Source organism: Haladaptatus ordinarius (assembly GCF_054177595.1).
The window spans coordinates 1-51,192 of record NZ_JBPEHH010000033.1 but is presented as its reverse complement, the minus strand read 5'-3'; the positions used below and the strand labels follow the sequence as shown (position 1 = coordinate 51,192).

The 51,192-nt window shown below is 61.5% G+C and carries 49 protein-coding genes, 1 tRNA gene and 1 pseudogene; 17 read left to right on the top strand and 34 right to left on the bottom strand.

Translation table 11 applies throughout. From position 1 onward, the window contains the following. Positions 1-143, bottom strand: a 143-nt coding sequence (locus ACR3FF_RS13710) for a transposase (protein WP_458188640.1), incomplete at its 3' end; no start/stop codon positions are given. Positions 144-227: 84 nt separating this feature from the next. Between ACR3FF_RS13710 and ACR3FF_RS13705 the strand changes: the two genes are divergently transcribed. Together ACR3FF_RS13705 and ACR3FF_RS13700 are read left to right on the top strand one after the other, a co-directional pair. Beyond that, positions 228-452: a hypothetical protein gene (locus tag ACR3FF_RS13705; RefSeq protein WP_458188638.1), complete on the top strand. Its 225-nt coding sequence runs from the start codon at positions 228-230 to the stop codon at positions 450-452. A 1-nt stretch (position 453) separates the two neighbouring features. Further along, entirely contained in the window at positions 454-1,608 is a 1,155-nt protein-coding gene (locus ACR3FF_RS13700) for an NAD(P)/FAD-dependent oxidoreductase (RefSeq protein WP_458188637.1), read from the top strand. Positions 1,609-2,100: 492 nt separating this feature from the next. On the opposite strand, the gene ACR3FF_RS13695 is transcribed toward ACR3FF_RS13700, so the two are convergent. Continuing rightward, on the bottom strand, positions 2,101-2,472 hold the full coding sequence (locus ACR3FF_RS13695; protein WP_458188636.1) for an alpha/beta fold hydrolase: 372 nt from the start codon (positions 2,470-2,472) through the stop codon (positions 2,101-2,103). A 61-nt stretch (positions 2,473-2,533) separates the two neighbouring features. Further along, on the bottom strand, positions 2,534-3,769 hold the full coding sequence (locus ACR3FF_RS13690) for an RNA-guided endonuclease TnpB family protein (RefSeq protein ID WP_458188635.1): 1,236 nt from the start codon (positions 3,767-3,769) through the stop codon (positions 2,534-2,536). Positions 3,770-4,233: 464 nt separating this feature from the next. Between ACR3FF_RS13690 and ACR3FF_RS13685 the strand changes: the two genes are divergently transcribed. Beyond that, the gene (locus tag ACR3FF_RS13685; RefSeq protein WP_458188634.1) at positions 4,234-5,424 is read left to right on the top strand and encodes an MFS transporter; all 1,191 of its coding nucleotides are present in this window, start codon (positions 4,234-4,236) and stop codon (positions 5,422-5,424) included. 372 nt (positions 5,425-5,796) lie between these two features. Here the strand turns inward: ACR3FF_RS13685 and ACR3FF_RS13680 are convergent, their stop codons facing one another. The 13 genes from ACR3FF_RS13680 to ACR3FF_RS13620 form a co-directional block, all read right to left on the bottom strand. Continuing rightward, positions 5,797-6,039 (bottom strand): hypothetical protein, encoded by a 243-nt coding sequence (locus tag ACR3FF_RS13680; protein WP_458188633.1) that lies wholly within the window; start codon positions 6,037-6,039, stop codon positions 5,797-5,799. A gap of 380 nt (positions 6,040-6,419) precedes the next feature. Continuing rightward, positions 6,420-6,806 carry a DUF7344 domain-containing protein gene (locus ACR3FF_RS13675; RefSeq protein WP_458188632.1) on the bottom strand — a complete coding sequence of 129 codons (387 nt, stop codon included), beginning with the start codon at positions 6,804-6,806 and terminating at the stop codon, positions 6,420-6,422. Between the two features lie 200 nt (positions 6,807-7,006). Beyond that, a complete protein-coding gene (locus ACR3FF_RS13670; RefSeq protein ID WP_458188631.1) occupies positions 7,007-9,853 on the bottom strand; it encodes a bacterio-opsin activator domain-containing protein in 2,847 nt (948 codons plus the stop codon). Between the two features lie 646 nt (positions 9,854-10,499). Next, a complete protein-coding gene (locus tag ACR3FF_RS13665; protein ID WP_458188630.1) occupies positions 10,500-11,501 on the bottom strand; it encodes a hypothetical protein in 1,002 nt (333 codons plus the stop codon). Positions 11,502-11,658: 157 nt separating this feature from the next. Continuing rightward, positions 11,659-12,282: a class I SAM-dependent methyltransferase gene (locus ACR3FF_RS13660; RefSeq protein WP_458188629.1), complete on the bottom strand. Its 624-nt coding sequence runs from the start codon at positions 12,280-12,282 to the stop codon at positions 11,659-11,661. 140 nt (positions 12,283-12,422) lie between these two features. After that, complete coding sequence (locus tag ACR3FF_RS13655) at positions 12,423-12,689, bottom strand: hypothetical protein (protein WP_458188628.1); 267 nt, start codon at positions 12,687-12,689, stop codon at positions 12,423-12,425. 224 nt (positions 12,690-12,913) lie between these two features. Then, a complete protein-coding gene (locus tag ACR3FF_RS13650; RefSeq protein WP_458188627.1) occupies positions 12,914-13,921 on the bottom strand; it encodes a sodium:calcium antiporter in 1,008 nt (335 codons plus the stop codon). Next, positions 13,918-14,046: a hypothetical protein gene (locus ACR3FF_RS13645; protein WP_458188626.1), complete on the bottom strand. Its 129-nt coding sequence runs from the start codon at positions 14,044-14,046 to the stop codon at positions 13,918-13,920. The genes ACR3FF_RS13650 and ACR3FF_RS13645 overlap by 4 nt, the downstream gene beginning before the upstream one ends. 192 nt (positions 14,047-14,238) lie before the next feature. Then, positions 14,239-14,430 carry a YegP family protein gene (locus ACR3FF_RS13640; protein WP_458188625.1) on the bottom strand — a complete coding sequence of 64 codons (192 nt, stop codon included), beginning with the start codon at positions 14,428-14,430 and terminating at the stop codon, positions 14,239-14,241. Positions 14,431-14,587: 157 nt separating this feature from the next. Next, complete coding sequence (locus ACR3FF_RS13635; protein WP_458188624.1) at positions 14,588-15,328, bottom strand: esterase/lipase family protein; 741 nt, start codon at positions 15,326-15,328, stop codon at positions 14,588-14,590. Positions 15,329-15,661: 333 nt separating this feature from the next. After that, complete coding sequence (locus tag ACR3FF_RS13630) at positions 15,662-16,027, bottom strand: DUF7344 domain-containing protein (RefSeq protein WP_458188623.1); 366 nt, start codon at positions 16,025-16,027, stop codon at positions 15,662-15,664. Between the two features lie 158 nt (positions 16,028-16,185). After that, the gene (locus ACR3FF_RS13625; RefSeq protein ID WP_458188622.1) at positions 16,186-16,830 is read right to left on the bottom strand and encodes a helix-turn-helix domain-containing protein; all 645 of its coding nucleotides are present in this window, start codon (positions 16,828-16,830) and stop codon (positions 16,186-16,188) included. 59 nt (positions 16,831-16,889) lie between these two features. Then, positions 16,890-17,315 (bottom strand): hypothetical protein, encoded by a 426-nt coding sequence (locus ACR3FF_RS13620; protein ID WP_458188621.1) that lies wholly within the window; start codon positions 17,313-17,315, stop codon positions 16,890-16,892. Positions 17,316-17,761: 446 nt separating this feature from the next. Between ACR3FF_RS13620 and ACR3FF_RS13615 the strand changes: the two genes are divergently transcribed. Next, complete coding sequence (locus ACR3FF_RS13615; RefSeq protein WP_458188620.1) at positions 17,762-18,724, top strand: formyltransferase family protein; 963 nt, start codon at positions 17,762-17,764, stop codon at positions 18,722-18,724. 77 nt (positions 18,725-18,801) lie between these two features. On the opposite strand, the gene ACR3FF_RS13610 is transcribed toward ACR3FF_RS13615, so the two are convergent. The 10 genes from ACR3FF_RS13610 to ACR3FF_RS13565 all read right to left on the bottom strand — a co-directional run bounded on the left by ACR3FF_RS13610 (position 18,802) and on the right by ACR3FF_RS13565 (position 30,427). After that, on the bottom strand, positions 18,802-19,554 hold the full coding sequence (locus ACR3FF_RS13610) for an ABC transporter ATP-binding protein (RefSeq protein ID WP_458188619.1): 753 nt from the start codon (positions 19,552-19,554) through the stop codon (positions 18,802-18,804). Further along, positions 19,551-20,339 (bottom strand): ABC transporter ATP-binding protein, encoded by a 789-nt coding sequence (locus ACR3FF_RS13605; protein ID WP_458188618.1) that lies wholly within the window; start codon positions 20,337-20,339, stop codon positions 19,551-19,553. The genes ACR3FF_RS13610 and ACR3FF_RS13605 overlap by 4 nt, the downstream gene beginning before the upstream one ends. Next, on the bottom strand, positions 20,329-21,441 hold the full coding sequence (locus ACR3FF_RS13600) for a branched-chain amino acid ABC transporter permease (protein WP_458188617.1): 1,113 nt from the start codon (positions 21,439-21,441) through the stop codon (positions 20,329-20,331). The genes ACR3FF_RS13605 and ACR3FF_RS13600 overlap by 11 nt, the downstream gene beginning before the upstream one ends. Positions 21,442-21,444: 3 nt before the next feature. Further along, positions 21,445-22,311 (bottom strand): branched-chain amino acid ABC transporter permease, encoded by an 867-nt coding sequence (locus ACR3FF_RS13595; protein ID WP_458188616.1) that lies wholly within the window; start codon positions 22,309-22,311, stop codon positions 21,445-21,447. Between the two features lie 21 nt (positions 22,312-22,332). Next, positions 22,333-23,703, bottom strand: coding sequence for an ABC transporter substrate-binding protein (locus tag ACR3FF_RS13590; RefSeq protein ID WP_458188615.1), 1,371 nt, complete (start codon positions 23,701-23,703; stop codon positions 22,333-22,335). Between the two features lie 712 nt (positions 23,704-24,415). Further along, positions 24,416-25,732, bottom strand: coding sequence for an aspartate aminotransferase family protein (locus tag ACR3FF_RS13585; RefSeq protein WP_458188614.1), 1,317 nt, complete (start codon positions 25,730-25,732; stop codon positions 24,416-24,418). 25 nt (positions 25,733-25,757) lie between these two features. After that, entirely contained in the window at positions 25,758-27,083 is a 1,326-nt protein-coding gene (locus ACR3FF_RS13580; RefSeq protein ID WP_458188613.1) for a dicarboxylate/amino acid:cation symporter, read from the bottom strand. Between the two features lie 363 nt (positions 27,084-27,446). Then, complete coding sequence (gene ilvD / locus ACR3FF_RS13575; protein ID WP_458188611.1) at positions 27,447-29,162, bottom strand: dihydroxy-acid dehydratase; 1,716 nt, start codon at positions 29,160-29,162, stop codon at positions 27,447-27,449. Positions 29,163-29,236: 74 nt separating this feature from the next. Then, positions 29,237-29,500 (bottom strand): DUF8152 family protein, encoded by a 264-nt coding sequence (locus tag ACR3FF_RS27425; RefSeq protein ID WP_472850153.1) that lies wholly within the window; start codon positions 29,498-29,500, stop codon positions 29,237-29,239. A gap of 45 nt (positions 29,501-29,545) precedes the next feature. Then, the gene (locus tag ACR3FF_RS13565) at positions 29,546-30,427 is read right to left on the bottom strand and encodes a sulfurtransferase (RefSeq protein ID WP_458188609.1); all 882 of its coding nucleotides are present in this window, start codon (positions 30,425-30,427) and stop codon (positions 29,546-29,548) included. A gap of 121 nt (positions 30,428-30,548) precedes the next feature. On the opposite strand from ACR3FF_RS13565, the gene ACR3FF_RS13560 reads away from it, so the two are divergent. After that, complete coding sequence (locus tag ACR3FF_RS13560; protein WP_458188608.1) at positions 30,549-30,878, top strand: hypothetical protein; 330 nt, start codon at positions 30,549-30,551, stop codon at positions 30,876-30,878. Between the two features lie 242 nt (positions 30,879-31,120). Beyond that, positions 31,121-33,295 (top strand): catalase/peroxidase HPI, encoded by a 2,175-nt coding sequence (katG, locus tag ACR3FF_RS13555; RefSeq protein ID WP_458188607.1) that lies wholly within the window; start codon positions 31,121-31,123, stop codon positions 33,293-33,295. 45 nt (positions 33,296-33,340) lie between these two features. On the opposite strand, the gene ACR3FF_RS13550 is transcribed toward katG, so the two are convergent. Continuing rightward, the gene (locus ACR3FF_RS13550) at positions 33,341-34,618 is read right to left on the bottom strand and encodes an RNA-guided endonuclease InsQ/TnpB family protein (protein WP_458188606.1); all 1,278 of its coding nucleotides are present in this window, start codon (positions 34,616-34,618) and stop codon (positions 33,341-33,343) included. A gap of 355 nt (positions 34,619-34,973) precedes the next feature. Here ACR3FF_RS13550 and ACR3FF_RS13545 point away from each other — a divergent pair, with 355 nt between their 5' ends. Continuing rightward, the gene (locus tag ACR3FF_RS13545) at positions 34,974-36,779 is read left to right on the top strand and encodes a S9 family peptidase (protein ID WP_458188605.1); all 1,806 of its coding nucleotides are present in this window, start codon (positions 34,974-34,976) and stop codon (positions 36,777-36,779) included. Between the two features lie 54 nt (positions 36,780-36,833). Here ACR3FF_RS13545 and ACR3FF_RS13540 read toward each other — a convergent pair whose 3' ends face one another. After that, positions 36,834-37,808, bottom strand: coding sequence for a WD40/YVTN/BNR-like repeat-containing protein (locus ACR3FF_RS13540; protein WP_458188604.1), 975 nt, complete (start codon positions 37,806-37,808; stop codon positions 36,834-36,836). A gap of 110 nt (positions 37,809-37,918) precedes the next feature. Here ACR3FF_RS13540 and ACR3FF_RS13535 point away from each other — a divergent pair, with 110 nt between their 5' ends. Next, positions 37,919-39,112 (top strand): MFS transporter, encoded by a 1,194-nt coding sequence (locus ACR3FF_RS13535; RefSeq protein WP_458188603.1) that lies wholly within the window; start codon positions 37,919-37,921, stop codon positions 39,110-39,112. On the opposite strand, the gene ACR3FF_RS13530 is transcribed toward ACR3FF_RS13535, so the two are convergent. Continuing rightward, positions 39,107-39,307: a 30S ribosomal protein S17e gene (locus ACR3FF_RS13530; RefSeq protein ID WP_458188602.1), complete on the bottom strand. Its 201-nt coding sequence runs from the start codon at positions 39,305-39,307 to the stop codon at positions 39,107-39,109. The two genes, ACR3FF_RS13535 and ACR3FF_RS13530, sit on opposite strands and share 6 nt — an antisense overlap. Before the next feature lie 260 nt (positions 39,308-39,567). On the opposite strand from ACR3FF_RS13530, the gene ACR3FF_RS13525 reads away from it, so the two are divergent. Further along, complete coding sequence (locus tag ACR3FF_RS13525; protein ID WP_458188601.1) at positions 39,568-39,690, top strand: hypothetical protein; 123 nt, start codon at positions 39,568-39,570, stop codon at positions 39,688-39,690. A 6-nt stretch (positions 39,691-39,696) separates the two neighbouring features. Here ACR3FF_RS13525 and msrA read toward each other — a convergent pair whose 3' ends face one another. Continuing rightward, positions 39,697-40,230, bottom strand: a complete 534-nt coding sequence (gene msrA, locus ACR3FF_RS13520; protein WP_458188600.1) for a peptide-methionine (S)-S-oxide reductase MsrA — start codon at positions 40,228-40,230, stop codon at positions 39,697-39,699. Between the two features lie 93 nt (positions 40,231-40,323). Continuing rightward, positions 40,324-41,541, bottom strand: coding sequence for a polysaccharide deacetylase family protein (locus ACR3FF_RS13515; protein ID WP_458188599.1), 1,218 nt, complete (start codon positions 41,539-41,541; stop codon positions 40,324-40,326). A gap of 236 nt (positions 41,542-41,777) precedes the next feature. Between ACR3FF_RS13515 and ACR3FF_RS13510 the strand changes: the two genes are divergently transcribed. Continuing rightward, positions 41,778-42,758 carry a transcription initiation factor IIB gene (locus ACR3FF_RS13510; RefSeq protein WP_458188598.1) on the top strand — a complete coding sequence of 327 codons (981 nt, stop codon included), beginning with the start codon at positions 41,778-41,780 and terminating at the stop codon, positions 42,756-42,758. On the opposite strand, the gene ACR3FF_RS13505 is transcribed toward ACR3FF_RS13510, so the two are convergent. Further along, entirely contained in the window at positions 42,755-44,236 is a 1,482-nt protein-coding gene (locus ACR3FF_RS13505; protein ID WP_458188597.1) for an Hvo_1808 family surface protein, read from the bottom strand. The two genes, ACR3FF_RS13510 and ACR3FF_RS13505, sit on opposite strands and share 4 nt — an antisense overlap. Positions 44,237-44,437: 201 nt before the next feature. On the opposite strand from ACR3FF_RS13505, the gene ACR3FF_RS13500 reads away from it, so the two are divergent. The 5 genes from ACR3FF_RS13500 (at position 44,438) to ACR3FF_RS13480 (ending at position 48,609) form a co-directional block, all read left to right on the top strand. Continuing rightward, a complete protein-coding gene (locus ACR3FF_RS13500) occupies positions 44,438-45,241 on the top strand; it encodes a GNAT family N-acetyltransferase (RefSeq protein ID WP_458188596.1) in 804 nt (267 codons plus the stop codon). A 98-nt stretch (positions 45,242-45,339) separates the two neighbouring features. Next, positions 45,340-46,281 carry a DUF4129 domain-containing protein gene (locus ACR3FF_RS13495; protein ID WP_458188594.1) on the top strand — a complete coding sequence of 314 codons (942 nt, stop codon included), beginning with the start codon at positions 45,340-45,342 and terminating at the stop codon, positions 46,279-46,281. Further along, on the top strand, positions 46,278-46,847 hold the full coding sequence (locus ACR3FF_RS13490) for a DUF7269 family protein (protein ID WP_458188593.1): 570 nt from the start codon (positions 46,278-46,280) through the stop codon (positions 46,845-46,847). The genes ACR3FF_RS13495 and ACR3FF_RS13490 overlap by 4 nt, the downstream gene beginning before the upstream one ends. Then, on the top strand, positions 46,844-48,115 hold the full coding sequence (locus ACR3FF_RS13485; RefSeq protein WP_458188592.1) for a DUF58 domain-containing protein: 1,272 nt from the start codon (positions 46,844-46,846) through the stop codon (positions 48,113-48,115). Before ACR3FF_RS13490 ends, ACR3FF_RS13485 begins: the two co-directional genes overlap by 4 nt. Beyond that, complete coding sequence (locus ACR3FF_RS13480; protein WP_458188591.1) at positions 48,112-48,609, top strand: DUF7519 family protein; 498 nt, start codon at positions 48,112-48,114, stop codon at positions 48,607-48,609. The genes ACR3FF_RS13485 and ACR3FF_RS13480 overlap by 4 nt, the downstream gene beginning before the upstream one ends. A gap of 39 nt (positions 48,610-48,648) precedes the next feature. Here the strand turns inward: ACR3FF_RS13480 and ACR3FF_RS13475 are convergent, their stop codons facing one another. Further along, on the bottom strand, positions 48,649-49,599 hold the full coding sequence (locus ACR3FF_RS13475; protein ID WP_458188590.1) for an AAA family ATPase: 951 nt from the start codon (positions 49,597-49,599) through the stop codon (positions 48,649-48,651). A 102-nt stretch (positions 49,600-49,701) separates the two neighbouring features. On the opposite strand from ACR3FF_RS13475, the gene ACR3FF_RS13470 reads away from it, so the two are divergent. Then, positions 49,702-49,786, top strand: a tRNA-Ser gene (locus ACR3FF_RS13470). A gap of 116 nt (positions 49,787-49,902) precedes the next feature. On the opposite strand, the gene ACR3FF_RS13465 is transcribed toward ACR3FF_RS13470, so the two are convergent. Then, positions 49,903-50,871: a transposase gene (locus tag ACR3FF_RS13465; protein ID WP_458188639.1), complete on the bottom strand. Its 969-nt coding sequence runs from the start codon at positions 50,869-50,871 to the stop codon at positions 49,903-49,905. Between the two features lie 81 nt (positions 50,872-50,952). Between ACR3FF_RS13465 and ACR3FF_RS13460 the strand changes: the two are divergent. Then, positions 50,953-51,192, top strand: a pseudogene (locus ACR3FF_RS13460) (ISH3 family transposase); the annotation flags it as partial.

The following is a 51,192-nucleotide window of genomic DNA, read 5'->3' as shown; positions in this document are numbered from 1 at the left end:
CGTGTTGTTCCCTTCTTGATCGTGTCCGCACTCTCGCAGTGCGGACACGTCACCCTGTCCGGCCATCGCTGATCACGCAGATACTCTAAACAGTCCTCTTTGTCAGGTAGAAAGACCTCGTTGACACTCTCTCTGCTGACCATGCTGGGGAAGGCTACGAACTCCAGTCATGAAAAAGTATTCACCGCTACAGATGAGCGATCGGAGAAACGCGTGGCCTTGGCCTTATGCACGGCGTCGAACTGGTATCAGCGGATACCAATACAACACCTGCAAAGAAGGCAGTAACGACGGTTATAAATCATGTGCGCGATGAACACAGCGTGCTCCTTGGTGGCGGCGGATACTATAAGAACGTCGTTCGTTTCCAACCACCCCTGGCCATTACTCGCGAAGAGCTCGAGCAAGCAGTCGATGCACTGTCGGACGTCATCGAATCGGTCGAGCGATAACATGTCGGGGACATCTTTCGACGTTATCGTCGTCGGTGGCGGTGTCATCGGCTGTGCCGTTGCTCGCGAACTCGCTACTGATCATAACTTGCTCGTCGTCGAACAGGGGCAAGTCGCTGCGGAAGCGACTGCACTCGCCGCAGGCGAGATTACGATGGCACCATCTTACACCGACAATCCATTCATCGCCGATTACGCTACCGAATTCTTCCGTGATTACGACGGAACTGGGCGGTTCGAGTTCACCGAACGGTCAAGTCTTGAACTGGTCCCACCCGACCGTGAGCAAGAAGCGCGTAGGCGCGTCGAACGACTTACCGCTGACGGCGTCGCGGTTTCGTTCATAGAGCCAAACGCCGTTGAATCGGAGTTCCCTCAGTTCAACCTCGATGAGTTCGCCGGTGTCGTCAAGCACCAAGACACGGGATTCGTCGACCCTTATACGTTCGCGACGACACTCAAAGACGACGCCGAATCCCGGGGTGCGACAATTATGACCGAGACCACGGTGACGGGCCTGCGTACCACTGACGACTGGGTGAACGGCGTCGAAACGTCTGCGGGTGCGTTCGACGCTCCCAATGTCGTGGTTGCTGCAGGGTGGCGAACCGAACGCTTCCTCCGCGATCGCGTCCAACTACCGCTCCGGCCATATCGAACTCAGTGCGTGGTGCTCGACCCCACCGAAGAGGTCAGTAACGAATTCCCCATGGGATGGGTTCCCGGAGAACACGTCTACTTTCGACCGGAGCACAACGGTGACCTACTGGTCGGCGGTTGGTCGTTTGCCGAGGATGACCCGGAGAGCGCAAGTGAGAACGAAGACGAAGCGTTCCGAGATCACGTCGCTGACCTCGTTCCGAGATTTCTCCGGGGATTCGAACACGCCCGGTTCGTCAACGGGTGGGCTGGCATAGACGGAGCCACGCCGGACACTCGTCCGATTATCGACGCGCCGAGTGATTGTTCTGATGGACTTGTAGTTGCGACGGGGTTCCACGGTCGTGGGGTGATGACCGCTCCCGTTGCTGCGACGGTCGTACGAACACTTGTTACCGGAGAGCGGTGTCCGTTCTCCCGGGATTTGTTCGCTCTCGATCGGTTCGAGTCACGGTCACCGGATTTCGAGTTCCACAGCATCAGTGTCGGGGATTGAACCACCAGTTTCGACGTAGAGATATGGTCGCTGTCGTCATCATCGGTGCCGTAGCGGTCGCGGAACATACCAGCTTTCGAAGTGGTTGCACTACTGACTGCTATAGTGCCCATCGTAATCGCGGGTGAACAGGAGGCATCCGGCGGATCTGTGCGCCAATACTGGTCGACTGAATGTCTCGATTGCGACCCCTGTCGTTCCGCAGTATGTCCTCATCACGTCACTGAATTTCTGGAACAGAAAAATGAGATAAACTGCTTCAGACGGAAGCCTAATGGAGATGGCTATGTTGGTGAAGACATTTCGTCGAAGTCAGAACTTCCCGTCTCCGTCGCCGAATTAGATAGCGACTGGAAAATCTGCTTGAAGGCCAGCAACGATGTTGCGAGTCGATTCAGCAAACCCTTCGACGTTCGCGTCACGACCGAACGCGGGTGGTACGAGGTGACGGTCTTCGCCACACCCTGAGCGTTTGCGGGGAAATCGCCTGGTCTACGCTTCGAGGAACGCCCGAATTTCCGGGACGAGTTCGTCCCCCTTCTCTTCCTGGATGTAGTGTCCCGAGTCGTCGACCTCGATGGTGCGAGCGTCCGGAAACAGTGCTTCCCATCGCCGGAGGTCCGATACGCCGAATCCGACGTCCTGCATCGGCCAGAGTATCAGCGTCGGAACGTCCGGAATGTGGCCACGACGATTCCACAGCCGTCGGAGCCACTCCTCCGAACCGGTCAGTTCGCGGGGGAAGACCCAACTCCCCTTGCGGTCGTCCGGCGTCGCGAGCGATTCGAGATACTGACGATGAATCCTGGGGGTCAACCGAGAAACGTTCTGAACTGTCGCTTTCGCCGGTCTTCGACCGGCCACGTGACATCCTCCCCGCCGTAAACAGCGAGGCTCCCTACAAGGTGAGCTCATTATAGAGGTTTTAGGACTGAAACGCCGCAAGCGTCGTCTGTCCGGATTTCGGACTCGGCATGCGGTGTCCTCTGGTGCTGTCACAAGCACTCCCATCCCGAGGCGTGTCATCGTCCGTCGATTTTACCGACAGACTCTCACCCCACGGGTCGAGGCGACTAGCGATATTGGCCGCCGCATTGATATCGCCTTGATACTCCGTCACCCAACACTGGTCGTTCGTACAGCGGAATACTGCCTGGACGCTCCGGCTTCCGAGGTGGCCACAGGAGTGGCACGTCTGACTCGTGTACGCCGGATTCACGAACCGAACCGGGATCCCCGCGTCTCGAGCTTTATCTTCGATCCGCCCGGAGAGTCGGGAGAACGCCCATGCGTGCAGACGCCGGTTCATGAACGTGCCGTAATCCAGATGCTCACGAATGTACGACAAGTCTTCAAGGACGATAACGGGATCGTCGAACTGGCGAGCGTATTCAACAGCTTGTCGAGACGCCTTCTCGACAATATCCGCCAACGCATTCTGGTAGTGGTCGAATCGTTCGTCCACGCGCCACTCGGCGGCGTCTCTCGACTGTAGCCGCCGAAGTGTGGAGAACATCTCTTTGCGGAGGTGTCGCGCTCGACTGCCGCTGACGAGCATCGGCTTCCGTGGCACGTCGCGTTTGAGGGCACAGCCCGTAATCAACGCGCTCTCGCCTACGTCGAAACCGATGTACGTCGGGTCGTCCGGTTCGGTCGGTTCGTCGACCGGGTATTCGACGGTGACGTGCAATTCCCACGACGTACGGTGTCGCTGTAGCCGCAACTCGCCCGCCTTCGCGTCCTCAGAGAGCAGGTCAAACCACAGGGGTTCCTGCTCGGGGTTAATCCGAAGCGGAATCCAAAAGTTCGTGCCACAGCCGGGTTGCGGAGCCTGCCACACGAAACTGTATTCGCGCTCGTCGGAGTAATCGAACGTGGCCGCTCGATTGACGAGGCGAAGCGGATGCTCGTCGCCTAATTCCTCGGCGTCGTACGTCTTGTGGAGTTTCGGGACGTAGGATTTGAGCGCGTCTTTGGCTTGGTACGGGAGGTCGTAGGGCGTTACGATGTCGTTGACCGCGGACATCGTATCTGCCCCAGCGTCGAAAGCGTCGTGGAGTGCGTTTCGGTAAGTGTCCAAGAGTCGCTGGAGGCGTTGCTCTTTGCCCGTGGTGGGCGGAGTGAGCGTCGCCTGCAGTGTTTTCGTCACCGTCTCGGACACACACTCTTATACAAGACCGAAACACTTGAATATAACTTTTGTGTAACTTATTTATTGAAGATATCAAGATAGAGTTGGAGGCCGGATGGCAGTATAAGAGTTTGTAAGAAACGAAGAAACAGTACAGTAGAACGTCGATAGGTATGCTACTCCATGCTCAGAAGGAGTTGGACTCCGGCAATTTCGATTAAGCGGTTGACCGTGTCGTGTTGCTTACGCGATTCCCGCCCGGCCTTTAGGCCGGGATTCCCTCGCTGTTTAAAGATGGTATCGTGGAAGTGTCCAGCTAAACCACGGGAAGCCTCGGGGTCAAGCCCCGAGGCGGTTCACCGGCCGCCAATCGAGAGGGTGGTAGTTACGGGACTACCGTGTGACGTCGAATTCGGCCGAAAAAGCGTCGCTCGTCCACCTATCGGACAACGGTAGTGTCTTCAGGTGGTCCACACAATGAGAAACCAGCTTCCATGTCGACGCGGAGAAATCGTATCGTCCTCGCCGGAATCATCTTCGTCATCCTCCTCGCGCAGGTGCTACTGTATCCCGGCATCGATACGTTGGTCGTCGTCTTCGGTGGGGGAGAAACGCTCACGGCGAGTATGTGGTTTCTCGCCGCCGAGTTCGCCGCGTTCGTCGCCTTCGCCGGTCTCTGGGGTGCGGTGAGCGACGCGACGGGGCGACGCATCCCGTTTATCGTCGCCGGCGGGGTGGGTGGGTTCGTCGGCTACAGCCTGCTCGGGCTGTTACCCACGCTCGATACGGCGACCTTCGGGACGGCCCTCGCGCTCAGGGTCTTCCAGGGGGCGGCGACCATCGGGTCGTTCTCGCTGGCGATCACGATGCTGATGGACCTCGAAGGCGGCCACGGCAGGAATATGGGCGCGGCCGGTATCGCTATCGGCGGCGGAACTGCGCTCGGAGCACCGCTCGGCGGCCAACTCTACGAACTCGGCCCGCTCGTCCCCGTGTACGTCGCCAGTGGGCTGTTGCTGGTCGTCGCGCTCGTCGCCGCGGTCGCTCTCGACGGAAACGAGAGGGGAACCCACCGAGAAGGGGTTTCCGGCGCGCTCGTCCGAATCCGCGAGACGCCACTGTTGTTCGTCCCGTACGTCTTCGGATTCATCGACCGACTGACGGCCGGGTTCTTCGCGCTCGTGGGAACGTTGTACTTTCGAGAGGTGTTCGAACTCGACCCCGGGACCACCGGCCTCATGCTCGCGCTGTTTTTCGCGCCGTTCGCGCTCCTCCAGTATCCGTTCGGCGTCGTCTCCGACCGAATCGGGCGGGCGATACCCATCGTCGCCGGGTCGACGCTGTACGGCCTCGCGGTCGTCGGTGTCGGCGTCGCACCGTCGGTTCGAGTGGCCGCCCTCGCCATGCTTCTCGTCGGCGTCATCGGCGCTATGATGGCACCCGCGACGATGGCGCTCGTCACCGACTTGGCACCCAGTAGCGACCGGGGAGTTGCGATGGCCGGATTCAACGTGTTCGGCAGCGTCGGCTTCCTGGCCGGTATCCTCGTCGGCGGTTCGGTGGCCGACCAGTTCGGCTACCTGACCGCGTTCGTCGTCGCGGGCGGCGTCGAGGTCGCCCTCGCGATGCTCACCCTCCCTGTCGTCTTTCGCGTCGACCGGTTCGAAATTCCGACCCCACGGTAGTAGGGTCTCGAAGATTCGTCTCACGGTCGATGCTGGCTCTGAAAGGTCCCTTAGTCGACGTATGAAATTATATCGGACGAGTCAGTGATGTGTCTCCGAGGATTGCGGTCGAAAGAATATACCTCACGTACCCCTACCTGAGGTAGTTACATATCGAGCGAGGGAAGGTATATGCTTTCTGCAACTGGTACAAAATTCAGCAGATACGTTTCGGATGCTCTACTGAAAGCGACAGCTACTTTCTCGCCACCCCGTGGCTGGTGTCGACGCTCTTTTCCACTCGGTCGAGCGCCGTCGGTCGGCCGAGAGCACTGCTCACGAGGAGAGGCCCCACCGACGAGCGACGGTCAGCCGTCGGTCAGAAGCGACTTGCTAGCGTTCGATCTCGTCGGGGTTCAGGTCTTGGATTTCGACGACCTCGGCCTGTGAGATGACTTGCTCATCGCCACTCGTACGGATTTGTATCGTCTGGCCTGGCAGGTCGGGGTCGTCGTCGTCCGCGGGTTCCTCCGGAACGGAGAGCGCGACGGCCTCGTCGATGGTGATGGAGCGACGTTGAATCGGGTCGCCGTCGTGGTTGACCGTCTCCCACACTTCCACGTCGAAATCGCTCATGGATTTGCCAAAGTACTCTTCTGCATCCTTGTTGACGGAATCTTCGGTCTGGGACTCACCAGCCGTCCGGTTCCCGTCCTGGACCTATTCGTGCTGGTACTGGTGGACGTGTACGAGCATCGTCGCGGCTAGGACAGCCACCGACAAAAGGGTTCAGCATGAATTATCCTGGGGGACTAGTCGCCATCCTCGCGCTCGGACGTGCCGCGGTCAGTGTCGTCCCACGCTGCTGGGGTGTGGTTTTCTATATCTCGATACAAATTAAAAAATATGATTCTGTGTTTTGAAACCTTCCATGCTCCGAATTACGACGTTTCATTTATAACCAATCTCTCCGCAAGAACCTACAATAGGAAGTGAACCATCCCCGGTCCCCTGGGTCAATCTCTGTGCAACTCGTCAGGCAGGTTGTCGACGTGCTTCTGTATCGACCGTAAGAAGGGGCGAATTTCCGCGAATTGCGGACCCCTGACTACATCATTTGTGTCTCGATTCCACTCGATGAGACCCGCATCGTCGAGCATCGGGAGGTGACTGTGGAGTATGCGGATTTCGAGCTGCTCCATGTCTACGTCGGACTCAGTGACTTCTGCTGGACGCTGGACGTCTAACCCGTCCTGTGGATTGTTCTCCAACAGCGCAAAGAGTAGTCGACGACGATACGGGTTCGCGAGGGCATCGAGGACGGTATCCAACGACGCGTGTGATGCCGGTTCGTCGGTCGAAACTGGGCCTGTTGTCTCACGCCCTCCCACATCGGAATTCATTGATGGGTAATTGAAGGGGACGCTGTGAAAGCGTGGTGTCGAACATATTGTCCCCGGTTGAGAGAGGAGGCGTAATATCTAGGTGACTGGTATCGGGTACAGATGATGTGGTGGTTCCGTCCAATCAAGAGGGAACAAACCCGCTTCCGATGATTACCGTCCAGGGCCAACTTGGATGTTATATATATTGGGCGTAATAGTTAGCCGTGTGTTCCGCGGAAACCACTGTGTGAGCTATTATCGAACACCATCGCACAGAGTCTGCGTTGCGCCTCCCGCAGATGTTGAGTGAACGTCGACTGAGAGATATCGAGGGCTTCAGAGAGTTCGTTGCCCGTCTGTACACGCGGTGATTCGAAGAATCCACTCCGGTACGCAAATTGGAGGATCTCCTGTTGTCGAGGTGTGAGACGATCTTCGAACGTCGCCAAGAATGTATGTTCCGTTTCGAGCGATCGGGTGCGCGTTCGACGCGAGAGCATTTCGATATCGGGAACGGCTTGCTGAACCCCTTCGATAAACTCACGGACGGCAGCCGTCTCAGGAAGATCAATGGCGGCAGTGGCAGTCCCCGCATTGATGGTGAGTGTCCGCAGCGTCGCGTCCCGGTCGAGGAACTGCGAGGCAAGTGTCGGGTCGGCCGGTCGTGCCTTGAATAGGGTCCCGTTCTCACTATCGGCAAGACAGTGTAGTTCTTCGAAGGCGAACGACTGCTCCCCAGCAGCCACGAGTTCGTCCGTGGAGACGTCCACCGCAGTGAAAAATACAGTCGTGTCACCATCTGCTCCCGGAACGAGCCCCTCGAATTCGATCACACAACCGGTTTGTCGAGCAAGACGACACAGTGGTGTGTCCGCTGCCGTCGATCTGAGCGTGAGTTCGATGCTGCTGTCTGTCTGAAGGGTTTCTCTGGTCTCGAGAGCGTGAATCGCGTGGGCGATTGTCTCCCCAAGCTCCGCCAGTATGTTGGAATCGCGCTCGATGTCCTGCGGGGTCCCTGTGTAGACCGCTAAGACGCCGTAGACGGACTCATCGTACACAAGCGGAAGACTAAGATATGAACGCGCACCTCGTTTGAGCGTGGCTTCACGCCATGGTGTAGCTCGTGGATCGGTTGCGATGTCCGTAACGACCTGCATCTCTCCGGTCTGGATCGCAGATATGAATGGACTCCCATCAGCCACCGATCCGTCGACCTCTGTCGTGAGTTCGTCCAAATAGCTACTGTCGACACCCCCCCATGCACGTGGTTCTATCGCATTGGCGTCTGCATCGTAGTCGCCGATCCACGCGAATTCGTAGAGCTCGGAGTCCGCCAAAAGCTCACAGACGGTTTCATCGAGTGCATCGCTCGTCTCGGCATCTACAAGCGCACGGTTAATCTCCCATATAAGAGAATAAAGTCGGTCGAGATGCGCCAACTCTTCGTTCTGGCGTGCTAATTCCGCTTCGCCTTCGGCGCGGTTCCAAGCTGATTTGACAGTTAGGGCGACCGACTCCACGAGGTCAACCGTCTGCTCGTCGAACGTCTCGGTCTGCGTCGAGCCAGCATCGATGACGCCGTGTTTCCCTAGCGGGACGAGAACACGACTTCGCAGTGGCGAGGTCGATGATAAACTCTCAGAGACGTCGAGATCGTTGTCAACGTTGACTTCGTCGCCGATGAACGTCTGCCAGACCTGGTCAGGGGACTCATCGGGCAGTTGGACCGCATCGGGGTCCGTCTCTGGAGCAGTGTGACTGGCATGCTCTCGAAGTTGTCCAACTGTCTCATCGTAGCGCCAGAGTGCGACGTACTCGACGCCGAGGATGTCCCGCGTGAGTGTAGCGACGCGGTCGCTGATCGTCTCCGTGTCGGCGTCTATTAGCTCTCGACTCGCGACGTTCAGCCGTTCCAGTGACTCGTTAGCCTGTCGTAACTGCTCCTCGGCCTGTTTGCGGTCAGTGATGTCGAGTGCAGCGCCGGTCAAGCCGACGATCTCCCCAGACTCGTCGTGGAGTGGCTCGATCGTTACGTCGTAGGTGGCCTCACCGCTCGGTATCTCATACGTCAATTCCTCGCGAACACCTTCACCGGTTTCCAAAACTGTATTCTTTGGTGCCATGACGGTCTCTGCTGCCTCGGGTGATAACAGTTCGTCGTCACGCTTTCCCAGCGTGTCTTCATCGTCGAAATCCGTAGCTGGGGATTTGACCCACGTGTACCGCAGGTCGGTATCCTGTCGAAAGAGGACGAGTGGTGAGTTCTCTACCGCAATATCGAGTTGCTCTTTCTCCGTCTGAAGTTTCTGTTTGATCTCTTTGCGCTCGGTGACGTTAACTGCGATGTTGAAGATTCCTCCGATGGAGTCGTCATCCATCGGAATTGGGTTCGCGGTGTAGTCGAACCAGGCGTCCTCGATCTGACCGTTGCGTTCAAGCGGCATGAAGCGTTCTCGTCCGATAGCACCCACCTCACCGTTCAGCACGTCCGTAAACATCGGCTCGATCGTATCCCATATCTCCGGAAATACTTCGTGAGCGGGCTGTCCGAGCGCCTCCGGGTGCTTGTCGCTGATTAGCTTCCGCCACGCGTCGTTGTACAGGAGCGTGAGTTCACTCCCCCAGTAGATTCCGATTGCCTCGCTCGCACCCAACATGATATCGACCGCGACCCGCAACTCTTGGGGCCAATCATCCATAGGGCCGATGGGCGTCTCAGACCACTCCTTCTCGCCGATACGTTTGCCCATCTCCCCGCCCGAATCGAGTGCGAACGGCGGCCCGTCCGAACGCACTTCGGATTCGGTGTTCCGATACGAGTCGTTTTCCCGGTCTGTCTGGTGCTCGCGATCCTGAGGCGGTCGCCACCATACTCGGCCGCGGGCACCGACTTTTTTCGTCTCGAGTGAACCGTTCTCGACGAGTGCGTCGAGTTTGTTGTAGATGGTGCGGTCAGCACAGTCGAACTCCTCGGTAACCTCTGGAGTAGTCAGCGGTGTGCCTGGTGGATCGAGGGTTGTGAACACCTCGAGGACAGTGGTTAGTGATGGTGTAGAGGAACTCATACCGCTGAGTAATCGTAGACCGCTCATAAGAATTGCTGTCAACGGAAATCAGCCGGGGAGATCGGAAGAAACACCAAAGACCATTCGTCTTTAGCTAAGACTCACACCTCGGTTGCGTAGCGGTAGCGAGCGTTTCCTGTAAGATTGGTGGCTCTGTTGGACACAGCTATCGTCTCCTCATTCCTCTCGAAAAGAAGCCTCGATAAGCTACTGCTGTACTGCGGTTCTTCTCTTAGCTAAAGACGGATGCACCAAAGACACCAATTACGGTAGAAAGCGACAATATCCCATTAACCCCGTGAGCGGAAGTGGACTGACCCCGGTACCTCCATTTCGATCTATGCACAATTTGTAGTGCCAGATTGAAGACGTGCTATTAACGAGATTGACATCAGGGAGGACAGTGGAAAAAGGCAACAGGAAATCGAGCACGCCGAGGTCGTCCGCCAACTCCCCTATCTTCGGTTGGAATTTCCCAATGATCCCAAAACGCATTCTATTGAAAGAACGTTCTCAATCCGTGGATTCTCCTCCGACGTCTACAAAACGTCTCGGGCCTCGTAGCCGGAGAAATTTTCGTGGTCAGCGGTGAGGAAGCGGTTGCAGATCCGTTCGACGAACGACAGGAACGCGGGAGTCTGCTACCCTACTGTTTCGTCGTGGTCGTCTCTCCTCCAGCGTCGTGCCCGTCTCTCAATTCCGTCCAGTAGACCTGGCCATCGTACGTGGTGAGATAGTCGCCGCTCACACCGTCTTCTCCGGTGGTGACAGCCTCGTGTCGACGGAACTCGTCGACCAGCGACGAGAACGCATCGGAGGGTGAGTCCCCCCGTTCGACGGTGTATCCGTGTTCGATGGCTCGCGTGACGAGTTCGCGCTCGGCATCGGCGAGCCCCGAGAGTTCGAACGCGTACCGGTCACGGAGATGCCGACCGTACGCGCCGACGGTCGGTGCGATCCGTTCGGCCGTGTAGCGGTACGTCTTGAGCGTCGCGTCTTTGGAGTTCGAGTTTCGTATCGAGAACCGCGCACGTCGGCTAGACTCCCATTCGACGACCAGGCGGTCGGGTGTCGGCACGAGCGCCGACTGGTTTCGGTCAGTATTCGCGTACACGAACGTCATCCCGACGTCGAGGGGCGTGTCCTCTCCCACGGCATCGTCCCCGAGGCCGACCAGTCGAAACTTCTCGCGGTCGAGCCGAGGAAGGTCGCCGAACTGCACGATTTCGTCCTCTGCTGCCCGTTCCACGGGAGTGAGGTCCCAGAAGTAGCGAGTCGCGGGGCGTTCGTTTCGGACGTCGTACGAGAGTCGATACACACCGCCGTCGTACAGGAACGGTCTCTCGTCCCTCCAGAGAGGCGGTGATTCGGCATCGACCGTCATCGACCCGTTTTCGACGGTGCGCTCGACGACGCGTCGGCACTCGTCCGGGTATTCTCTCAGGGATAGCACGTGTCGTCGACCGATTTCGGCGTTCTGCACCGCCGCCATCTGTAACCGAGCAGCGGGAGGCGGGTTCCCTTCTGCCTCCGTGCGGCGAGGGCTTTTTTCTTCCCCACTCGAATCGGCGATACTCGTACAACCAGCCATCGCGGCCGGGAGACCCGTTACAGCGGAGGCGAGGAACGCACGGCGAGAGTGTTTCATCGTACTCCATCACCATGGAGAGTTCGGATAATGGTTAGGATAACACAAAGAAGTGTTTGACACATCCCGTCACCGCCCACTCGCCCCGACGACGACCGACATTGCAGATAGACGCCCCGAACTCGGCACACCGTTCGCTGCGCTGCGTTCTCGGTGCTCAACTATCGAGTCGGGCCAAGAAGAACACCCATCGTTCGTCGTCCTCGGCGAACGTATCGGTGGTTCCCCACTCGTCGCTGATGGTGAATCCGGCGTTCTCTAGGTGCTCTCGTGTGGCTTCCGCTCCAGCGATGTTCCACTGCATCTCGGTGCCGCTCTCTAGCCAATCCGGGTTCGTCCCGCTCCACTCGTTCGGGCCTTCGGAGAGGAGCACACGACCGCCGGGCCGCAAGACCCGTGCGAACTCGTCGACGACCGTTCGGTGCTCGTCTATCGGAACGTGAATCAACGAGTGGTACGCGGTAATCGCATCGAACACGCCGTCACGGAGGGGTAACCTCGTCATATCACCTCGCAGGAGCGAGGCGCGAGGGGCGTTCTCCGTGGCCAACTCCAGTTGTGTCCGGGAGAAATCGAGCCCGATTGCGGTCGCTGAATCGCTCAACCGGCGGAGGACGGGCGTTCCCTGTCCACAGCCTGCATCGAGGACGCGTGCCGACGTCGGAAGCGGTTCGAGAAATCGGTCGAGTACGTCGATATCGCGCGCCTCTTCGGACCGTTCTGCGGCATACGTCTCTGCCATTTCGTCGTATCCACGGCGAACGGCGTCCTTATCGACCATCACGGACGGGTACTCGTTCGGAACTGTTCAACTTTTTCGTGTGATCGTTCGGTTCACGCTCTGTCCGTCGCAGTCCTGTCTGGCACACGACGTCGGGACGGTCGAGTCCGGAGTCTGAAATCCATCAGCGTGGTGTGCGTCTATCGCTCGTCGGAGAGTTGAATTGCCCGAGAGACGACGTACATCAGAACGATGCCCGAACCGACCGCGAGGATGAACTGACCTACTACCGTGAATATCGCTCCGAGCACCGAGTGTTCGAACAGCAGAAAGACCAGCGCGAACGGGGCGAGTGCAATCGCGACGACCAGTCCGATGAGTTTGGCGAGCGGTAGTGCTTCCACGAGAATCTGCGTCGTGTCTATCGTTCCGGTTCCCCGGTCGACGAACAGTGTATCGGACGGCATCCTTCAGTGTTTTGATGATTCTCGTCGTACAAGTATCCTCCGACAGAGACGAAAAGGAAGTGTCCACTCCGTACCGGCAGGTGTACTCATCCCCCGACGGTGTCGAAACGATACTTTCCGACCTCTCGCCGTGTGGCGTCGAGAGAGGAAATCATCTATCGCGGTGCGACGGACGACGAACGTCCCCGTCGACGCGTCGAACGTCCAGCCAGCCGAATCCGAATTCAGATTCCGCGAACGGTATCGACGGCGGTCATCGTCTCGAGTCCTATCCAGAAGAGAAATCCTCCGTAGAGGGCGATGAAGACGTACGCTTCTCTATTGGTGAGCTCGAGGTGAGTGCGGATGAAAACGATGAATACCAGCGTCGTGACGCCGAGAAATCCCATGAGCGGAATCGCGAGGAGAAAGTCGACTGTCGTCGGGCCGGCGATGAGGACGCCGACCGGGATAGCGACGAGGAGGTTGAACGTGTTGCTCCCGAGGACGTTCGTCAGGCTGGTAACGCTTGAATCGCGCCTCGCAGCGCGAATGCTAACGAACGCATCGGGAAGGCTCGTTCCGATAGCGATGACTGTCAGCCCCCAGAAGAATGGTGGGGTGTCGAATATCGCGCCGAGAGAGAGGGCCGAACGGACGATTCCTTCGACGCCGAGAGCGATGACGAGCAGGGAGCCCCCGAGTCGCGCCCACTCGTACGCTGGCTTCACGTCGATATCCGCCGCACTCACGTGCTCACGGGTGTCCTGGAAGTGGAGGAAGACGTAGACACCGTAGGTAGCGAGCGGGAAGATGGCGAGTGCGGGGGTGAGGATGGCCGCTCGGTTCGTCCCGCCCGGCACGTAGGTTGCACCGAGGGCGAACGTAATGAACAGGACGAGAATACTGATGACGTAGAACTGCGCGTCCTTGTGGACGATGTCGCGCGTCGATTCGAGTTTCTCGCTGGCGAGCGCGGACACTGCTGGAATGACGAGGAGGTTGAAGATGGCACTCCCGACGATGGCACCGACGCCCAGGGAGAACTCTCCGTGGAGGAGTGTACTCACGACCACCGAGCTCAGTTCGGGGAAACTCGACCCGACGGCGACGACGATAGCGCCGTGGACAGCGAGGGGCAGCCCGTAGTGCTTGCTGAGGCGTTCGGCGGAGCGTTCGAGGAGTTCGCTTCCCTTCCAGATGACGCCGGTCGAGATCGCCGCCAGTACGAGTGCAACGAGGAGGGAATTCACGGGCTCTCCCCCCCGGAGACGAGCGGGAACGACGTCGCCACCGCCGCGAATCCGCTCGTCACCACCGCTGTCACCGCATCGACGTCCTCCGTAACGTCCGACCGATTCGTTTGGAAATATACCATATTCGTTGACCTTGCCCATATTTACTGGCGTGAGACATATAAATCACAAATTAATCGCCGAAACGGCCAACGTCGGAGGTACGAGGCGTCCGTTCTCGATACCCGCTCATTGGCGGCTAATCGCGTATTCGGGGCAGAGAGCCTGTACAAGTCGGTGAAAACGGGCTTCCAGGGGTTAGCGAGCCCCCTCGTTCAGGAAGTCGTGTCGTGGATAGTGGCGCTCGGGACCGCTCGCTTGACGCTTCGAATACCACGTTCGGCACCCTGCTTCGAACTGTATCCTTCACCGCAGTCGGCGATTATCTCCTCGTTCGTCGCGACGAGTCGCCATTGCCACTCTCCGGCGTTATCGACGAACAACTCGAATAGAGGTTCGGTGGGCATGACTCGTCTCTTCATACTGAAGCGACGAACAAAGGTGCTCGGATCGATCGACACGGACAGTCGGAGCAACAGAGCGAGAGCGGAGGTTTCTCGCCGGTCGTATCGATGGGGCGTCGGCCGTCACTGGACTGTAGCGACCGTCGAAGAACGCCGACCCTCAATCGAGCAGCCGGTAGTACTGGTCGAAGACCGCCCGGTCGTACACGAGTTGAACGTGCTCTTGATACCCCGAATTGACGTTTCGCGCCACCTCGACGGACGAGCGTTCGGGAGACGGGAGGCTCGCGTACTCACTCGGGACGATGAGTTCGTCGGCACCGCTCCAGAGGGCGGTGTACTCGACGCCCTCGGCGAGCGTCCCGTCGTTCAACTGTTCGAGGAACGTACTGCCCGGGGTCATGTCTCTGCCGCCCTCCGTGAGCAGACCGAGGTAGGCCGCGTAGGTTCCCTGATGAGGGGTTCCGAGCGTGACGAGGTCGTCGACGTACTGTGCGCCGTCCTGATTCTCGATACACCACCGCGAATCCAGTCCGCCCATCGAGTGTGCGACGATGTCGACCCGACGGTCGTGTGCCTCGTTGATGGTCTTTAGCTGGTCGCCCACCACGTCGGCGTACTCGGCGGGTGAATCTGTGGTCGTGCCCGGAACCTCGCCCAGATCGAGGACGTAGACGTCGTCCTCGGCGTAGCCGACGTCGACTAAGTATCCCGTGACGACCTCCCACCACGGCGTCTCGCCGGTGTCGCCGTACCCGTGAACCAACAACACCGGTTCGGAACCGGGTGGCGTAGCGGTCGCCGATGCCGAACCGACGGCAGCGATACCGAGCGTCGACCCTCCGAGAACCGATTTCCGGAGGAACGACCGCCGTGTCGAGGTGGGCTCGAATCCTGTCATACGATGGGTACGGTTCCGTGACGGGGAACGTCTACTGCCGTGGATACGCACCGATTTTTCTGCCTCGTACCACCTTGTTCGGTGACGAAGTCGCCACTCGTCAGCACGAGAAAACTACCGCATTCGATTCCACCGGCCGCCATCGGTCATCGGTTCACGCTCCCGACGAAGGTATTGTCGTGTAGAGCCGATATGGTGAGATGTACGTCGTGACGGTGGTGTCGATGTGACTGTGAAACTCCGTCCCTTGCTCTTCAAATCGACGGGTGACGGTGACCCCACAATCTACAGGCGGAGCAGGCCGAGTGCCTCGGGGCTTGACCCCGAGGCGGTTTACAGCCATCCACTCGTCGATTCGTTCGGATACTCGTCCGCGAGGGTGACGAACGGGACGATAACGTCGAAGTACGACCCACGCCCGATCACGTCGGTCTCGTGGTTCCACTCGACGAATCCTGCGGCCTCCAGTTTCGGCAGATGGACGTGGTAGAGTTGTATTTCGAACAGTTCGATATCCTCGGTATCGATGGTGAGTGCCGCCAGCGAAAGTTCGTCCTCGTCGTGCGAGGTGACCTCGTGGAGCCGAGAGAGGATACTGCGTCGATCCTGATCGGCGAGACAGTCGAACAACGTGTTCAATCCGCCATGGAACTGTGTCGTGTCGTTCGTTCTCGATCGGTTCATCCGCGATGGACTCATGTTTGAGTAACTCCTCGAAATGTTGCCTTTCTATCGTGGTGGTCACGACCACGACTAAGGTCGAGTTCGTCTTGGCATCCCATCGAAATAGAAGTGGAGGTTGGTGCGTCAACCGTGATATAATACCGAACGACGAATGGAGATCCCCACTCTCGATCTCAAGCGGTGGTTAACAACGCATTTTCGACCAACTTCTCCACCCCGCCACGGATTCGCTTCGAGAGCGCCTGCGAACTGATGTCCAGTTCCGCCCCGAGTTCGTCGAGCGTGGTTCGGCTGGGCGTCTCGAAATACCCACGATTCGCGGCCAACAGGAGGGCCTCGCGCTGTTCGGGCGTCAAGCCGAACATCCGCCCCCGTCGGTACTCCTCGGTCAGCGAGTAGACGCGATCTATCTGAAGTGCGATGTCGTGTTTCGTACAATAGTTGTAGAACTTCGCGATGTGTTCGTGGTCGTCGAAACGGAGCTGGAACTTCCACGTATCTCCCCCATGTCCTTCCATCAACGCACCCTTTGCTTCGGTTATTCCAGCGAAGATATCGTGTTTTTCTGTCCATTCGATCCGGTACAAGACACGACCTTCGAGTTCGTCAAGTCGGTCGAAGTTCTCAACGAGTGGTTCCTGTGTCAGCGTCTCATCGAACTCGAAGTAGTCGGTATCTTCGATCCACAGATAGGGAACCGCCGCCCGTCGCATCGGGACGACACGTTCGAGTTCGATGTGCATCGGCTTGCTGCTGGCGAGTACTTCACCGAACCGAAACTGGCCTGCGTCGATGGAAACTTCGGTGATGACGCTCATATTCGATGCTACGCTAGGAGCTATATTGAGTGTACTTCAGGCATGAAACGCTTCGAACATTATTCGGCGGTCGCACGCTCCGCCGGTGCAGTGATTCGTTCGCCATCGACCGCGAACGCGCATGCGAGGACGAGCGCGTCGAGTCCCCAAACCACGGCGACGCTCAGATACGCCAGTTCGTAGCTTGTCGCCGACGCAATCGCCCCACTGGCAGAGCGGGCTGATAGTATGACCGACCGACAAGAACGCGGAATAGACGCCGAGAACCGCTCCTTTGTTCCCTTCTGAAGCTGTTTCGTATCGAATCGTACCGAGCGCTGGCCCCGAGAACGCGCTGAAGACCGCACCGAGCACGTAGAGCAGGAACGGGACGAACCAGATGTGGCCGAACCGACGACGACGATGACGGCCGTCAAGACGAGCTTCCCGAGCAGGAGGCTTCGTTGCTTTCCGACCGAATTGACGAGTGAGCCGCCGATCGGCATGGCGACCGTGAGAGCGATGCTGAAGAGAACACACCGGAGCACGGACGGACGGAGTACCCAGAGAACACCCAGAGAAGACTCTCAGGAGAGAGCCGGCTCTGTGAGCAGATTCGTGAGAAGAGCGACCGACCGACGGACGCTCCCGCTCCGGTTATCCGGGATACATCGTCGAGATTTTAAGTACAATAGATGTCAAATTTTTTGTACATCGAACGATCGTATTTGTCATCCGCCAAGAGACGCCTCGCGGACAGTGGTCGTCGCACGTGCCATTGGGAGTAGGGGCGCTGGCTCCCGGTCGTCCTCAGGGCACCGAAGCGACGGCGTAAATCTAGCATTCTCGGACAACAGGTTGCGTATAACGAACACGGTGTGTTCGAAATGTAGGGTGAATCATGTCTCCTACGAATGACGTTCAATCCGTTCGGGGACAGTCGAGCGAATCGATGACCGGGGGGGAACAGACGGGCCAGCAGTTGCGGACGGTGGAAGAACCACTTCGGGTGGGGGTACTTTTGCCTGGGGAGACGGTTCCCGCGTGGATGAAACGCGCCATCGAACGGATGATTGCGGAGACGAACGTCGAAATTACGCACCTCGTCGTCAACACCGCCGCCGCTCCCGACGACCTGAGCGATTACCTCGCCAGGTCGTTTCCGGGTGGAATGCGGGAGTATGCGTCGTGTTGTGTCGACCGCCTGCGCGCGCATCCACTCTGGTCGCTCACGGGCATCGGTCGGCAGTTCGCGCCGACGCCCGCGTATCAGGAGCCGAAACCGGTCGAATCCATCGCCGACGTTTCGTCCGCCGAGCGCATCCTCTGTCGCCCCGTTCCAGCTACCGATTTCGGAAATCGGTTACCCGACGACGTGGCGACGACGGTGGGTGAGAACACGGACGTCGTCGTCCGGCTCGGCTTCGGCGTGTTGAAAGGCGAGTTTCTGACGATGCCCACCCACGGTGTGTTGAGCTTTCATCGAGGCGACCTCGAATCCTATCGCGGACAGCCGGGTGGCTTCTGGGAGTTCCTCGACGACGAACCGACGGCCGGCGTCACGCTCCAGCGAATCGGGGAGACGCTCGACGGTGGCGAGATAATCGCCGAGGAGACGGTCGACATCACAGACGCACACACGTGGCGTGAGGTCGAACGTCGCCAAATCGCCACGTGCGAGCGACTCCTCACAGCCGGCGTTCGGCGGCTTCGGGACGCCTCCCACGAACCGTCCACGCCCGATTCGTTAGGAAAACTGCACACGATGCCGACGGGAGTGGACGTCGCTCGCTACGTGGGGAAAACGGCCGTCGGGAAACTGCGCACGCTGTCCGGTCTGACCACCACGGGAGACGGCACCCGACCACGGCACGAGGGGACAGGACACGATCGCCGGTCGACGGGACACGATTGACGATACGTGACACGACTGCTGGTCGGCGGAGATGCGCTTCGAAAGGAGACCGACGAAGAGAGTATCGAGCCGGTCCGTTACCCACCGAGATACGCATCGCGGATGTATTCGTCACCGCGCAGCGTCTCCGGCGTCCCTTCACGCTCGAATCGGCCGTTCTCGAGCAGGTAGACCCTGTCTGCGTGTTCGAGCGTGAATCTGACGTTCTGTTCGCACAACAGCACGGTGACGCCGGCGTCCCGTATCTCCTCGATGCCGTCGCTGATGTCGTCTAAGACGACCGGCGCGAGACCGAGCGTCGGTTCGTCGAGCAACAGGAGGTCCGGGTCGCTCATCAGCGCCCGCCCGATGGCGAGCATCTGCTGTTCGCCACCGCTCAAGGTTCGGGCCTGCTGTGTTGTCCGGTCCTCGAGCGTCGGAAATAGGTCGTAGACGAACGCGAGTCGATTGTCGCTCTCGGCTCGATGGCGGTACGTGCCGAGTTCGAGGTTGTCGGCGACACTCATGTAGCCGAATAGGTCCCGCGTCTCGGTGCAGTGAACCAACCCCTGCGAGACGAGGTCGCTCGGCCGCGAATCGGCGACCTCCCGTCCACGGTAGGTGACACGACCCTCGTAGGGGTGGTGGCCGGTGACGGCGTCGGCGAGCGTCGATTTCCCCGCGCCGTTGGGGCCGATGATACCGATGATCTCACCGGCAGCGACGTGGAAGTCGATGCCGCGAAGTGCGGCCACCTCGCCGTACGAGACACGGAGGTTCTCGGCGAGCAACACCGTCTCGCGCCGGCGTTCGTCCTGCGGTGACGAGGGGCTACCGACGTCTGCGCTCACACGGTCTCACCACCCAGGTACGCCTCTCGGACGCGGGGGTCGCGTTTTATCTCGTCGGGCGTTCCGTCCGCCAGTTTCGACCCGAACTGGATGACGATGACCCGGTCGATGAGCGAGAGGAGGCCGCGCATGTTGTGGTCGACGACGACCAGCGTGATGCCGCGGTCACGAAACGACTCCAGAAGTGCGGATATCTCCGCGACCTCCTGACTCGACAGTCCGGCGAACGGTTCGTCTATCAACAGCAGGTCCGGGTCGGTCGCGAGAGCGCGCCCGAGTTCGAGTCGCAACAGCCCCGCGTGGGGTAACTCATCAGGGCGCTGTGTCAGTCGGTCGCCGAGGCCGACTCGTTCGCATATCGCGGCGGCTTCTCGCCGCGTCGTCCCTCGGAGTCCGGAGATTGACGCGAGTCTGTCCGGAACGAGTGCGAGCGCGACGTTCTGGACGACGTTCCGGTCTTCGAGCGGCCGGAACGACTGGAAGGTTCGTGCCATCCCCCGCTTGACCATCCGGTAGGTCGGTTCGGCGGTCACGTCCTCGCCACGATACCACACCGTGCCGTCGGTCGGTGGGTACGTGCCCATCACGCAGTCGAACGTCGTCGATTTCCCGGCACCGTTCGGCCCGATGAACCCGAGTATCTCGTTTTCCGCCACGGCAAAAGAGAGGTCGTCGACCGCCGTCAGACCGCCGAATCGCTTCGTCAGGCTGTCCAACACGAGGATGCCGTCGGTCGGTTCGTACGTCGTTTCCGCTTCGCCGGTCGAAGACTGATCAGCGCTCATCGTCGCCACCTCCATCAGGGTCTCCATTCGAGCCTCCATCCGGGAGCACCTGCTCTGCGTCTCCGTTCTTCCGGGCCACGATGCGCCGTCCGTTCCTGACCGCCCACGGGACGATACCACGAGGGAGGAAAAACAGGAGTGCGAGCGTGACGACCGAGAACAGGAGCAAGTCGAGTTCTGCGATGGGGGCGTCGAACAGCGGCACCGTCCATTCGAGTTGACTCAGATAGTCCCGAAACATGTAGAAGAACAGCCCACCGATAGCCGGGCCGACGATGGTTCCCATCCCGCCGAGCACGCTCGCGATTATCACCTCGATGCTGACGGTGAGGACGAGCAACTGACTCGGTTGCGGGTTGCCGATGGGCGTGTGGACGAACACCGCACCGCCGAGACCGCCGACGGCGGCGCTCAGGACGAACGCGAATATCTTGAATTTGGCCGGGTTGAGGCCGACTGCCGAGACCGCTCTCTCGTCTTCGCGGATGGCGGTGAACACCGCCCCCGCGTCCGAGCGCGTGACGGCGAGCAACAAGAGCAATACGAACGCGAACAGGAAGAATGCGAGGTAGTAGTTGGCCGTGATCACCGTCTGGAAGTCCTCGAACGAGAGGAGTTCGTCGGGACTCGCCAGGCCGAGTTCCCCACCGAACGTCCCGCTGAACACGATGAAGATCTGTAGCAGGATGAGCGGCGCGACGAGCGTGACCAGCGACAGGTACGGCCCCTCCAACCGGAGTGCGGGAACGCCGATGACGATTCCGGCGAACGCGGCGACGACGGTTCCGATTGGTATCGCGACGAGCGGGTCGATTCCCAGTTCGAGATTGAGGAGTGCCGACGAGTAGCCCCCGACGGCGAAAAAGAGACCGTGACCGAAGCTAATCTGACCGGTGTACCCCGAGACGGCGTCCCAGCTCATCGCGAAGACGGCGAAGTAGAACGCACCCGTGAGCTTCAACACGGTGAGTGGTTCGACGCCGAACGGGAGCAAGCCGAGTCCGAGGAGGCCGAGGATGCCGAGCTGGTGACGGAGCGAGAGTGAAGTCGGGTCGAGGAGGTCCCGGTACGTCCGCCGTTCGGTGGGAAAGTCGTCCGCCATGGGTCAGGCCTCCGCGAGTTCACGACCGAACAGTCCTTCGGGCTTGAGCAGGAGCACACCGACCAGGACGACGAGCGACGCGAGCCCGCTCAGGCTCGAATCGACGTACGAGACCGTGAACACTTCGAGGAAGCCGATCAGGTACGCGCCGACGACGCTCCCGCGGATGGAACCGATGCCACCGAGCACGACGATGGAAAAAGAGAGGATTAGCGGCCCTCGTCCCATCGTCCAGGTGGCGGTCCTGAACGACCCGAGAAAGAGCCCGGCGATGCCCGCGAGCATCCCCGCGACCAGCCAAGTGTAGAGGTACATGCGGTCGCTCTCGATGCCGACGAGCGCGGCACCCTTCGTGCTCATGCTCGTCGCGAGGATGGCCTTTCCCGTCCGTGTGTAGTGTATCGCCACCACCAGCACCCCGATGAGCAGCCACGACAGGAGAAACACCAGGACCAGGTTTGTCTGGACGGTGCTTCCAGCGAACGACAACTGGCCGGGGAGCAGCGACGGAATCGCCTTCGGCTGTGTGCCCTCCACGACGAGGACGAGCTGTTCGATTGCGATGGCGGTCACGAGCGTCAGTATCATCACCGTAATCGGTTCGTCCTGTACCCAACGTATCACGCCCGCGTACAGTGCGGCACTGAATAGCCCCGGAACGAGCAGTGCGGCGACCGCTGCGACCCAGATGCTGGCTCCCAGCGCGGTGACGACGTAGTACGCCGTGAAGGCACCGACGGTGATGTTCGCGCCGTGCGCGAGGTTCAGGACGCCACCGACGCCGAATATCAGCGTGAATCCGATAGCGACCAGCGCGTACAGTGCACTTATCAAGACGGCATTGACCGTCACGTTGAGTACGTCGACCATGGTGTCGAGAACGGACGGTGTTTACACCCAGGGCGGTGACTGGTAATCGGCCGTCTTGACGTCTTCCGGCCAGATGACCTCCTGAGTTCCGTTCCCGTCCGTCTCCTGCCACTGGAGCCAGACCGGCCAGGCGAACTGCTCCCCGTACTTCACGTCGTGCGTGAACTGGTGGTCCCGACCGTAGTATTCGAGCGACGACGTCGTCGTCCCCGTGAACGACATCTGCTCTAGGACCGGGATGATTTCTTCGGCCTCCCTGCTCCCCGCCTCTTCGGCCGCGGCGGCGTACTGGTTGACCGCATCGTAGGTGATGTACCCGGTATAGACGGGCAACCGGTCGAAGGACTCCTGGTAGGCGTTCGCGTACGGAACCGTCTTCTCGGTAATCTCGCTCGTCGGCGTCGCGGAGTTCTGGGTCACGGCGAACCGACTCGCACCGTTGACCGACTGGTAGTACGACGGCAACTGCATCGGGACGTGGATGCCGCCGAAACCGAACGGTCGCTGCTGTTTCGCCCACTGGACGAGCGCCGCCGTCCCGGTGTGTGCCATGACGACGTACGCCGCGTCGACTCCGGCGTTCTGGATGTCGTCGTAGATGGGCGAGAAGTTCTCCGTCCCGCTCGCGTAGCGCTGGTTGACCGGCACGTCGATGCCGGTGTCGCTCAGCGCACCTTCGAGTTCGGCCGAAATCGGCTCCGTCCACTTGAAGTCCTCCGCGAGCACGGCGACCGAGTTCCACCCCATCGACTCGAAGTTCGCCTCCGCGAAGGTGACCATGTTCCGCCCGAGGAATCGGGAGTTGACCGGCCCGGTTCTGAAGAAGTACTTGAACCGGTCGTAGTTCTGCGAGACCTGCCTGCTCGCGTCGGGCGTCGCCGCACCCGTGCTCATGTGGAGCGTCTGCTGTTGGGCGATGCTCGGCATGAGGTTGATGAGCACCTCGCTCGTGAAAACACCCGTCGTCAGGTCGACCTGCTCACCGACGGTGAGCTCCTGATACGCCCGCTGGCCGGTCGATGGGTCTTCTTTCGTGTCTTTCACGCTGACCTCGACGTTCCCGCCGAGGATGCCACCGTTCTGATTGAGTTCGTTCGCGGCCAGTTCCGCCGAGTTCGCCATCGACGCGCCTATCGGATTGTTCCCCGGTTCGGGTGCAAGCACGCCGATGGTGAGCGCGTTCTGTAGATTTCGTACCGACCCAAGATAGCCCGTCAGGGGAGTTACCGACGCTCCGACGCCCGCGAATCGGAGGAATCTCCGTCGGTCGAAACCTGTCGATTCCGCGACAGCGTCTGATGTGTTCTCTCCCTCTCGATATCTCCTCGTGTCCGACGCTTCCCCACCACAGTTGGTATCGTCGTTTACCATTTTCCCGGTAACAGTATCCATTACAATCCGCATAAGTGTGCGGGTTGTTAACATGTTCCACAGAGGTTCAGTCATCCGCTCCGGTCGACGACCAAAGTCCGAACGGTCGGTACGCTCCGGATTCGACCGACGTTGGCGACGGGGCCGACCGTCACAGTGGCCGGACCGTCGCCACTATCTGAGCGGAACCTGTCACATCGTCGTTCCAGACCGACCAGACCTCTTCTCTCGGAGAGATCCGCTCGCTGTTCTTAGGCAGAACCACACCGAACCGCTGCGAGGCGTGGCGGCTCGGTCTTCGTCTGCGACCGGTATCGACGAGTTTCGTGAAAAATCCCGAACCCCCGGGAAGAGAGCGACGAGCCGTTGTGACATCCTCCCGCGGCTCAAGACGCGGGGCTCCCACAAGCCGGTCTTGCTGAGTTGGGATGGTTACGGTTTACACCCCGACGAGGTGCTGGCACTGCCACGGCACCGTTAGTCCTATCCAGCGATGGATTCGGAGGTACCTGGTTATTTTGCGTCGGTCTGCGTGTCCGAGGGCTTACTTATTTGATGAGGTAAACACCGAGTCAACTGCCAGTTTTCGGACTGTCAGAACCCGATGGAGTACCATCGAATCGACAGTGAAGGATACGCACGAAACGCACCTAAGACTGCACCGTGCAGTGAAAGTGAACAAAGACGGCGATTCATCCACGCCCTCAAGGGCATGGTATTCTCGCCTGTAATTCTATAAATCGGACAGCACGGCGTCGGCGTCGTCGAGATACGCCGTCAGGTGCTCGTCGCCGTGAGCGAACGAGAGGTGGTGGCGCTTGTACGGATTCGGCGTGAAGAAATGCCCCCGCTCGCGCATTCCCGCCGCAAACGCTCGGAACTTCTCCTCGTCCAGTCCAAGCACATCTTCGTAGGTTTCCGGCTCGCCGGTCACGCCGAACTGCACGCTGAAGATGCTGCGGTGGCCGACGACGCGCCCCTCGAGAGCGTGGTCGGCGAGCAACTCGCGGAGGCCTTCACGATACGCGTCACCCAATTCGGTGAGGTGGTCCTGGACGTCCTCTTCGACGATGGTGTCGATGGTCTCACGCGCCGCCGCCAATCCCGGAAGGTTACCCGAGTAGGTCCCGCTAATGACGACGCCGGATGTGTTGTCGCCGCCCGCTTGCGCCATGAGGTCCTCGTGCCCGCCGACGGCGGCGACGGGGTAGCCATTGCCCAACGCTTTGGCGACGCAGGTCAGGTCGGGGGTGACGCCGAACTCGCCCTGCGCGCCGTGGGGCGAGTGGCGAAAGCCGGTGATGACCTCGTCGAAGATGAGCGGGATATCGTGCTCTCTCGTCTGTTCGCGGAGTGTCTGAAGGAATGCTTGGTCAGGAAGTAAACACCCCACGGAGTGGGGGACGGGTTCGAGGATGACGCCCGCGAGGTCGTCGCCGTGTTCGCGCAGCACGGCGTCGACGGCCTCCGAATCGTTGAACGGGGCGACGAGAGTGTTCTCGACGGCGGCCGAGAGCATCCCCGCCGATTCGGGATACTGCTCGCCGAGGTGGTCTTCGGGCGGGTAGACGCTCACGTCGACGTAGTCGTGCCAGCCGTGATAGCAACCCTCGAATTTCAAAATCTTCTCGTTGCCCGTGTGCGCCCGTGCAAGGCGGATGGCATGATACGTCGCCTCGCTCCCGCTGTTGCAGAAGTTGACCTGGTCGACGCTCGGCAGCAAATCGACCAGGCGTTCAGCGACCTCGACTTCCAGTTCGGTCGTCCCCGCGCCGTAGAGGACGCCGCGGTCGATGGCGCGGCGGGCGGCGTCGTCGACCGACTCGTGGGCGTGGCCGAGAACGATGGGGCCGAAACCCAGGTGGTAGTCGGTGTACGCCTCGTCGTCGACCGTCGTCAGGGTCGCACCCGCCGCGTAGTCGAAGGCGACCTCACCCGTCTCGTAGGCCTGTGCTCGTAAGCCGGTCTGGGCCCCGCCCGGGATGACCGCGCGGGCGCGGTCGACTAGCTCGTTGCTCCGAGTCGTGTCAGTCGTGGGTTCGTGTTGCATACTGTTGAAAAAGTGTCGTCGGTCGTTAGTCGTCGGTCGTAACGTTGTTCGCCAGACTGCCCGAACCGGTGCTGTCGTCGGCCCAGACGCCGGTGGTGAAGTCGACCGCGTCGTTCCACTTCGCCACGAGGGTCGTTACCGCGAGGTCACCAGTGACGTTGTTCATGGTGCGCATCCGGTCGAGCAGCGGGTCGACGCCCGCGACCATCGCGATGGCCGAGAGCGGCAGGCCGACCTGCGTGAACACGACGGACATCATGATGAGACTCGCGCCGGGCACGCCCGCCGTGCCGATGCTGGCGAGCAGGGCCGTGAGCAGGACGCTCAACTGTTCGGCGAGCGTGAGCGACTTGCCGACCACGTTGGCGGTGAAGATGGCGGCGATACCGAGGTACATCGCGGTGCCGTCCATGTTCACCGTCGCGCCGAGCGGCAGCGAGAAACTGTAGACGCCCTCGTCGATGCCGAGGTTTTCGTCCGCGTTGGACATCGTCACCGGGAGCGTCCCGCTGGACGACCGGATGCTCAGCGCGGTCATCATGGCGTCTTTCCCGCCGCGCAGGAAGTCGATGGGCGATTTGCCCACCAGGCCGAGCATGATGACGAGCAAGTAGACGATGGCGATGTGGAGACCGATGGCGATGGCCAGCGACGCGACGAGTTTGAGCAGCGAGACGATAGCGCCGATGCCGGTCTGGCCGAACAGGGCGGCCATCAGGGCGAACACGCCGATGACGCCGTACTCCATCACGCCCCAGACGACTTTGAACATCACTTCCGCACCCACCTCGACGGCGTCGAAGACGGCAGAGACGCCTTCGTCGAGTTTCGACCCGGGTTCGGCTTCGTCTCGGACGACGGTCAACCCGATACCGAAGACGAGCGAGAAGAAGATGACGCCGAGCATCTTCCCCTCTGCCATCGCGTGGATGGGGTTCTCCGGAACGATTCCGAGGAGGACCTCCCCGAGCGGTGGAGCCTGCTCCGTGTTGACGTTGGCGTTCTTCGCCAGTTCGATTCCGACGCCGGGGTCGATGAGGTTGCTGATGCCGAGACCGATGGCGATGGCGACCATCGTCGTGAGGAGATACAACGCGACGACCTCGACGCCGATTTTGCCGAGGTTCGTCGGTGAGAGGTTCCGTGCCGCCATGATGAGGGTGAAGACGACGATGGGGACGATGACCATCTTCAGCAATCGAACGAACAGGTCGCCGAGTGGTTGGAGGGAGGCTGCCGGTTTCCCGACGGCGATTCCGACGATAGAACCGAGGACGAACGCGGCCGCGATACGGTAAATAATGGGTACCGACCGATACCGTTGCCACGTCTGTGTTACACTACTCGTCATACACTCCCAATGTCATCGATAACCATACGAAAACATTTTCGGTTTTTAGTAGAAATATTCGACAAACCAGGATATTTTTGGTTAGATTTTCACTCTTAGATATTCTATCTGCTACGACGAAATCAGGTCACCGGTGGCCAAATCTGTCCAATCTGTGCGGTCGAGGGTAGGTCAGTTTTAGATACATTCTACTAAGGATTGGAATTTGTCACCGAAATACACGACGAACCGGCTGGATTCATTTATAAAGCTCGGCGGAAAAGTCGTCGTCGTCACCTCGGGCGCAGGTCCCGACGGACGACTGGGTTCGACACACCTCGTCGGCGTGACGGTCTTTCTTCCGTCTCCTCAGGGGCGGTGTCCTCACTCTCGCTTCGCGCCCGGATTCGTCACCGCACCGTTCGCGGCCGACCCGAACGCCGTTCCGTACTTCGCTAGCACGCCGGTCGTGTACGGCGGGTCGTCGGGTTCCCAGTCGTCCATCCTCTCGGTCAGTTCCTCGTCCGAGAGCGCGACCGAAAGCTCCCGGTTCGGGATGTCCACGGTCACTTCGTCGCCGTCTTCGAGTACCGCGATGGGGCCACCATCACGAGCCTCGGGTGCCACGTGCCCGACCATCGGCCCGCGGGTCGCTCCCGAGAAGCGCCCGTCGGTGAGCAGTGCGACGTCGTCTTCGTGGCCCTGTCCGACCACCGCCGCGGTGACGCCGAGCATCTCACGCATTCCGGGACCACCGCGCGGCCCCTCGTTGCGGATGACGAGCACGTCGCCCGACTCGATATCACCCTCCTGGACGTACCGCATCGCATCCTCCTCGTTCTCGAAGACGCGTGCCGGGCCGGAGTGGTGGAAGGCGTCGTCTTTCGTGACCTTCAACACCGCGCCGTCAGGTGCGAGATTGCCCGTCAGAATCTTTATCGCACCCTCGTCGCTGAAGGGGTCGTCCACGGGTCGGATGAACTCGGCGTCCAACGCGTCGTCGGCGGGCAGGTCGAGACGGTCGAGTTCCTCCGCGAGCGTGCGTCCGGTCACCGTCATCGCGTCGCCGTGGACGAGTCCGGCGTCGAGCAAGCGACGGAGGACGACCGGCACCCCGCCTTCGTCGTGGAGGTCTTTCATCACCTTCGTCCCGCCGGGCTGGAGGTTGACTATCTTTGGTGTCCGGCGCGAGACGTCGTCGAAATCCTCGATGGAGAGGTCGATACCCGCCTCCGCCGCGAGCGCGAGCAGGTGGAGCACCGCGTTCGTGGAGCCGCCCATCGCCACCTGTACCGCGATGGCGTTCTCGAACGACTCCCGAGAGAGGATGTCCGAGGGTTTGCGGTCGTTCTCCACCGCATCGAGGGCGAGTTCCCCGGCGCGTTCTGCCACCTCGTAACGTCCTTCGGATTCGGCGGGCGGGCTGGCGGAGCCGAGCGGCGCGAGTCCGAGGGCCTCGCTGATGGAGGCCATCGTGTTCGCGGTGAACATCCCTCCGCAGGACCCCGCGCCGGGGCAGGCGTCGTGTTCGAGTTCGACCAACTCGTCTTCGGTCATGTCGCCGTGGGCCACCGCGCCGACGCCCTCGAAGACGTTCTGCACCGTGACTTCGCGGCCCTCGTGGTGGCCGGGGAGGATGGAACCCCCGTAGAGGAAGACGGTCGGCAGGTCGGTGCGGATGGCCGCCATCATCATCCCGGGGAGGTTCTTGTCACAGCCCGCGACCGTGACGAGGGCGTCCATGCGCTCGCCGAAGGCGACGAGTTCGACGCTGTCGGCGATGACCTCGCGCGAGATGAGACTCGCTTTCATCCCCTCGGTGCCCATCGAGATGGCGTCCGAGATGGTGATGGTGCCGAACTCGATGGGCATCCCGCCCGCCGAATCGACCCCTTCGATTGCCGCGTCGGCCACGTCGTCCAGATGGACGTTACAGGGCGTGATGTCGGCGGCGGGGTTGGCCACCCCGACCATCGGCGAGGAGAGGTCGTCGTCGTCGAACCCCATCGCACGGAACATGGCGCGATGGGGGGCGCGTTCCGGCCCCTCGGTTACTTCTCGGCTCCGCAACCCCTCGGCTTTCTCTGGCGCGTCGTCCATGAGTACGAATAAGGGTGCTGGGGCGGGTTAAAGCCTCCCGAAGCGACAGAGCTTGCTGTCGAATCGTCGCGGTATCACTCGAGTTCGGCCAAGATGCGCGTCGTCAGTTCTCGCGCCTGCTCGACGTGTTCGTCCGCCTCCTCGCTCCCCGTCTCCTCGACGTGCGAGAGCAGTTCGTCGGCCTGCGAGACGCGCGTTTCGACGACCGATTCCGGTGCGTCTCTCGCGTCGCCGACGACCGCCTGAGCCTCACCGAGATACTGGCTCGGTCTCGTGGCGACCGGTAAGGAAGCGGTCGCTTCGAGGTGGGCGTAGAGGTCGGCGACGAGTTCGTGGATGTCGGTGATGGTGGCTATTCGTCGTGCCGGAAAAAAGGAGTGTCGCTACTCGCCCTTTTCGATGGGTGCGCGGACGATGTTCCCCCACTCGGTCCACGACCCGTCGTAGTTGCGCACGTCGTCGAAGCCGAGCAGTTCGTAGAGTGCAAACCACTCGATGGAGGAGCGTTCGCCGACGCGACAGTAGGTGATGACCGACTCGTCGCCGTCGACGCCGTGCTCGGCGTAGAGCTCGCGCAGTTCGTCGGCCGATTTGAACAGTCCGTCGTCGTCTAGCACGTCCGCGACCGGGACGTTGCTCGCGCCGGGGATGTGCCCGCCGCGCTGGGCCGTCTCCCGCATGCCCTCGGGCGCGATGACCTCACCCGTGAACTCCTCGGGCGACCGAACGTCCACCATCGGAAGGCCCGACTCCATCGCTTTCTCGACGTCGTCTCTGTACGCTCGGATGCTCTCGAACGGCCCCCTGGCGTTGTACTCCTGTGCGGAGTGGTCGGGTTCGTCGTCGGTCATGGGATAGTCGTTTTCGACCCAGTAATCCTTCCCGCCGTTCAGCACGCGAGCGTCCTCGTGGCCGTAGTATTTGAACTCCCAGTAGGCGAACAGCGCGAACCAGTTCGGTATCCAGCCGTCGCCGTAGAAGACGACGGTCGAATCCTCGCTGATGCCGGCCTCGCCGACGATCTGCTCGAAGTTCTCCTTTTTGAGGATGTCGCGCTCGGTCTCGTCCGAGAGGTCTTCGTCCCACTGCATCCCGATTGCGCCGGGAGCGTGTCCCTGGTCGTAGCGCGACGGGAAGTCCTCGTCGGGCGATTCGGGGCTGTTTACCTCTACGAGGCGGTACGCCGGGTCGTCGCTCTCGAACTCCTCGATGTGGTCTTCGACCCAGTCCGCCGAAACCAGAACGTCGTTTTCGTATTCGGACATCGGTGGGAGGATGGAGGCGAAGTTCCAAAACGTTCGTGGCCGGGCGACCGACGCTCGTTACTCGTGACCGCACCTCGGTTCAGCCAGTAGGATTACTTTCACGAAGCCCATCTACTCGGACATGGTGTTTCGGACGACGCGCGAGACGGTGACGACCCTCCGCGAATCACGGGATGCAATTCGGGAGGGACGAACCGCACTCAGGGAGGGACGGGTCGAGCTCGAAGCGCGGTACGAACGACTCCAGCGACGAATCGAGAGCGTCGAACGGGCGGTCGAACTGCTCCAGACCGACGGCCAGGAAACCGACCTCCGGCGTCTCCTCCCGCTCCTCGAACGAGGGACCGGTTTCGAACGAAGCGGTGACCACACCGAGCGCGACGTTCGGGTCTCCAGGGTCGGCGATTCGGTGGCTCCGAACGGGTCGTCCGGACACGTCCGTAGAGTATAGCTTTCCTTATTAGAAAATAAACATCCTGTAACAAGAAATCTATTCTGTCAGAACTGAACCAGAGGGCTGTGTACGCGAAAGTGAAGGTATGAAATGAGAAATCTCATCGGTACGTTTATAAATAATACATCGCATCTCGTAGATACCGGAGAGACAGCAATGTCAGAGGATACACCGAAACACGGTACAGGAGAACTCGACTGCGAGCAGGAGAACGGCGAGATTTCGGAGGTGACCCGACGATGAGTGGGTCGAACCACGACTGGTGGCCGAATCAGCTGAATCTGGAAATCCTCGACCAGAACGCTCGCCCGGTCGACCCGATGGGCGAAGAGTTCGACTACGCCGAGGAGTTCGAGACGCTCGACCTCGACGCGGTAAAGGCGGACATCGAAGAGGTCATGACGACGTCACAGGAGTGGTGGCCGGCTGACTACGGACACTACGGGCCGCTCTTCATCCGGATGGCGTGGCACAGCGCCGGCACGTACCGCACCAGCGATGGCCGCGGCGGCGCGTCCGGCGGCACACAGCGCTTCGCGCCCCTCAACAGTTGGCCCGACAATGCGAACCTCGACAAGGCGCGCCGGCTTCTTTGGCCGGTTAAGCAGAAGTACGGCCGCAAACTCTCGTGGGCCGACCTGATCGTCCTGACAGGGAACGTCGCCCTGGAGTCGATGGGCTTCGAGACGTTCGGATTCGCCGGCGGGCGCGAGGACGCCTACGAGCCCGACGAGGCCGTCTACTGGGGGCCCGAAGACGAGATGGAAGCGTCCGAGCGCTTCGACGATGAGGGGGAACTCGAGAACCCGCTCGGCGCCACCGTGATGGGTCTCATCTACGTGAATCCGGAGGGACCGGACGGCAATCCGGACCCGCTCGCGTCAGCGGAGAACATCCGAGAGTCGTTCGGCCGGATGGCGATGAACGACGAAGAAACGGCCGCGCTCATCGCCGGCGGACACACGTTCGGGAAAGTCCACGGTGCTGACTCCACTACTAACCTCGGTCCCGAGCCCGAAGCGGCCCCTATCGAGGAGCAGGGTCTCGGCTGGAAGAGCAGCCACGGCTCCGGCAAGGGGAGCGACACCATCACCAGTGGGATAGAGGGCCCGTGGACCGACGCGCCGACCCAGTGGGACATGGGCTATCTCGACAACCTGCTCGACTACGAGTGGGAGCCGGAGAAGGGTCCCGGCGGTGCGTGGCAGTGGACTCCGAAGGACGAGGCTGCACACGGCACCGTGCTGGACGCCCACGACTCGTCGAAAAAGCAGACCGTCATGATGCTGACGACGGACATCGCTCTGAAGCGTGATCCGGACTATCGGGAGATCGTCGAGCGCTTCCAGGAGAACCCAGAGGAGCTACAGGACGCCTTCGCGAAAGCGTGGTACAAGCTGATCCACCGTGACATGGGCCCACCGTCCCGGTTCCTCGGCCCGGAGGTTCCGGACGAGGAGATGCTGTGGCAGGACCCCGTCCCCGACGTCGACCACGAACTGATCGGAGACGAAGAAATCGCCAAGCTCAAGGAGACGATTCTCGCTTCGGACCTGTCCGTCCCCCAACTGGTCAAGACGGCCTGGGCGTCGGCATCGACGTACCGCAACAGCGACAAGCGCGGTGGAGCGAACGGTGCCCGCATTCGCCTCGAACCGCAGAAGAGCTGGGAAGTGAACGAGCCGGACCAGCTGGAGACGGTGCTGGGGACGCTCGAAGAGATTCAGGACGACTTCAACGGCTCGCGAACCGATGGGAAGCGAGTCTCGCTCGCCGACCTCATCGTTCTCGGCGGCTGCGCAGCCGTCGAGAAGGCTGCAGCGGACGCCGGATACGACGTGGACGTTCCGTTCGAACCGGGCCGTACCGACGCCTCGCAGGAACAGACCGACGTCGACTCCTTCGAGGTGCTCGAACCGGAAGCCGACGGGTTCCGTAACTACCTCGGGGACGAGACCGACCAGCCGGCGGAGGAGTTGCTGGTCGACAAGGCCGACCTCCTGGACCTGACGGCCGACGAGATGACGGTTCTGGTCGGCGGCATGCGCGCGCTGGGTGCGAACTACCGGGGTTCGGACTTCGGCGTCTTCACCGACCAGCCGGAGACGTTGACCAACGATTTCTTCGTGAACCTGCTCGACATGGACTACGAGTGGGAAGCGGGCTCGGAATCCCAGGACATCATGGAGTGGGAAGCGGCCTCGGATGCCCAGGACATCTACGAGTTGCGCGACCGTGAGACCGGCGAACGCGAGTGGAGGGGTACCCGCGTGGACCTCGTCTTCGGGTCAAACTCCCGGCTTCGAGCCATTGCAGACGTCTACGGCTCCGACGACGCAGAGGAGAAGTTCGTGCGTGACTTCGTGGATACGTGGGACAAAGTAATGAGCCTCGACCGCTTCGACCTCGATTGACATCCTCCCCGCGCTAAAGCGCGAGGATTCCCCTGAGTTGGGATATTAAGATTCGCGGTTACCAACTTGTTCTCGCGGGGCGAACCGGCCCTCGCTGCAATCGAACAAGCGCACCGCTGGCTGTGCCAACCAGCCGTTATCCCTATCTCCCCCATCACAGGCGAGATTCGGGAGTACTTTTCGTCTGATATTCTCCGCACCATTACTATCGGCGTTCGCAACTAACCCACACTCACATACGTACATGCCTCGCTGAATGCGCTGGCGGTCGTCAGACCGACCACACGCACAACACGTTTTCGACGTATTGCGCTCGGACTTCGTGACGACCGCAATACCGCATTCTTCGGCCTTGTACTCAAGCATCGACGTGAAGCGGTCGAACGCCCACCCGTGCAAGTCGAGATTGCCGTGCTTACCCCAGTTTCGAGCATCGCCGTTCTCGTCCTCGCGGGTGCCGCCGAGGTCACCAACAACAATCGTTCCGACACCCCTTTTGGAACACTCGGATACGATGTCCTTCGACAGCGTGTGCAAGAAGTGTGTCCGGCGGTCAGTACGTTTGGTGTCGAGACGGCGGGCTTCGCGTGATGCCGAGTCGTCCGTCTCGGCACGCTTCTTGGCGAAGTAGTATTCGTCTTCTTTGAGCGCCCCACCGGGATACAACACTGATTCGTTGCCGTACGAGACTGTGGCGAGGTTGCAGATGCCAAGGTCGATTCCTGCCACGCCGTCACCGGGCGATTCAGCTTCGTCAATCGAGACGCGACAGACGAAATGCAACCGCCAGATGCCGTGTTCGTACACCGCACGAACCTGCTGAACGTTCTCGATAGTTCTGTCGGACGGGCCGATGGCATCGTACTCGCACAGAACGAAGTCCGGCCAATTCTCTTTGAGGTTCTTGCCTTTCGAGAGACGGACTCGGTTGTTGTGCGTGTCGTGCTTGAAACCAGCTGCTTTGAACGTGATTGTTGACCGTGGGTGGTCGTCGTTGTGTTTGCGGTAGCCAGGCGGATTCGCGTTCTCATCCCCGTTTCCGCGCTTGCCGTACCAACTGGTGAACGCCTCACCGAGTTCTTGGAGAACTCGTTGACTCGACTGAGAATGGAGGTCACTGTAGCGTTCGTGGTTCTTGAGGTACGCCATGAGCGCGTTCGCGCCGGGAATCTGGCCGCAACCGTCCCAGACACGTTGGACCGTCCATCGGCCAACGTTCCAGAGCTTGCTGGCGGCGAATCCGAGCGAATCAAGGTCGTTGCGTACCTGCGAGTAGTTGCAGATACGGGCGCGATAGGTTCGCGTAACGACCTGTTTCGCCATACGTAACCTATGTCACCACAAATACTTATACCTGTGTAGTGCGGAGTGAATGTGAAACAATCCGTGGAATATCCGGCCCTGCTATCGTCGGCGGTATCTGAATACGGTGTCGGATTCATCCCCGCCGTAAACGGCGAGGCTTTCTCCTCGAACTTTTCGTAATCTCGGTCGAGAGCTTCCGGGGTCGGTGGTCCACGCCGACGCCGTCGCCACCCTCGTGGAGTAGCTGCCGAGAACGACCATTTCGAATTCGATTTTCGACGACTCCGACGATAGCCCGCGGATTGGCCGTCGTCATCGACTCGTATCTCACGACCGAAAAGATTGTTACACTGACGTTTGTGGGTACGTCACGATGACGGAGGAATTCTCACTCGAAGAACTCGCGAGCCTTCCGGAGTTTCACCACCCCGCTGCCTCACCCGACGGAGAGCAAGTTGCAGTCTACTACGACGGCACGGGCCGCAACGAACTCCACGTCATCGACGTGGCGACCGGTGAGATGCGGCAAGTGAGCGACGGAGAGGTACCACGAAACGCGCGCTGGTGGTTCACGTGGGCACCGGACGGCGAGCGCCTGTTCTTCCACAACGACGACGCGGGGAATGAGCAAAACGACATCTGGGAGATCGACCTCGATGGGAACGCCCGCCCCGTCGTCGAAGATTCTGGGCAGTGTGTCCTCACTGACGTACGCGACGACAGACTGCTCTACACCAGTAGTGCCGGCGGGCAGATGAACCTCTACTGCTACGACCGCGAGACGGAGACGAGCGACCAACTCACCGACTACGAGCTAGGGGTCCACTTCGCGCTGTTCAGTCCCGATGGTGACCGAATCGCGTACGTGGCCAACGAATCGGAGGACCTGAAGAACGTCGACGTGTACGTGGCCGACGCCGATGGGTCGAATCCACGAAACCTCGAAATCGGGACGGAGGGGAGCGAATCCCGGCTTTCGGGCTGGTCACCCGACGGGACCCGGCTCCTCGTCTCGGACAACTCCGAAGACAAGACGCGCTGTGGCGTCTACGACTTCGAATCGGACGAGATAGACTGGTTCGGGACGGGCGAGTACGTCGAGAATCCCGTCACATTCCTCCCGGACGGGAGTGGCTTCCTCGCGCTTCGAACGCGAGATGCTGCCATCGTCCCGCTCGTCTACGACCTCGACGGCGAGACGACGGACCTCGACCTCCCTGTCGGCGTCGCGTCGTTCCCGAAACTCGGCGACTCGGCCCTGCTCGGGGAGGGACGACTGCTCGTAGAGCAGACGACGCCCACCCAGCGTCCTGCGCTTCTCGTCACCGACGTCGACTCGGGCGAGACACGAACCCTCCTCGAACCGGAGTACGGCGATATCGACCCCGAATCGTTCACCGACGCGGAGTACATAACCTTCGAATCGCACGACGGGTGGGAGATCGGCGGTCTGCTGTACGATTCGGGTGAACGACCGTCTCCGGCGGTCGTGAAGATACACGGCGGCCCGGCGTCACACGACCTTCGGGAGTTCGACCAGCGAGCACAGTTTTTCACCAACCGTGGGTACAGCGTCCTCGAGATCAACTACCGTGGCTCGATCGGACGCGGGCGGGAGTTCAAGAACAGCCTCATCGGTGACTGGGGTGGCACAGAGCAGGAGGACATCGCAGAAGGAGTTCGCTGGCTCCGCGAACAGGAGTGGATAGACGAGGAGCGAATCGTCGCCTATGGCGGCTCCTACGGCGGCTACAGCGCCTACTGGCAGATGGTGCAGTATCCAGAGCTGTACGCGGCGGGCATCGCGTGGGTCGGCGTCACCGACCTCCACGACATGTACGAGAACACGATGCCACACTTCCAGACCGGACTCATGGAGAAGTATCTGGGCGACCCCGAGGAGAACTACGACCTCTATCGGGAGCGCAGCCCCATCGAGTACACCGAGAATCTCAGCGAGCCACTGCTGCTGGTTCACGGCGTCAACGACCGTCGAGTGCCCGTCTCGCAGGCGAGACTGTTCCGCGACCGACTCGACGAAGACGGATTCGAGGAGGATGTGGACTACGAATACGAGGAACTCGGTGCGGAAGGCCACGGCAGCACCGACATCGACCAGAAAATCCGCTCGTTCGAACTCGTCGGCGACTTCCTCGACCGGCGGATGCCGTCCCGGTAGAGAACTACCGGTCGACTCCGAAACACGGCCGACGCCGTCGTATCGCCGGTCGACCTACGGAAACACCGCCACGCCTCTCGCGGTCTGTTTCTCGAATCCGGCGGGCCACTCCACGTCGAGTCGGCTCCACGTCTCCCCCGCGTCCTCGGTTCGGTAGATTCCCCTGTTGTTGACGGCGTACAGTTCGCCAGCCGATTCTCCGGCAGTGAGCACCGCCCGAGTGATGCCCTCGCCGGTCGGAAGACCGTCGAGTCGCTCCCACGATTCGCCGTCGCGCTTGCGGTAGACGTACGACTCGGCGGAACTGGCGTTGTGCGCGGTTCGCGGCCCGCTGGCACTGGAGAGCAGGACGGTGTTCGGGTCGTCCGGAGCGAGCGCGACACTCCAGCAGTAGCGGTGGCCGAGTCCCTCCTGTGGGTACTGCCACGTCTCGCCGCCGTCTTCGGATTCTGCGTAGCCATCGCCCGCGGCAGACCAGACCCGTCCCGGCGCGTCGGGATGGGTCGCAAGCGAGTGGTTGTCCCGCCGAGCGCCCGAGACCCTGTCCTCCCACGTCTCGCCAGCGTCGTGCGTTTGTACGAGCGCACCGGCCTCGATACCGACGTAGAGGTGGTCCGTGTCGTACGGGTCCGGTTCTATCCACCGGACGTGGTGGGTGTGGGGGCGCGGCGGGAACGACCACTGCGGTTCCGAAGGTAGGTCGGTCAACCCCTCGCGTCGTTCCCACGAATCGCCGCCGTCGGTGCTTCGATAGACGGCACTGGGTTCGGTTCCGACCCACACCGTCTCGGGGTCGTCCGGGTCGACCGCGAGCGACATCACCGACTCGCGAATCGTCTCCCCGCCGACCGAGTGGAACGTCTCGCCCGCGTCGTCGCTTCGGAAGAGTCCGGCGTCGAACGTCCCACAGAAGACGCGGTCGGACGTCGCGGCGATACACTCTATGTCGTGGTCGGCCAGTCGTACTCCCGTCGTCTCCGTCTCGTCGGCGACGAGGAGCCCGCCTCGCATCGCGGCGTACAGGTGCATACACCGGACTACGTTCCCTAGATGCCTGTATCTATGGCAAAAATGACATATACATTACATAAATGAGTATCAGGAAACCGTTTACTATCAGTCGTTCGAAGTCTGGGTAGATGTCTCGTCTGCCGACCGTCTACAAGTACTACTGCTATCAGGCGACCATCTCGTTCGGATTTTTCTCGCCGATTTTCACCCTCTTTCTGCTCTATCGCAACCTCGATTACACACAGATTGCCCTTCTCAGCGCGCTTTACTCCACGCTGACGGTACTCGGCGAGATTCCGACGGGCTACGTCGGTGACCGAATCGGCCGCCGAGATAGCCTCCTCGTCAGTTCGGTCTGTATGACTGCCTCCATCCTGGGATTCGTCTTCGCACGCTCCTTTCTCGCACTCGCTGGGTTGTACGTCCTGTGGACGCTCTCGCTCGTCTTTCGCTCCGGCAGTGGTGATGCGTGGCTCTACGAGACGCTCCGTGCCGAACTCGGAACCGACCAGTTCGCTCGGGTTCGGGGTCGCGGTATGGCGGTCAATCGAGCGGTGACCGTCGTGACGGTGCTCGCCGGAGGAGTGTTGTACGAACTCGACCCCAGATTGCCGTTTCTCGCATCCGGCGTCCTGAACGGTGCCGGCGTGTTCGTGCTCCTGACGCTGCCACGGAATCGAGCGACGACGGACGACGACCGCGACGTGCTGTCGCCACTCGATGCGCTTCGAATCGTGCGCCACCACCTTTCGAAACCGCCGCTTCGGTCGTTCGTGACGTACGTGGCGCTGTTTTTCGCCGCGACTGCCGCGGTCGAGCCGTACGTCCAGCCGATAGCGACGGAAACGCTCGGGATTTCGGTCGAACTCATGGGACCACTGTACGCCGGATTCACGCTCATCTCTGCCGGATTGAGCTATCACGCCGGAACCATCGAGGACGTGGTGGGTCTCCGGATGACGACGGTGTTCGTCCCGCTGTTCTTCGGCGTCTCGCTCGTCGTCCCGGTGTTCGCTCCCATCTTCGCGCTCCCGATGTTCTTCGTCAGAACCGGTTCGCAGACTGTGCTTCAGCCGCTGGTCAACCAGCATATCAACGACAACGCGGGGTCGGTCGGCCGGGCCACGGTGCTCAGCGCCGCGTCGATGGTGTACGCGCTGGTCAGACTGCCGCTCAAACTCGCCGGGGGTGTCGTGGCCGATGGGTACTCGCCGCTGGTCGCCGTGGCGGTTCTCGGCGTGGTCGTGCTCGTCGGACTCGGAGTGGTCTACGCCTGGGAAGCGCCCGTCGGAACCGGAGCGACGACTACCGAACCGTCATAGGAACTCCTCTTCCCTGCCGCGTTCGTGTTTTCTCGTGACGTAGCCCGCAATTCGGTTGCGGACGCTCTTCGACGAGACGTTCGTCAACTTCGCTACGCTCTCTTTGTTCTGGTCGAAGTCGTCGGTGAACGCATCCGGGTAGCGTTCGAGCAGGATGTTTCCCACCTTCTTGACGTAATCTGGTTGGACTGGCATCGGTATCGGTGCTAACCACGCCGTGCGGTAAAACGATTGACGACGTTCTGACTCGTCGGTAGGGTGACTCCCAAGTCGTCTGTACTGTACCGTTCACGCTCTGCACACCGCGGATTGGCTGGCAGCGTTACAATCGAGGGAGAAAACCGTCGCACACTCGTGAGGTTTTCACACGACTACAGTGGGAGGCACCGACGGGACTGGTCACTCTTCGTTCCGTACCTCGTCCTCGCAACGCTCTCTTCGCCCTCGGTCCCGGTGTGTCAGTCACCACCGCCGCCATCGTCGTTCTACTCACGTGCGTCGTCCGCCGCAAAATCCGCGCTAGCGACGAGGCCGTGATGGAAGCAGACGCGTCTTCGTCCGACGAGTGTGACCGATAGCCTACTCTATTGTCGAACCTTCTCGGCGAACTTCTCGCGCACCTTCCGAATCTTCGGCTGGGCGTTCACCGTGCAGTAGGCGTCGTTGGGGTTCTTCTTGTAGTAGTTCTGGTGGTACTCCGAGGCCTCGTAGAACGCCTCCAGCGGTTCCACCTCGGTCACGATTGGGTCGTCGAACGCGTCTGCGGCTTCGAGTTCGTCTATGAACCGCTCTGCGGACGCCTTCTGGTCGTCGTCGTGGTAGAAGATGGCGGAGCGGTACTGGCTGCCCACGTCCGGCCCTTGCCGGTTCAGCGTCGTCGGGTCGTGGATGGTGAAAAACACCTGGAGCAGGTCGTCGTAGTCGACCGTCTGCGGGTCGTAGGTGAGCTGGACGACTTCCGCGTGGCCCGTGCTACCCGAGCAGACCTCTTCGTAGGACGGATACTCGACCGACCCGCCCGCGTAACCGGACGTGACCGACTCCACGCCCTCTAACTCCTCGAACGCGGCTTCGAGACACCAGAAACACCCGCCGGCGAGTGTCGCCTGTTCTGTCATACGAGACGGTAGGTATTCGATGCGTTAAGACCCTCCGGTGGCGGCCAAGTCTGTGGGAATCCGGCGGCCACCCAGAACCGCCCAGTGACCGACCTACAGTTCCAGCAGGTCGGAGGCGGTGATGACCTTTACGTCCTGCTTTTCGACGTACTTCAACAGCGCCTCGAACTCGCGTTCGCTCACGTCACCACCCTTCCCGACCTCGTGGAAGAGCGGGACGACGAGTTGGCCGTACTCGGCGGCGTAGTCGACGTAACGTTTCACGAGGTCGATATCCTTCCCGTACGTCCGCGAGACGATGGCGTCCTCGTGTTCGAAGGGCATCGCGTTCGGACAGGCACCGAAACTGAAGACGGTGTCGTAGTACTCGTGTGCGAGGTCGAACGTCGTCGCGCCGACGAGATTCTTCGGGACGAGCAGGTGGCGTGCGCCGTCTTCGAATCCCATCGATTCGAGCGAGCCACGCGTGCCTTTGAGGAGCGCTTTCTGTTCGTCGTCGGAGTATTCGGAGATGAACTGCGCGCCGACGTTGGGATGGGCCGCGACGTCCCAGCCGCCCTTCGCCATGGTGGACAACTCCTCGTCGGTCAAGCGGTCGTCGTTGCCGATGCTCTCGGGGATGGCACCCTCGACGCCCGCGAAATCGTACTCGTTCATCAACTCGAACGCACGGTAGTGACTGGCGTGACTGTCGTCGAACGTGAACATCACGTAGCCCGTGTCCGAGCGAGAGACCGTCCGGAGGTCGTCGACGAAGAACTCGACCGGTTTCTCCGCGTTCGGGTCGACCGGTCGCCCGACGATGCGAAGTTCGTCGACCGCCGAGAGGTCTGCTCCCTCGTCCATCCCCGTGATGCCGAAGTTGACACGCACCCAGCGGTCTTTCGGCCCGACCAGCGTCCGTTTCAGCGTGACGACGTGCTCGCTGTCGGGTGCGAGGAATTGGATGGCGATTTTCACCTGTTCGTGAGTCGTGAACTTGACCGCCATCGAGAAGTTCGTTCCCCGGAGGTCCGTCCCGGAAAGCGACCGGACGATCTGTCCCGCATTCGTCTGCTCGCTCCCGGTAACGCGCGCACACCGCGAACCCTCGTACGCGTCGGTCGATTTCGAGAGCGACCCCTGTCCGTCCACGGTTTGCCAGTGAGCGAGGTTCGTAAAGTCGTCTGCGACCGCGACGTTCGCCCCACCGGAACCACTTGCTTTTCCACCGTCGTCGGCCGCCGGGAACGACCCGGAGAGCGACGAACACCCTGCGAGCCCGATTACACCGGCAGTGGCGACGAACGTTCGACGCGTCTGTCTCGTCATCTCTGGTGGGCTGGAAGTACCAGGGGTATATTCTTATGTGCAGTTTAATCTGGGCATATACTGTCGATAGAGAACAAAATTTCGGACACGTATTCGGGAGCAGATAGTTAGACTCCGCCAGATGACAGGATGCAATCATACGATATCTTTAAATACTTGCTTCACTAACCTATAGTTAGCGAACTGGTTTCCGGCGCACGTTTTCTCCCTTCTGGAAACCGCTTTCATCCACGATAATGAGTACGAAAACGAAGCAGACAGAACGGACTGTATCGACCACCGAACGAGAACACGACGCCTGCCCCGAGTGCGGCGGTCACCTCGTCACCGACGCGGAACACGCAGAGACCGCCTGTGCGGAGTGCGGTCTCGTCGTCGAAGCGGACGCCATCGACCGCGGGCCGGAGTGGCGCGCGTTCGACGCCGCAGAACGCGACTCGAAATCCCGCGTCGGCGCCCCGACGACGAAGATGATGCACGACAAGGGACTGTCGAGTAGCATCGGGTGGCAAGACAGAGACGCCTACGGCCGAACGTTGAGCCCTCGCCAGCGAGAGACCATGCAGCGCCTGCGCACGTGGGACGAGCGGTTCCGTACCCGAAACAGCAAGGAGCGCAACCTCAAGCAGGCGCTCGGCGAGATCGACCGCATGGCGAGCGCGCTCGGACTGCCGAAGAACGTCCGCGAGACGGCCAGCGTCATCTACCGTCGCGCGCTCGAAGACGACCTGCTTCCCGGCCGCTCCATCGAGGGCGTCGCGACCGCCTCGCTGTACGCCGCCGCGCGCCAGACCGGCGTCCCGCGCAGTCTGGACGAGGTGGCGAGCGTGAGCCGCATCGACGAGATGGAGTTCAAACGCACCTACCGCTACATCGTGCGCGAACTCAGCCTCGAAGTGAAACCGGCCGACCCGGAGCAGTTCCTCACTCGCTTCGAGAGCGAAGTCGACCTCGACGCGCGGACGAAACGCCGAGCGCACGACCTCCTCACGACCGCTCGAGAGGCGGGCATCACCAGCGGGAAGTCACCCCTCGGTCTCGCGGCCGCGGCGCTGTACGCCGCCGCACTCCTCGAAGACGAGGAGTTGACCCAGGACGCGGTCAGCGACATCGCGAACGTGAGCACCGTCACGATTCGAAACCGCTACCACGACCTGCTGACGGCGGCCGACGAGACCCAGGCGCTTCCGACGAACGCCACCGAAGCGACGGCCTAACGACCGAAATTTTTCGCGTCCGACGACGACTGGCGAGCTTCTTTCGCGGCACCAGGCCGAACGTCCTCCAAATCGTCGACCGTCGGGGCGTTCACTATCGTCACGGTTCGCCCGTCACGGACGACGCGGAAGGCGTCGGCGAAGCCACCGTCTTCGATGACCCACGTGCCGGGAGCGACGCGTCTCGCGTCCTGACCCCGGAGGAGGTCACGATACGCTCGCGTGAACTCCCGGGCGTCCTCGGTGGTGTCCCACTTCGACCGCCAGACGTAACCACGTTTCCCGTCTTTGTGGTACGGCCAGAGTCGGTCGTTCGCCCAGCCATCGGAGGGTTCGCTGGTGTAGTTGAACGTGTCGAACGTGCCAGCCTCGGGGTCTTCGAACTCCCGCCACTGGATGATGGGATTGTCGTAGGCCCGGCCCTGATACCAGAACATCGCGTAGATGCCGGTCTCACCGACCGTCTCGGAGCCGTTCTCACCCTTCTTTCCGTAGAGTTTCCAGCCGTTTTTCGCCTGTTCACCGAGACGGAGTGGCGCAGGTGGGTCCGACTCCTGGTCGGGGTCGATGACCTGCTCGGACGCTTTCGGTGGGTCGCGGTACTCTTTCGAAATCGCGCTCCAGCCGTCCGACTGGACGTTCGACGCGACGTACGCCGGGCCGTCAGAGTACGGCTGGATGATGGCGACCTGCATGGCGAGGTTGAAGTCGGGGAGTGGGCCACCACCGTATGGCGTCTTCGGACGCGGTGGGCCGGGCGTCTCGACGCACTCCCACTCCTCACCACAGCGTTGCGTGTACCGCTTTTCGACGTACATCGCTTCGCCTTCGGTCAGCCCCTGGCTGCCACGCCGCCCGTCCATCGTCTGCGCGCTGAACTGTGAGGACCCCAGTCCGACGTGCTGGTCCTGGAGAGCGTGTGTGAGTTCGTGAATCAGCGTCTCGTTGTCCACGACGAGCGGTCCCTCGGAGATGACGAATATCTGGTCTTCGCTCGGCAGGTAGAAACCGGCGACGCGCTGTTGCCAAAGTCGGGTCTGCTGTCGGGCGGCATCGGCCGACTCGTTGGTGGCGAACAGCGCTTCCCAGATCTGGTTCTCCCACGCCCGCTGGGACGGCGTGTATTGCTGTCGCGTCTGTAGGCGAACCAGCTCACTGTACCGTTCCCGCGGGAACGGTTCGACCTGGACGGGCCGCTTGAACTCCTGTTTCCGGATGAACTCGACGCGCGCCATCGCCCGACTCACGTAGGCTTTCAACTCCTCGTCCGACAGGCCGTCACTCTGGTCGACCGCGATGCTTTCGTTGTGCCAGTAGCCGTTCTCCCAGCCCAGAACGTCCCCACTCGGGTCCGGCGGGGCGGCCTGGCTCCCGCGCTGGTCGGCACCGCCGGTTCCGGCACCAGCGGTCCCAGCGATGGCGACCACTGGTGCGGTACAGACGAACAATACGACGACGAATACCCCCACGCCTCGCATACAGACGACACGGACGCGTGGAGTATAACGGTTAACCGTTGTCTCCTCCGCTCTCGCCCTCGAATTTGTCCGGAACCGGACGAAGGTTTCCGAGGTACCGTGAACATCGCACGACAGCGGCGGCCATCTTCCGAAAGCCCGGCGGTAGCCACCGCCGATTCCGTCACCGGCTTTATCGACGTGGGGGGAAATGGTACACACATGCAACTCCGCGAACCCGCTTCGGCCGACACCGAGCGAATGCGCGACCTCGCTAACAGCGCGATGACGACCTCGTACGCGCTCAGCCCCCGACAGATAGAGACGCTATCTGAGGAGCAGTTCGGCGAGGAACGATTGACGCGGACGTTCGACGACTCGGACGCCGTGGTGTTCGTCGCGGAGAGCGAGGAGTGGGACACTATCGTGGGCTTCGTCGTCGGTGAACGGGATGGGTCGGAGGGCGTGGTGAAGTGGTTGTTCGTCGACCCCGAACATCACGGTGCAGGAATCGGCACGCAACTGTTCGAATCCGCGGTCGAGTCACTTCGGGAACGCGGTGCAGACCGAATCTCGGCGACGACCTTCGATGCCAATACGGCGGGACACGACTTCTTCGAACGGTTCGGATTCGAACAAACGGACGAGAGAGAGGTGGAGGTCGGCGACGAATCGCTCATCGAGAACGTGTACACCGAACCGGCCGCTACCGACGAAACGACGACTGAACCGACCACGGAGGACACGGAACTCCCGAACACGGAAACGGACGACGGCGTGACGACCGCGACGACCGAAGACGGAACGCAGGTGTACGTCGCTCGCGACGAGGAAGAGTCGGGTACCGAAGACTCCTTTTACCCTGCCTACACCGACGAGGAACACACCGAACGGTTCGGCTACTACTGTAGCAACTGTGGCTCATTGGACACGACGATGGACAACGTGGAACGAATCAAGTGCACCCAGTGTGGCAACACTCACGCCTCGCGCTCGACCGACGAGTACGACGGGTCGTATCTATAAGGGAAACTCGCGGAAAATGCGCCCCTCTCGTTCGAGAAGTACGCTCGTACCTGAAAGAAGACAGAAAACCTAAGTTTTCAATACCAGTACTCGCAAACGTGGACCTAGATAGCGCCCGTCCTGTCGCCATCGCACTCCTCGGTGTCCTCGCCATCGCTCTCGCCGCGGCCACGCTGAACTCCGCGGTGACCGCGGACGGCGGAGGTGGCACCGGCTTCGGGTTCGGCCCCGGTGGCAGCGGTTTCGGTGAGACGGACGAATCGACGTCACCCGAACAGCCGGGCACCGCACCGGTCGTCCCCATCAGCTTTCCCTGCTATCCGGTGCTCATGTCCGGGCCCGCCATCGCGGCCATCGTGGGGGGATTTCTCCTTCTCGTCGGGGTCGCCTACTGGCGGGCCGGACTGCTCGGTGCCTTCGCCGTCGTCGGGCCGGTCGGGGTCCCGGTGTTGCTGGCTCACGCCATCCTGACCGCGTGTACGAGCGCATCCACCGGCGGCGCGAACGGTAGTCTCCTGCCCGGCGACGAACAGCGGAACTTCTCGCTCCCAGCGGGGGGTTCCGGTGGGGCGGGGGACGGCGCGGCGACCGTGCTGTCACCGTCGCTCGCGTTGTTCGTCGTCCTCGGCATCGCGCTCGTCGGTGCGGTCGTCCTGCTCGTCAAGAGTTCGAGCGGGAACGACCCCGACCTGCCCGAAGACGACGTGCCCACGACTGAAGAAGACATCGCCGCAGTCGGACGGGCGGCGGGCGAGGCGGCCGACCGCATCGAGTCTGACGCGAGCGTCGAAAACGAGGTGTACCGGGCGTGGCACGAGATGACCCACCACCTCGACGTGCCGTCACCCGAATCGAGCACGCCCGGGGAGTTCGCGGCGGCGGCCGTCGACGCCGGCATGAACGCCGACGACGTCTCCGAACTGACCACCACCTTCGAGGCGGTTCGCTACGGCGGCGAGGACCCGACGGGTGACCGCGAACGACGAGCCGTCTCGGCACTCCGTCGAATCGAGCGCCACTACGCGGAGGACGACCGATGAAAGACCGGCCACTGCTCACTGCGGTTGGAATCCTGGCCGTCGGCTGGGGGCTCGCGGTCGTGTTCGCCCCCGAACTCGCGTCGGTGGTCTCGACGGGCGCGGCGTTCGTGAAACTGCTCGGCGTGTTGGCCTTCGTTCAGGGGCTTCGCGTCGTCCAGAGCAGACGTCGCCACGACGTCCAACAGGCGGAGACGGGTGACCCGGAGACCAACGTCACGTTACCGACGCCGGGAGACGAGTTCGATGACCACCTCCGAACCGTTCACGCAGGCGGCCGAAACGAACGATTCCGGGCGCGAAAGAAGCTCAGGGAGATGCTGGAGCGCTCGCTGGTCGAGTCGATAGTCGACCGCGAGGGATGCTCCCGCGACGAAGCGCGGGAACGACTGAAAACCGGTGAGTGGACCGACGACCCGTACGCCGCCGCGTTTCTCGGTGGTCCGCCCGCGCCTCGTCGGTCGTTGCGAAAGTGGTTGCGCCTCTCGTTCGGCGGCGAGACGACGTTCCAGCGTCGTGTCCGTCGAACCACCGACGCCGTCGCGACCTACATGGAGGACGGTCGATGACGCTCCGCGAAACGGGTCGCTGGCACGGCGTGAGCGTGGTCGCGCTGTTCGCTGCGGCGGTCGGGGTGTTCGTCGGCAGTCCCGAGACGCTCCTCGTCGGCGTGGTCGGCGTCTCGTTCGCGGCGTACGCCCGAACCGCGACGTCCCCGACGACAGACCTCGAACTGTCCCGTTCGGTGAGCGACGCGTCGCCGGAACCCGGCGACGAAATCCGAGTCGAGGTGACGGTCGAGAACGTCGGAGACGCGACCGTCCCCGACCTCCGAATCGTCGACGGCGTGCCCGAGGCACTCGAAGTGACGACGGGGTCGCCGCGACTCGGGACCGCACTCCGTCCCGGCAAGCGGGCAGTCTTCGCGTACAGCGTCGAAGCGGTTCGCGGTGAGTACGCCTTCGACCCAGCGCAGGTGCTGGTCCGCGACTTCAGCGGTGCCGTCGAACGCGAGTTCGAACTCTCGAACGAGACGACGATTTCGTGTACGCCCAGACTCGCGGCGACGGCCGAGGCGATGCCACTCAGAGAACAGACGATTCGACACACCGGGCGCGTGACGACGCGCGAGGGCGGCGCGGGTGTCGAGTTCTTCGCCACCCGTGAGTACCGACCCGGCGACCCGCTCTCTCGTATCGACTGGAACCGAAAAGCGCGAACGGGCGAACTGACGACGATCGAGTTTCGGGAAGAGCGAACCGCGACCGTCGTCCTGCTCGTGGACGCCCGTGCGAAGGCCTACCTGGCCCCCGACGCCGACGACCCCGGGGCGGTCGAACACGCCGTTCGTGCCGCGGGCGACGCGTTCAGTGCCCTCCTCGACAACGGCGACCGCGTCGGCATCGCCGCGCTCGGTCCGCAGGAGGCCTGGCTCGCACCCGGGACGGGAACGTACCACCGGGCGGAAGCACGGCAACTCCTCTCACACGCGGCCGCGTTCGGCCGCGAGCCACCGGCCGGGACGTTCTACTCGACGCTGAAGATGCGGTGGCTGCTGCGGCGACTGCCCACCGACGCGCAGGTCGTGTTCTTCTCGCCGCTCTGTGACCGCTTCGCGCCGGAGGTGGCACGCCGCATCGACGCCAGCGGACACGCCGTGACGGTCATCAGCCCCGACCCGACCGCGGGCGGAACGACCGGGCAGCGACTCGCGCGGGCGGAGCGGAGACGACGACTCCAGTCGCTTCGAGCCAGCGGGCTTCGCGTCGTCGACTGGCACGCTGACGATACGCTCGGCGTGACGCTCGCCGAGGCCAACCGGAGGTGGGTTCGGTGACCGAAATCGACCGCTCGCCAGCGCGGGTGAGTCAACTGCTCGCTATCATCGCCGGATCGGTCGCACTCGGTGCGAGTACGCTGGTCGGCGGCGTGGGCGCACTCGTCGGACTGCTCGGCCTCCTGTTCGTCGCGCTCGGCGTGGTCCGAGGGTCTCGCGGAGGCGTGACCGTCGGGAGTTTCGTCCTCTTGCTCGGGGTCCTCGCGGGCGGACTCGTCTCTGCCCCACCGGAACTGCTCCTTCCCGGTGCGATGGCGACCGTACTGGCCTGGGACTTCGGCGAGCAGGCCATCAACGTCGGCGAGCAACTGGGCCGGGAGGCGGACACGCAGACCCTCGAGTTCACGCACGCCGCTGCGAGTACCGTGGTCGCGGTTTCGGCGGGCGGCGTCGGCTACGGAATCTACCTGGTCGGAAGCGGCGGCCAGCCGATGACCGCGCTGGTGTTCCTGTTGATTGCGGCGGTGGCGCTCACGTCGGCGCTTCGAGCGTGAGAAAATCGATATCGGCTACGGCTCCTTCTTCGAGGGGAGTCACTCCACCGTCGGGACGGGCACGCTGTCCAGCACCGTCTCGATTATCTCGTCTTTCCGGACGTTGTTCACCTTGGCGTCCGGGGTGAGGATGACGCGGTGGGAGAGCACGGGGTAGGCGACGCGCTTTACGTCGTCGGGGGTGACGAACTCCCGGCCCTGCATGGCCGCACGGGCGCGAGAGGCTTCGAAGAGGCGTTGCGTGCCGCGAGGCGAGACGCCGACCTCGACCCGGCGGTCTTCGCGCGTCTCGCGAGCGATGGAGGCCATGTATTCGAGCAGGTCTTCGTCGACGCGCACCGTCTCGGAGACGGACTGGAGATCGGTGACCTGCTGGCCGTCGAACACGCGCTCGACGGACGGACTCTGGCTGTGGCGGCCCGCCCGCCTGCGCAGCAGTTCGACTTCACCCTCCATGTCGGGGTAGCCGAGACTCGTCTTCACCGCGAAACGGTCGACCTGCGCCTCGGGGAGCGGGAACGTTCCCTCCTGTTCGACGGGGTTCTGCGTGGCGATGACGAAAAATGGGTCGGGGAGTGGGCGGGTGTCGCCGTCGACGGTCACCTGCTGTTCTTCCATTGCTTCGAGGAGCGCGGCCTGCGTCTTCGGCGGCGCGCGGTTGATTTCGTCCGCGAGGACCACGTTGGCGAAGATGGGGCCCTCGTTGAACTCGAACTGGCGGTCCTGTTCGTTGAAGACGTGGGTGCCGGTCACGTCCGCCGGGAGGAGGTCGGGCGTGAACTGCACGCGGCTGAACGACAGGCCGAGTGCGGAGGCGAAACTCCGCGCGGTGAGGGTCTTGCCGGTGCCGGGCACGTCCTCCAGGAGCACGTGGCCCTGGGCCATGACGCCGAGGAGAACCGTTTCGAGGAACTCGCGGTCGGCGATGACGGCGGTTCCGACCGCGTCCAGGACGGCGTCGCTTTTCACGTTCGCGTCTGTAACGTCCATGAAATCGTTCCCAACGGCCATCGATTTTAATTCGATGGTCAGTCGAATTGCCACTCTGCAGATCGAAACCCATAAAACGCACAGCGGGGTAGGTGTGGGTGAGCCGAGATAGCCTAGCCCGGCCAAGGCGGCAGATTCGAAATCTGCTGTCCTCACGGACACGGGAGTTCAAATCTCCCTCTCGGCGTTTCTCTCGGGAGCAAAACGGCGAGCACCGCGTAGCGTGTGCTCGCCACGGCGCGACCGAGAGATACCTCCCTCTCGGCGTGTTTCCTGACGGCGGAGGGTGTCATAGAAGAGTTCTCACACCCTGATCACGGTACTTCCCGGATTGTCTCCACGTTCGTAGTTGGTGATGGCGACGACGAGGCGAAGACACAGCGCGAGGAACACTTGTGCACGTGCGTGGACGCGGTCTCGGGCGTGTGTTCGCCCGAGGCCGCAGTCCTTCACTGATTCGTTGGTTCGTTCGACTCCACTCCGCCGGTTGTACGTCTCGTCTAGCGTCGATTGCTTCAGCTGGACGTCCTCGCTGTGTTTTTCGATGCGGTCTTCGACCCTGTACTCGATGTCTTTCGGCTCGTCAGTGTTTCGTACGTTGTACGGAGCGACTGGCACGACCCCTGCGGCCAGCAGGTGGTCGTGCCAGTCGAGGGTGTCGTAGGCGCTGTCACCGATCATCCAGATCGGCTGGGCGACGGCGAGCGCGTCACGGGTGACGCGCATCGCCGTCTCTTCTGGTGCTTGTTTGCTCTCGGTGAACTCGGCTGCAATCGGGATCTTTTGCCCGGTCGAGACGATCGTGCAGCCGTAGCCGTAGTAGTACTCGTCCTCGGTCGGATCGTAGCACTTCGACGCATCTGGATCGGCGGGCATCGCCCTCACATCGGTCGAATCGATGCAGTAGGTCACGTCGAGCAGGCCGCGGCGGGCGGCCTGTTCGACGAGCCGGTCAAAGACTTCGTCAACGACGTGTTCGAGGTCAGTGAGAAAGCGATCGGCCGCGTCTCTCGACGGCGGTCGATCGAAGCCACAGCTCAGCCAGACAACCGCGTTCCGAAGCTCTCGTTCAACAGGACGGATGCCGTAGATGTCCTTGTAGTAGCAGTGAAGTAAGCCACGCATCAGCTCTGGTGGTTCGTGGTCTCGTGTTCGCCCCGTCTGCGCCGGGGCGACCACGTCGAACTCTTCGAGAAACTCGAAGGAGAGGTGCTCGAACAGCGCTAGCGTCTCTGTCTCCACGACATTCGCTAGTTGTCCACTCTGGCTCAGGAGTCCAGCAGCTGATACGTAGTCCTGAGTGAAGCGGGTGAATCAGGAACCTGATTCATCCGCTGTCCGGATACGCACCTGGTGAACCTACCAAAGCTCAAACGGGTGCTTACAGATCCGGACGAGTTCATTACGAACAGCCAACTCAAGACTCTTGCTCTGGAGGTGCTCGAGTTGGTGCCGATGCCCGGAATCGAGGGCTGCCCCTCGATTCCGGCGATATCATGGAGGTGGTCCTCCGAGCGGCTGTCGGGACAACCTCGGTCAACGGCGTCACGACCAACACAGACGAGACACCCAACAGAGAACCCGTCATGGACT

Coding starts and splice junctions, on each gene's coding strand:
- ACR3FF_RS13705 (WP_458188638.1), top strand. CDS start 228: ATGCACGGCGTCGAACTGGTATCAGCGGATACCAATACAACACCTGCA.
- ACR3FF_RS13700 (WP_458188637.1), top strand. CDS start 454: ATGTCGGGGACATCTTTCGACGTTATCGTCGTCGGTGGCGGTGTCATC.
- ACR3FF_RS13685 (WP_458188634.1), top strand. CDS start 4,234: ATGTCGACGCGGAGAAATCGTATCGTCCTCGCCGGAATCATCTTCGTC.
- ACR3FF_RS13680 (WP_458188633.1), bottom strand. CDS start 6,039: ATGAGCGATTTCGACGTGGAAGTGTGGGAGACGGTCAACCACGACGGC.
- ACR3FF_RS13675 (WP_458188632.1), bottom strand. CDS start 6,806: ATGAATTCCGATGTGGGAGGGCGTGAGACAACAGGCCCAGTTTCGACC.
- ACR3FF_RS13670 (WP_458188631.1), bottom strand. CDS start 9,853: ATGAGTTCCTCTACACCATCACTAACCACTGTCCTCGAGGTGTTCACA.
- ACR3FF_RS13665 (WP_458188630.1), bottom strand. CDS start 11,501: ATGAAACACTCTCGCCGTGCGTTCCTCGCCTCCGCTGTAACGGGTCTC.
- ACR3FF_RS13660 (WP_458188629.1), bottom strand. CDS start 12,282: ATGGTCGATAAGGACGCCGTTCGCCGTGGATACGACGAAATGGCAGAG.
- ACR3FF_RS13655 (WP_458188628.1), bottom strand. CDS start 12,689: ATGCCGTCCGATACACTGTTCGTCGACCGGGGAACCGGAACGATAGAC.
- ACR3FF_RS13645 (WP_458188626.1), bottom strand. CDS start 14,046: ATGGTATATTTCCAAACGAATCGGTCGGACGTTACGGAGGACGTCGAT.
- ACR3FF_RS13640 (WP_458188625.1), bottom strand. CDS start 14,430: ATGCCCACCGAACCTCTATTCGAGTTGTTCGTCGATAACGCCGGAGAG.
- ACR3FF_RS13635 (WP_458188624.1), bottom strand. CDS start 15,328: ATGACAGGATTCGAGCCCACCTCGACACGGCGGTCGTTCCTCCGGAAA.
- ACR3FF_RS13630 (WP_458188623.1), bottom strand. CDS start 16,027: ATGAGTCCATCGCGGATGAACCGATCGAGAACGAACGACACGACACAG.
- ACR3FF_RS13625 (WP_458188622.1), bottom strand. CDS start 16,830: ATGAGCGTCATCACCGAAGTTTCCATCGACGCAGGCCAGTTTCGGTTC.
- ACR3FF_RS13620 (WP_458188621.1), bottom strand. CDS start 17,315: ATGCCGATCGGCGGCTCACTCGTCAATTCGGTCGGAAAGCAACGAAGC.
- ACR3FF_RS13615 (WP_458188620.1), top strand. CDS start 17,762: ATGACCGGGGGGGAACAGACGGGCCAGCAGTTGCGGACGGTGGAAGAA.
- ACR3FF_RS13605 (WP_458188618.1), bottom strand. CDS start 20,339: ATGAGCGCTGATCAGTCTTCGACCGGCGAAGCGGAAACGACGTACGAA.
- ACR3FF_RS13600 (WP_458188617.1), bottom strand. CDS start 21,441: ATGGCGGACGACTTTCCCACCGAACGGCGGACGTACCGGGACCTCCTC.
- ACR3FF_RS13595 (WP_458188616.1), bottom strand. CDS start 22,311: ATGGTCGACGTACTCAACGTGACGGTCAATGCCGTCTTGATAAGTGCA.
- ACR3FF_RS13590 (WP_458188615.1), bottom strand. CDS start 23,703: ATGGATACTGTTACCGGGAAAATGGTAAACGACGATACCAACTGTGGT.
- ACR3FF_RS13585 (WP_458188614.1), bottom strand. CDS start 25,732: ATGCAACACGAACCCACGACTGACACGACTCGGAGCAACGAGCTAGTC.
- ACR3FF_RS13580 (WP_458188613.1), bottom strand. CDS start 27,083: ATGACGAGTAGTGTAACACAGACGTGGCAACGGTATCGGTCGGTACCC.
- ilvD (WP_458188611.1), bottom strand. CDS start 29,162: ATGGACGACGCGCCAGAGAAAGCCGAGGGGTTGCGGAGCCGAGAAGTA.
- ACR3FF_RS13565 (WP_458188609.1), bottom strand. CDS start 30,427: ATGTCCGAATACGAAAACGACGTTCTGGTTTCGGCGGACTGGGTCGAA.
- ACR3FF_RS13560 (WP_458188608.1), top strand. CDS start 30,549: ATGGTGTTTCGGACGACGCGCGAGACGGTGACGACCCTCCGCGAATCA.
- katG (WP_458188607.1), top strand. CDS start 31,121: ATGAGTGGGTCGAACCACGACTGGTGGCCGAATCAGCTGAATCTGGAA.
- ACR3FF_RS13550 (WP_458188606.1), bottom strand. CDS start 34,618: ATGGCGAAACAGGTCGTTACGCGAACCTATCGCGCCCGTATCTGCAAC.
- ACR3FF_RS13545 (WP_458188605.1), top strand. CDS start 34,974: ATGACGGAGGAATTCTCACTCGAAGAACTCGCGAGCCTTCCGGAGTTT.
- ACR3FF_RS13540 (WP_458188604.1), bottom strand. CDS start 37,808: ATGCACCTGTACGCCGCGATGCGAGGCGGGCTCCTCGTCGCCGACGAG.
- ACR3FF_RS13535 (WP_458188603.1), top strand. CDS start 37,919: ATGTCTCGTCTGCCGACCGTCTACAAGTACTACTGCTATCAGGCGACC.
- ACR3FF_RS13530 (WP_458188602.1), bottom strand. CDS start 39,307: ATGCCAGTCCAACCAGATTACGTCAAGAAGGTGGGAAACATCCTGCTC.
- msrA (WP_458188600.1), bottom strand. CDS start 40,230: ATGACAGAACAGGCGACACTCGCCGGCGGGTGTTTCTGGTGTCTCGAA.
- ACR3FF_RS13515 (WP_458188599.1), bottom strand. CDS start 41,541: ATGACGAGACAGACGCGTCGAACGTTCGTCGCCACTGCCGGTGTAATC.
- ACR3FF_RS13510 (WP_458188598.1), top strand. CDS start 41,778: ATGAGTACGAAAACGAAGCAGACAGAACGGACTGTATCGACCACCGAA.
- ACR3FF_RS13505 (WP_458188597.1), bottom strand. CDS start 44,236: ATGCGAGGCGTGGGGGTATTCGTCGTCGTATTGTTCGTCTGTACCGCA.
- ACR3FF_RS13500 (WP_458188596.1), top strand. CDS start 44,438: ATGCAACTCCGCGAACCCGCTTCGGCCGACACCGAGCGAATGCGCGAC.
- ACR3FF_RS13490 (WP_458188593.1), top strand. CDS start 46,278: ATGAAAGACCGGCCACTGCTCACTGCGGTTGGAATCCTGGCCGTCGGC.
- ACR3FF_RS13485 (WP_458188592.1), top strand. CDS start 46,844: ATGACGCTCCGCGAAACGGGTCGCTGGCACGGCGTGAGCGTGGTCGCG.
- ACR3FF_RS13475 (WP_458188590.1), bottom strand. CDS start 49,599: ATGGACGTTACAGACGCGAACGTGAAAAGCGACGCCGTCCTGGACGCG.